This window comes from Kitasatospora sp. NPDC048365 (assembly GCF_043200835.1).
GTDB lineage: Bacteria > Actinomycetota > Actinomycetes > Streptomycetales > Streptomycetaceae > Kitasatospora > Kitasatospora terrestris.
In genome coordinates, this window is record NZ_JBICYJ010000055.1 from 1 (window position 1) to 53,034 (window position 53,034).

At 73.3% G+C, this 53,034-nt stretch carries 41 protein-coding genes and 3 pseudogenes; 19 read left to right on the forward strand and 25 right to left on the reverse strand.

What is annotated here, in order from left to right; all coding sequences use genetic code 11:
- Positions 1-129: 129 nt before the first annotated feature.
- Positions 130-4,470, reverse strand: a complete 4,341-nt coding sequence (locus ACGFX4_RS35955) for a discoidin domain-containing protein (protein WP_393083971.1) — start codon at positions 4,468-4,470, stop codon at positions 130-132.
- A gap of 301 nt (positions 4,471-4,771) precedes the next feature.
- Here ACGFX4_RS35955 and ACGFX4_RS35960 point away from each other — a divergent pair, with 301 nt between their 5' ends.
- Entirely contained in the window at positions 4,772-5,071 is a 300-nt protein-coding gene (locus ACGFX4_RS35960) for a DUF4193 domain-containing protein (RefSeq protein WP_393083974.1), read from the forward strand.
- Between the two features lie 64 nt (positions 5,072-5,135).
- On the opposite strand, the gene ACGFX4_RS35965 is transcribed toward ACGFX4_RS35960, so the two are convergent.
- Together ACGFX4_RS35965 and ACGFX4_RS35970 are read right to left on the reverse strand one after the other, a co-directional pair.
- A complete protein-coding gene (locus ACGFX4_RS35965; RefSeq protein ID WP_393084085.1) occupies positions 5,136-6,491 on the reverse strand; it encodes a lamin tail domain-containing protein in 1,356 nt (451 codons plus the stop codon).
- A gap of 207 nt (positions 6,492-6,698) precedes the next feature.
- Complete coding sequence (locus tag ACGFX4_RS35970; RefSeq protein ID WP_393083976.1) at positions 6,699-7,367, reverse strand: TetR/AcrR family transcriptional regulator; 669 nt, start codon at positions 7,365-7,367, stop codon at positions 6,699-6,701.
- Between the two features lie 248 nt (positions 7,368-7,615).
- On the opposite strand from ACGFX4_RS35970, the pseudogene ACGFX4_RS35975 reads away from it, so the two are divergent.
- Positions 7,616-8,335 (forward strand): annotated as a pseudogene (locus ACGFX4_RS35975) (thioesterase family protein); the annotation flags it as partial.
- A gap of 54 nt (positions 8,336-8,389) precedes the next feature.
- On the opposite strand, the pseudogene ACGFX4_RS35980 reads toward ACGFX4_RS35975, so the two are convergent.
- From ACGFX4_RS35980 to ACGFX4_RS36015, 8 genes and pseudogenes are all read right to left on the reverse strand, one after another.
- Positions 8,390-9,493 (reverse strand): annotated as a pseudogene (locus tag ACGFX4_RS35980) (SpoIIE family protein phosphatase); the annotation flags it as partial.
- A gap of 267 nt (positions 9,494-9,760) precedes the next feature.
- Positions 9,761-10,495, reverse strand: a pseudogene (locus ACGFX4_RS35985) (ATP-binding cassette domain-containing protein); the annotation flags it as partial.
- The gene (locus ACGFX4_RS35990; protein ID WP_393083978.1) at positions 10,405-11,115 is read right to left on the reverse strand and encodes a beta-glucanase; all 711 of its coding nucleotides are present in this window, start codon (positions 11,113-11,115) and stop codon (positions 10,405-10,407) included. The pseudogene ACGFX4_RS35985 and the gene ACGFX4_RS35990, both read right to left, overlap by 91 nt.
- A gap of 129 nt (positions 11,116-11,244) precedes the next feature.
- Entirely contained in the window at positions 11,245-14,295 is a 3,051-nt protein-coding gene (locus tag ACGFX4_RS35995; protein WP_393083981.1) for an alpha-mannosidase, read from the reverse strand.
- 94 nt (positions 14,296-14,389) lie between these two features.
- Positions 14,390-15,640, reverse strand: a complete 1,251-nt coding sequence (locus ACGFX4_RS36000) for a glycosyl hydrolase (RefSeq protein ID WP_393083983.1) — start codon at positions 15,638-15,640, stop codon at positions 14,390-14,392.
- Between the two features lie 50 nt (positions 15,641-15,690).
- On the reverse strand, positions 15,691-16,515 hold the full coding sequence (locus ACGFX4_RS36005) for a carbohydrate ABC transporter permease (protein WP_393083986.1): 825 nt from the start codon (positions 16,513-16,515) through the stop codon (positions 15,691-15,693).
- Positions 16,512-17,390 carry a carbohydrate ABC transporter permease gene (locus ACGFX4_RS36010; protein ID WP_393083989.1) on the reverse strand — a complete coding sequence of 293 codons (879 nt, stop codon included), beginning with the start codon at positions 17,388-17,390 and terminating at the stop codon, positions 16,512-16,514. Before ACGFX4_RS36010 ends, ACGFX4_RS36005 begins: the two co-directional genes overlap by 4 nt.
- A 116-nt stretch (positions 17,391-17,506) precedes the next feature.
- Positions 17,507-18,796 carry an ABC transporter substrate-binding protein gene (locus ACGFX4_RS36015; protein WP_393083992.1) on the reverse strand — a complete coding sequence of 430 codons (1,290 nt, stop codon included), beginning with the start codon at positions 18,794-18,796 and terminating at the stop codon, positions 17,507-17,509.
- A gap of 114 nt (positions 18,797-18,910) precedes the next feature.
- Here ACGFX4_RS36015 and ACGFX4_RS36020 point away from each other — a divergent pair, with 114 nt between their 5' ends.
- Complete coding sequence (locus ACGFX4_RS36020; RefSeq protein ID WP_393083994.1) at positions 18,911-19,930, forward strand: LacI family DNA-binding transcriptional regulator; 1,020 nt, start codon at positions 18,911-18,913, stop codon at positions 19,928-19,930.
- Between the two features lie 191 nt (positions 19,931-20,121).
- Entirely contained in the window at positions 20,122-22,560 is a 2,439-nt protein-coding gene (locus tag ACGFX4_RS36025; protein ID WP_393083997.1) for a discoidin domain-containing protein, read from the forward strand.
- A 4-nt stretch (positions 22,561-22,564) separates the two neighbouring features.
- Here ACGFX4_RS36025 and ACGFX4_RS36030 read toward each other — a convergent pair whose 3' ends face one another.
- Genes ACGFX4_RS36030 through ACGFX4_RS36070 form a run of 9 tightly spaced genes read right to left on the reverse strand, consistent with a single transcriptional unit; the run spans position 22,565 to position 30,505 of the window.
- The gene (locus ACGFX4_RS36030; RefSeq protein WP_393084000.1) at positions 22,565-23,422 is read right to left on the reverse strand and encodes an amidohydrolase family protein; all 858 of its coding nucleotides are present in this window, start codon (positions 23,420-23,422) and stop codon (positions 22,565-22,567) included.
- Entirely contained in the window at positions 23,419-23,730 is a 312-nt protein-coding gene (locus ACGFX4_RS36035; RefSeq protein WP_393084003.1) for an L-rhamnose mutarotase, read from the reverse strand. The genes ACGFX4_RS36030 and ACGFX4_RS36035 overlap by 4 nt, the downstream gene beginning before the upstream one ends.
- Positions 23,727-24,377: a lactate utilization protein C gene (locus ACGFX4_RS36040; protein WP_393084006.1), complete on the reverse strand. Its 651-nt coding sequence runs from the start codon at positions 24,375-24,377 to the stop codon at positions 23,727-23,729. Before ACGFX4_RS36040 ends, ACGFX4_RS36035 begins: the two co-directional genes overlap by 4 nt.
- Positions 24,364-25,821, reverse strand: coding sequence for a LutB/LldF family L-lactate oxidation iron-sulfur protein (locus ACGFX4_RS36045; protein WP_393084009.1), 1,458 nt, complete (start codon positions 25,819-25,821; stop codon positions 24,364-24,366). Before ACGFX4_RS36045 ends, ACGFX4_RS36040 begins: the two co-directional genes overlap by 14 nt.
- Positions 25,818-26,558, reverse strand: coding sequence for a (Fe-S)-binding protein (locus ACGFX4_RS36050; protein ID WP_393084012.1), 741 nt, complete (start codon positions 26,556-26,558; stop codon positions 25,818-25,820). Before ACGFX4_RS36050 ends, ACGFX4_RS36045 begins: the two co-directional genes overlap by 4 nt.
- On the reverse strand, positions 26,558-27,547 hold the full coding sequence (locus ACGFX4_RS36055; RefSeq protein ID WP_393084014.1) for an aldo/keto reductase: 990 nt from the start codon (positions 27,545-27,547) through the stop codon (positions 26,558-26,560). Before ACGFX4_RS36055 ends, ACGFX4_RS36050 begins: the two co-directional genes overlap by 1 nt.
- Positions 27,544-28,305: an SDR family NAD(P)-dependent oxidoreductase gene (locus ACGFX4_RS36060; RefSeq protein WP_393084017.1), complete on the reverse strand. Its 762-nt coding sequence runs from the start codon at positions 28,303-28,305 to the stop codon at positions 27,544-27,546. The genes ACGFX4_RS36055 and ACGFX4_RS36060 overlap by 4 nt, the downstream gene beginning before the upstream one ends.
- On the reverse strand, positions 28,302-29,642 hold the full coding sequence (locus tag ACGFX4_RS36065) for an L-fuconate dehydratase (protein ID WP_393084020.1): 1,341 nt from the start codon (positions 29,640-29,642) through the stop codon (positions 28,302-28,304). Before ACGFX4_RS36065 ends, ACGFX4_RS36060 begins: the two co-directional genes overlap by 4 nt.
- Before the next feature lie 11 nt (positions 29,643-29,653).
- A complete protein-coding gene (locus ACGFX4_RS36070; RefSeq protein WP_393084022.1) occupies positions 29,654-30,505 on the reverse strand; it encodes a fumarylacetoacetate hydrolase family protein in 852 nt (283 codons plus the stop codon).
- 324 nt (positions 30,506-30,829) lie between these two features.
- On the opposite strand from ACGFX4_RS36070, the gene ACGFX4_RS36075 reads away from it, so the two are divergent.
- The 10 genes from ACGFX4_RS36075 (at position 30,830) to ACGFX4_RS36120 (ending at position 43,916) form a co-directional block, all read left to right on the forward strand.
- Positions 30,830-31,873, forward strand: coding sequence for a sugar ABC transporter substrate-binding protein (locus ACGFX4_RS36075; RefSeq protein ID WP_393084025.1), 1,044 nt, complete (start codon positions 30,830-30,832; stop codon positions 31,871-31,873).
- Positions 31,874-31,955: 82 nt separating this feature from the next.
- Entirely contained in the window at positions 31,956-33,506 is a 1,551-nt protein-coding gene (locus ACGFX4_RS36080) for a sugar ABC transporter ATP-binding protein (RefSeq protein WP_393084028.1), read from the forward strand.
- Positions 33,493-34,503 (forward strand): ABC transporter permease, encoded by a 1,011-nt coding sequence (locus ACGFX4_RS36085; RefSeq protein ID WP_393084031.1) that lies wholly within the window; start codon positions 33,493-33,495, stop codon positions 34,501-34,503. The genes ACGFX4_RS36080 and ACGFX4_RS36085 overlap by 14 nt, the downstream gene beginning before the upstream one ends.
- A gap of 99 nt (positions 34,504-34,602) precedes the next feature.
- Positions 34,603-35,298 (forward strand): FadR/GntR family transcriptional regulator, encoded by a 696-nt coding sequence (locus tag ACGFX4_RS36090; RefSeq protein ID WP_393084034.1) that lies wholly within the window; start codon positions 34,603-34,605, stop codon positions 35,296-35,298.
- 76 nt (positions 35,299-35,374) lie between these two features.
- The gene (locus ACGFX4_RS36095) at positions 35,375-38,269 is read left to right on the forward strand and encodes a SpoIIE family protein phosphatase (protein WP_393084037.1); all 2,895 of its coding nucleotides are present in this window, start codon (positions 35,375-35,377) and stop codon (positions 38,267-38,269) included.
- A 172-nt stretch (positions 38,270-38,441) separates the two neighbouring features.
- On the forward strand, positions 38,442-41,315 hold the full coding sequence (locus ACGFX4_RS36100; RefSeq protein WP_393084040.1) for a glycoside hydrolase N-terminal domain-containing protein: 2,874 nt from the start codon (positions 38,442-38,444) through the stop codon (positions 41,313-41,315).
- A gap of 168 nt (positions 41,316-41,483) precedes the next feature.
- On the forward strand, positions 41,484-42,194 hold the full coding sequence (locus ACGFX4_RS36105; protein WP_393084043.1) for a FadR/GntR family transcriptional regulator: 711 nt from the start codon (positions 41,484-41,486) through the stop codon (positions 42,192-42,194).
- Between the two features lie 101 nt (positions 42,195-42,295).
- A complete protein-coding gene (locus ACGFX4_RS36110) occupies positions 42,296-42,538 on the forward strand; it encodes a hypothetical protein (protein WP_393084046.1) in 243 nt (80 codons plus the stop codon).
- 65 nt (positions 42,539-42,603) lie between these two features.
- Positions 42,604-43,251: an RNA 2',3'-cyclic phosphodiesterase gene (gene thpR, locus ACGFX4_RS36115; protein WP_393084049.1), complete on the forward strand. Its 648-nt coding sequence runs from the start codon at positions 42,604-42,606 to the stop codon at positions 43,249-43,251.
- Complete coding sequence (locus ACGFX4_RS36120; RefSeq protein WP_393084052.1) at positions 43,248-43,916, forward strand: Type 1 glutamine amidotransferase-like domain-containing protein; 669 nt, start codon at positions 43,248-43,250, stop codon at positions 43,914-43,916. The genes thpR and ACGFX4_RS36120 overlap by 4 nt, the downstream gene beginning before the upstream one ends.
- Here ACGFX4_RS36120 and ACGFX4_RS36125 read toward each other — a convergent pair.
- The gene (locus tag ACGFX4_RS36125; protein WP_393084055.1) at positions 43,900-44,691 is read right to left on the reverse strand and encodes a hypothetical protein; all 792 of its coding nucleotides are present in this window, start codon (positions 44,689-44,691) and stop codon (positions 43,900-43,902) included. The genes ACGFX4_RS36120 and ACGFX4_RS36125 overlap by 17 nt on opposite strands.
- 119 nt (positions 44,692-44,810) lie before the next feature.
- Between ACGFX4_RS36125 and ACGFX4_RS36130 the strand changes: the two genes are divergently transcribed.
- The 3 genes from ACGFX4_RS36130 (at position 44,811) to ACGFX4_RS36140 (ending at position 46,903) form a co-directional block, all read left to right on the forward strand.
- The gene (locus ACGFX4_RS36130; protein WP_393084058.1) at positions 44,811-45,029 is read left to right on the forward strand and encodes a hypothetical protein; all 219 of its coding nucleotides are present in this window, start codon (positions 44,811-44,813) and stop codon (positions 45,027-45,029) included.
- A 97-nt stretch (positions 45,030-45,126) separates the two neighbouring features.
- Complete coding sequence (locus tag ACGFX4_RS36135; RefSeq protein ID WP_393084061.1) at positions 45,127-45,948, forward strand: beta-glucanase; 822 nt, start codon at positions 45,127-45,129, stop codon at positions 45,946-45,948.
- 166 nt (positions 45,949-46,114) lie between these two features.
- Positions 46,115-46,903, forward strand: coding sequence for a hypothetical protein (locus ACGFX4_RS36140; protein ID WP_393084064.1), 789 nt, complete (start codon positions 46,115-46,117; stop codon positions 46,901-46,903).
- Positions 46,904-46,952: 49 nt separating this feature from the next.
- On the opposite strand, the gene ACGFX4_RS36145 is transcribed toward ACGFX4_RS36140, so the two are convergent.
- From ACGFX4_RS36145 to ACGFX4_RS36160, 4 genes are all read right to left on the reverse strand, one after another.
- Positions 46,953-47,324 (reverse strand): ClpX C4-type zinc finger protein, encoded by a 372-nt coding sequence (locus ACGFX4_RS36145; RefSeq protein WP_393084067.1) that lies wholly within the window; start codon positions 47,322-47,324, stop codon positions 46,953-46,955.
- 96 nt (positions 47,325-47,420) lie between these two features.
- Positions 47,421-48,656 (reverse strand): PP2C family protein-serine/threonine phosphatase, encoded by a 1,236-nt coding sequence (locus ACGFX4_RS36150; RefSeq protein ID WP_393084069.1) that lies wholly within the window; start codon positions 48,654-48,656, stop codon positions 47,421-47,423.
- Between the two features lie 98 nt (positions 48,657-48,754).
- Positions 48,755-49,492, reverse strand: coding sequence for a VOC family protein (locus tag ACGFX4_RS36155; protein ID WP_393084073.1), 738 nt, complete (start codon positions 49,490-49,492; stop codon positions 48,755-48,757).
- A 45-nt stretch (positions 49,493-49,537) separates the two neighbouring features.
- Positions 49,538-50,878 (reverse strand): MFS transporter, encoded by a 1,341-nt coding sequence (locus ACGFX4_RS36160; RefSeq protein WP_393084076.1) that lies wholly within the window; start codon positions 50,876-50,878, stop codon positions 49,538-49,540.
- Positions 50,879-50,951: 73 nt separating this feature from the next.
- Here ACGFX4_RS36160 and ACGFX4_RS36165 point away from each other — a divergent pair, with 73 nt between their 5' ends.
- Both ACGFX4_RS36165 and ACGFX4_RS36170 read left to right on the forward strand, forming a co-directional pair.
- Positions 50,952-51,821, forward strand: a complete 870-nt coding sequence (locus tag ACGFX4_RS36165) for a LysR family transcriptional regulator (RefSeq protein ID WP_393084079.1) — start codon at positions 50,952-50,954, stop codon at positions 51,819-51,821.
- Positions 51,822-52,003: 182 nt separating this feature from the next.
- Positions 52,004-52,816 (forward strand): beta-glucanase, encoded by an 813-nt coding sequence (locus tag ACGFX4_RS36170; protein ID WP_393084082.1) that lies wholly within the window; start codon positions 52,004-52,006, stop codon positions 52,814-52,816.
- Positions 52,817-53,034 lie beyond the last annotated feature (218 nt).

Here is a 53,034-nt window from a genome sequence, read left to right on the forward strand (position 1 = left end):
ACCCCCCCCCCCCCCACCCCACCCCCCCGCCCCCCCCCCCCCCCCTACTATCCCCCCCCCCCCCCCCCCCCCCCCGCCCCCGGGGCGCGCCCCCCCCCCCCCCCCCCCCCCGGGGCCGGTCAGCAGGTGCTACCCGTTGGTGATGGTGAAGGTGGTGCCGGGCTGGCGGACGATGTCGCCCTTGGCGGAGTTGGTGACGCGGACGTCGGTGAGCACGGCGCTGCCGCGTGCGCCGGACATCGCCAGGATGCCCGCGCCGTTGTTCGACTTGTCGATGCTCACGTTGGTGATCTTCACGTCGGGGATGGTCCCGCCGCCGGTCTTGAACTGGATGCCGTCGTAGGTGCTGTCGTGGATCTCGGTGTCGCGGATGACCACACCGGGGATGTCCTGGTTCGCGGCGAACAGGGTGAGCGCCCCGAACTCCTGGTCCTCGTTCCAGAACGCGCCGCCGCTGCGGTAGATCGCGTTGTTGGCGATCAGGGTCTGCCCGGAGAAGGGCAGCGGGTCGTGGTCGGTGGCGAGCATGATGCCGGGGTAGTTGGCGGTGTCGTAGACCAGGTTGTTCTCGATCCGGTTGCCGTACCCGCCGTACACCGCGATGCCGGTGGCCCGCCAGGGGAGCTGGACGGTGTTGTTGGTGAAGCTGTTGTCGTGGCCGATGTCCACCGAGGTGTTCTTGACGTACTTGTTGGCCCAGACGGCCATCGCGTCGTCACCGGTGGTGCGGAAGGTGGAGTTGAACACCTTGGAGTTGCGGGTGCCGTTGGAGAAGTTGATGCCGTCCGCGTAGGTGTCGCGGATCCGCATGCCGCTGAACTGCAGCCCGTCGGCGGGGTTCCACAGGTCCGGGATGTTGTCGTAGTCGCGGCCGACCCAGACGGCGACGTTGGCGTGCTCGATCCAGACGTTGTTGATCTTCGTGTTCTTGCCGAACCGGCCGTTCAGGCCGACGCCGCCCTCGGAGCCGTCCGCGCCGCCGCGGATCCGGCCCGACCCGAAGATCGCGATGTCCGAGATCTGGGTGTTGTCGTCGATGTCGAAGCCGAAGTTGCCCTCGTGCGGGTGGTTGATGCTGCCCGTGGCCAGGTGCGGCTCGGTCAGCGTGTAGAGCTGCGAGTGCCACATGCCCGCGCCGCGGACGGTGACGTCACGGATGCCCACCTGGTTGTACATGCCCCGGTTGAGCGGGTCGTCGGTGAGGATCTTCTTCTCCTGGCGCCACTGGCCCGCCGGGATCCACACGCAGGAGATGGTGCCGTTCTGGTCCGCAGTCACGGCGGCCTGGATCGCGGCGGTGTCGTCCAGCCCGTCGTTCGGCACGGCGCCGAAGTCGGTGATCGAGGTGCACTCGGCCGGCTTGGCGGTCGGCGGGGCGACCTGCTCCAGGTCGATCAGGTCGATGGTGTAGAACGCGGCGGTGTCCCCGGCGTCGCGCTGCAGCCGCAGCTTGGTGCCGACCGGGAAGCTCTGCGGGAGCAGCGCGTGCGCCTCGTCGAACAGCCGGCGGCCGTCGGCCTGCGGGGTCTGGGTGAGGCCCTCGGGCTGGTCGGTGGTCCCGTACAGCCAGCTGTGCTTGGACGACAGCGTCAGCTTCTGCACGAAGGTGCCGTTGGCGTAGAGGCTGAGCGTCGCGTCGATGCCGCCGCCGCCCGGCGCGTCCGGGATGGAGTTGCGGACCACGATCGAGTTGGTCGGCACGGTCGAGGTGATCTCGACGTACTGGCCGGTGCCGGTGAGCTTCACCGACTTGCGGCCGGAGGACTCCGACGCGAAGTTGGTGTGGCCGAAGGTGCGGGTGGCGTCGGCCTGCAGCAGCTCGCCCTGGTAGGTGCCGTCCTCGGCCTCGTACTCGGTGAACGGCGCGGCCGCGCCCCGGCCGACCACGATCGGCTTGCTGAGGACGTTGTTGTTCTCGTTGGTCTCCTGCGCGGTGCCGGTCGCGTCGGCGGTGACGGTGATCGTCGCGCCGCCGCTGACGGCCGTCCAGGTGCCGGTGACCGGGAGCGTGACGGTCTGTCCGGCCGCGATCGCCGGGGTGGCGGTGTTCAGCGTGGCGGTGCCGACGGCGAGGCGGGTGACACCGGCGGGCGCCGGGTCGATGCCCCGGTTGCGCAGCTGGACGGAGAACGAGGTGGGCGCGCCGGCCGCCGGGCTGGCCGGGTTCGGCGTGACGTCCAGGACTTCCAGGTCCGGGCCCGGCGCCTGGGTGACCGTGATCGCGGAGGCCGCGGCCAGCAGGTTGTTGTCCTCGTTGCGCTCGCGGACCGAGTTGTCGGCGTCCACCCGGGCGCTCGGCAGGTAGCTGCCCTGCGGGCGGGTGCCGATGTTCTTGGAGACCGTCACCGACTCGCCGGCCGCCAGGGCCGGCACCGCGACGCTGTCGGCGAGCGCGCCGCCGAGCAGGAAGTCGACGCTGTCGGCGGGCGACGGCAGGGTGCCGATGTTCTTCACCGTCGCGCGCAGGGTGATCGCGGTCGCCTCGTTCGGGCTGGCCGGGGACCACGACACGTCGGTCACCGTCAGGTCGGGGTTGGGCGCCGGGGTGCCGATCACCTGGAGCTCCGCGACCTGGCCGCCGGGGGCGCCGGTGTTGGAGGCGAACTTCAGCTGCAGGTCCGACACCCGGTCGGTGACCGGGATCGACACGGTGTTGGCGCCGCTCGCCGGGTCGAAGCGGTAGTCTGCGGCGGCCTTCAGACCGGTGAAGCCGGTGGCGCCGTCGGCCCGCCCGAGCACCTGGATGTTCTGGGTGCGGGCACCCCACGCCGGGTCGGGGTTGAGCTTCACCACCACCTGCTGGAGGTCCGCGTTCGCCCCCAGCTTGACCGTCAGGGTGTTCGGGAAAGCACCCGAGTTGCCCTCCCAGTACGTGGTCAGGTTGCCGTCGTTGGCGTTGGCCGGGGCGAAGGTCCACGCCTGCCCGGACGCCTCGATCGGCTTGCCCGCGGCCAGGTTGCTGCCGGGCGTACCCGGGTTGCCGGTCCGGGTGACCGGCGCGCTCGCGGCCGACACGTTGCCGGCCGCGTCCTTCGCCCGCACGGTGTAGGTGACGGTCGCCGAGGCGGGCTGGCTGTCCGTCCAGGTACGGACGGTGCCCGCCACACTCGCCTTCAACTGCCCGTCGGCGTACACGTCGTAGCCGGTCACGCCGATGTTGTCGGTGGCCGCGTCCCAGGTCAGCCGGATCTGTCCGGCGGCCGGCTCGGTGTACGCCAGGTTGCCCGGCGCGGACGGCTTCACGGTGTCACCCGGGTCCTCGCCGGTCCGGGTGACCGGCGCGCTCGGGTTGGACTGGTTGCCGGCCGCGTCCTTCGCCCGCACGGTGTACGTCACCGTCTCGGTGGCCGGCCGGCTGTCCGTCCAGGTCAGCACGTCTCCCGCCACCGAGGTCACCAACTGGCCGTTGGCGTAGACGTCGTAGCCCGTCACCCCGACGTTGTCGGCGGAGGCGCCCCAGGTCAGCCTGATCTTCCCGGGCTCCGGCTGGGTGTACGCCAGGTTCACCGGCGCCGTCGGCGCCTGGGTGTCGCCGCCCACCGGGCCGTACGCCTCGAACTCCGACAACTGCGCCGCCGGCCACGCCGAGTTGGCGGTGAACAGCAGCCGCAGGTAGCGGGTGGTGCTGGTGGGCAGCGAGACCGTGACCTGGTTCCCCGCCGCCGGGTCGAAGCTGTAGGCGGCCGAGGCCAGCAGGTCGGTGAACGCGCTGCCGTCCGTCGAGCCCTGCACCTTCAGCGTCTGGCTGCGCTGACCCCAGCCGTTCGGGAGCTTCAGCACCAGCCGGTTGACCTGCACCGACGAGCCCAGGTCGCCCTGTACCCACTGCGGGAAGGCGCTGTTCGAACTCTCCCAGTAGCTGGCCTGGTTGTCGTCACCGACGTTGCCCGCGGTGTAGGCGCCGTTCGCGCTGCTCGCGGTGAGCGTACGGCCCTTGAGCAGGTTGGCGGAGGCTGCCGCCGCGCCGTACACCTCGAACTCGGAGAACTGGGCGGCCGGCCACTCGGTGTTGGCGGAGACCTGGACGCGCACGTAACGCGCGGTGGCGGCCGGGAAGTTGATCCGGACCGTGTTGCCGCCGGCCTGGTCGAAGGAGTACCCGGCCGAGCCGACCACGGTGGTGAAGTTGCTGCCGTCGGTGGAACCGAGCACGGTCAGCGTCTCGGTGCGGTTGCCCCAGCCGGTCGGCAGCTTGAGCACCACCTGGTCGATCGACGAGGCGCTGCCCAGGTCCACCTGGACCCACTGCGGGAGGGCGCCGTTGCCGCTCTCCCAGTAGCTCGCCTGGTTGCCGTCGTTCACGTTGCCGACCACGTACTGGCCGTTCGCGCTGCTCGCGGTCACCGCCTTCCCGGCGGCCAGGTTGGGCCCGCCCGCGGCCCGGGCGGGCAGCACGGGGCCCGCGATCAGGAGCATGCCCACCGTGACCGACGTCGCCGTCAGCCGGGGGAGTAGGCGCTTCGATCTCATGACGTCCCTCTGTCTCTGGATGGGTGGGGGGAGATTGGGAGTCGAGAAAATGATGTCTATCTGTCAGTTTTTTGCGTGGGAGCACCCAAGAGTTACAGAGTGGTGATGGGAGTGTCAACGTTCCTTAAAGAGATGGCCGGTCGACGCCGACTCCGGGCCCGGCAGGGTGCCTTCGGGGCGCCGTGCCACCCGGACGGCCCTGTTGCGGCGCGGAGGCGCAGGTCGGGCGGGGCATTGGCGGTTAATCCGGCCGACAGGTGGCATGGTGGAGGGAAACGACCCTCGACGAGAAGGCAACGCCTTGGCAACCGACTACGACGCCCCACGCGACACCGGCGACGAAGGCCGCGACGAGAGCATCGAGGCGCTGAAGAGTCAGCGCGACGACAAACAGGGTTCCGCGGTCGACGCCGACCCGGAAGCCGTCGAAGGGCTGGAGCTTCCCGGTGCGGACCTGTCCGGCGAGGAACTCACCGTGCGGGTCGTGCCCCTGCAGGACGACGAGTTCACCTGCATGACGTGCTTCCTGGTCCACCACCGCGCCCAGCTCGCCGGCGAGGACCGCAACGGCCAGCCCATCTGCCGCGACTGCGCGTCCTGACCCGGAGCGCACAGCGCAGCGCCCGCCGCCCCGGTACGGGACGACGGGCGCAGGGGCGGACCGCTCAGCAGGCGATCGTGCCGCGCCGGATCGCGTGGCCGCCGTCGTTGGCGTCGTCGGCCCAGTAGACCGGCTTCGAGCCGGCGACGCACTCGTCGGAGCCGGCCGGCGAGAAGCCCTCGTTGTTGTAGTTGGACATGCCGCTGGGCCGGTTGTAGACGGCCGCGGTCGCGAACACGCCCGAGGCGTTGATCGTCATGGTGCGGTGCTGGCCGCTGCAGGTGTCGTCGCAGACCACCCACAGCCGCGAGGCCTGGGGCTCCCACTGGAGCTCCATGACGCCGGCCATGCCGCTGCCGACAGTGGCGATCCGGGTGAACGTGCCGGAGTCCTGCAGCACGTAGCCGTGGATCGCGCCGGTGCCTTCGACGCCCACGAAGAACACGCCGCCGGTGTGCGCGCCGTAGTGGGCGGGGTCGTACGCGGCGCCGGTGCTCGCGTCCTTGAACCCGGCCGCGGTCAGGGTCGCGTCCGGGACCCAGGTGATCGCCTCCAGGCCGGCGTTGGAGCCGACCGAGGGCAGGTCGGGGGTGAGGTTCCACTCGCGGGTCGCGGTGAGCGAGCCGCCGGTGCCCGACACGTCGTAGCGCAGGACGGAGAGCCGGCTGGTGCCGGAGGCGTCGCCGTTGCGCTCGCTGGAGACGAACACCCCGCCCGCCGCGCCGGCGGACGTCACGGTCACGCCCTCGCTGTCCGGGGTGCCGGTGCCGCCGGTGAAGCGCAGGGTCTTGCCGGAGCTCCAGCCGTTGGCGGTGTCGGGCTTCCAGCCGCCGGAGCCGTCCCGGACCAGGCGCCACAGCTTGCCGCTGTTCTGCGCGCCCCACATCACGGACCCCTCCTGGTAGAGGCCGCTGAGGTCCGAACCGAAGACGTTGGAGCCGTCCGCCGTGGCGACCGCCGAGCCGCCCGGCCACGCCACGGGGGAGGTGCCGCCGGAGCCGGAGCCGCAGTCGTTCGGGGCGCCGAGGGTCAGCGCGGCCTGCTTGAAGGCGCCGGTGCCGTCCGCGCAGCGCGACCAGGACGGCGCGGAGTGGCTGGTCCAGGTGAAGCTGTCGACCAGGGTGGTGCCGTCCGGCAGGTACAGGCGGGCCTTGTCGCTCGATCCCAGGCCGAACGAGCCGTGCACGTCGAACGCCTTGAAGCCGCCCGCGGCGAGCACGGTGCCCGCGGCGACGGTGTACTTCGAGCTGTTGTTGTCGTCCTTGAGGATCCAGCCGGAGACGTCCACGGCGGCCGTGCCCTTGTTGTGGAGCTCGATCGAGTCGTTGACGCTGCCGGTGGTCACCACCTCGTTGATCCGCACGTCGTCCGCGGGCGCGGCCTGCGCGGGTGCCGCGGTGAGCACCGCGGCGGCGGCCAGCGCGGGGGCGGTCACGGCGGCGGCGAGGGCGACGAGGCGGCGGCGGGGGGAGCGCGTTTCGGTCACGATGTCCGTCCTGGGGTCGTTCTGACAGGCCGCCATTACGGTCCCGAGCCGGCGCCGACACCCACAGCCACCGCCGGGTGAGCATCCTGTGAACTCCCCCCGAACGGCCCGCGCGGCGGTTTCGCCGGGCGCCGCGGGCGGTCAGCCGAAGAGGCGCAGGGCGCACGCGACGATCGCCGCGCGCACCTCCTCCCGGTCCTCGACGTGGACGCCCGGGCGGATCCAGACCGGGGACTGGTTGAGGACGCCGTGCAGGCACTGCAGCGCCACGTTGATGTTGTCGCAGGTGAACTCGCCGTCCGCGACGCCCTGTTCGACGACCCGTCGGAAGACGGCGTCGTGCCGGCGGCGCATGTCCTTCATCGGCTCCTCGAACGCCTGCGGCCAGGTGCGGGGCCAGGAGAAGGCCGCCGCGACCTCGGGGGCGGTCTCGGTGAGGATGAGCACCTGCTCGTCGACGAGTGCGGCCAGCAGCTCCCGGGCGCCGGCGCCGGTGACCTTCCGCTCCCGGTCGGCCAGGCGCTGGAGGACCTCCTGGGTGAGCGACTCCAGGGCGGCGGCGACCAGCTCGTCCTTGGAGGAGAAGTAGTGGTAGAGCGTGGCCTTGGCGATGTCGGTCCGCTCGGCCACGTCCTCCAGGCTCATGCCCTGGTAGCCGGCGTCGGCGAGGATCCGGGTCGCGGTGTGGACGATCTCCGCCTTGCGGCGGTCGCGCCGCCGGGCGACCCGGCCGGTACCCCGGACCGGTGACGCTCCGTCCGCCGGCTCCGGCGCACCCGCGCCGCCGGCCTCGTCCGCCGTGCCGCTCAACCCAGTTCCTCCTCGGTCCCCGGCCGCGTCGCCGCAACTCCGCGGTGTCCGCACACCCTATCGCCGCGCCCCCGAGGGGGTCGATTTTCCATCCGCCGGTACTGGAACATGACCGTGCAGCCGGAAACCCGACCGCTCGGTTGACTTTTTTCGCCGCGGGAACCTACGGTCGTGCCAGAGCCCCCCGGCCCACGAAATCCGAGGATCCGATGTCCGCTTCCACCGGCGCCTACTACCGCCGCCTCGCCATGCCCGGCCACTTCCTGCCCACCGAGCACGCCACCGGCGGGTGGTCGCCGACCGAGCAGCACATCGCGCCGATGGCGGGCCTGCTCGTCCACGAGATCGAACGGGCGGTCGGGCCGGACGGGCTGCAGACGGCGCGGCTCGGCCTGGACATCCTCGGCGTGCTGACCCTGGACGCGTTCGAGGTCACGGTCGAGGTCCTGCGGCCCGGCCGCACGATCTGCCTGGTCGAGGCGCGGGTCGGCCAGCACGGCCGCACCGCCGTGATCGCGCGCGCCTGGCGCCTCGCGGTGATCGACACCACCGAGGTCGCGGGCGGCGCGCCCGCCGTGCTGCCCGCGCCGGACGCGGTGCCCGCCTGGGACCTCACCACGCTCTTCGGCGGCGGCTTCGTGCACTCGCTGGACATCCGGCGCGAGGCCGACGCCGTGCCCGGCCGGTCCCGGTCGTGGACGCGCAGCCGGGTCGGCCTGATCGAGGGCGAGGAGGTCGGCACCCTGGCCTCCTGGATCGCCATGGTCGACACCGCGAACGGACTCGCGGTCCGCGCGTCGCCGACCGACTGGCACTACCCCAACGTCGACCTCACCATCCACCTGCACCGGCAGCCCGTCGGCGAGTGGCTCGGCTTCGAGACCGGCGTGGTGCTGGGCCCCGACGGCCTCGGCATCACCAGCTCGGCCCTGCACGACACCACCGGCCCGGTCGGCCGGGTCGAGCAGATGCTGACGGTCCGCCCGCGCGCCCACGGGCGGCGGGAGGCGGTGCCGGCCGGGTCAGGGGAGGCTCTGCTCGGTCCAGATGGTCTTGCCGGTGTCGGTGTGCTGGGTGCCCCAGCGCTGGGCGATCTGCGCGATGAGCAGGAGTCCGCGGCCGCCCTCGTCGGTGGCGGCGGCGAGCCGCATCCGCGGTGAGGTGGTGCTGGCGTCGGTGACCTGGCAGATCAGGGTGCGCCCGTAGAGCAGGCGCACCCCGATCGGGGCGGTGCCGTACCGGATGGCGTTGGTGACGAGCTCGCTGAGGATGAGCTCGGTGCCGAGGAGCAGGTCGTCCAGGCCCCAGGCGCGCAGCTGGGCGTTGGCGGCGGCACGGGTGGTGGCGACGGCCGCGGGGTCGGGCGGGACGTTCCACTCGGCGATCCGGTCGGCGGGCAGGGCCAGGGTGCGGGCGATCAGCAGGGCGATGTCGTCGGTCGGGTTGACCGGGAGCATGGCGTCCAGGACGTCCTGGCAGGTCTGCTCCGGGGAGCGTTCCGGGTGGGTGAGCGCGGCGCGGAGCCGGTCGAGGCCCTCGTCGATGTCCTTGGTCCGCGACTCGACCAGCCCGTCGGTGTACAGGACCAGCTGGCTGCCCTCGGGGACGTCGAACTCGGTGGTGGTGAACGGCAGGCCGCGCAGGCCCAGCGGCGGACCGGCCGGGGTGTCGGGGATGGTCGCGGTGCCGTCCGGGTGCACCAGGACGGGCGGCAGGTGGCCGGCCCGGGCGAGCTGGCAGCGGCAGGTGACCGGGTCGTAGATCGCGTACAGGCAGGTGGCGCCGATGATGGCGCCCTCGCGGCCGTCGGCGGCCTGCTCCTCGTCGATCCGGGCGACCACCTCGTCGAGGTGGGTGAGCAGCTCGTCGGGCGGCAGGTCGAGCATGGCGAGGTTGTGGACGGCGGTGCGCAGCCGGCCCATGGTGGCGGCGGCGTGCAGGCCGTGGCCGACCACGTCGCCGACCACCAGCGCCACCCGGGCGCCGGACAGCGGGATCACGTCGAACCAGTCGCCGCCCACCGCCGCGTGGGCGGGCAGGTAGCGGTAGGCGGCCTCGACGGCGTCCTGGACGGGCAGGCCGCGCGGGAGCAGGCTCTGCTGCAGGGACACGGCGAGCGGGTGGCCGCCGGTGATGGCGGCGGCGATCTGCTCCTGGCTGGTGTACTTGGCGTCGAAGACGCCGTTGTTGCGGCCCAGCCGCAGGACCGCGATCTGGTCGGCGACGGCCTGGATCTCCTCCAGGTTGTGGCTGATCATGACGACGGCGTGGCCCTGCTCCCGGAGCCGGCGGATCAGGTCCAGCACGCGGGTGGTCTGGTCGAGCGGCAGCGCCGAGGTGGGCTCGTCGAGGACCACCAGGCTGGGCTTCCCGATCAGCGCCCGCGCGATGGCGACCAGCTGCCGCTGCTCGGCGGAGAGCGCCGCCACCGGGACGCGGACGCTCGGCAGGCGGATGGACAGCTGGTCGAGCAGGGCCAGCGAGCGTTTCGCCATCTCGATCTCGCGCAGCACGCCGAAGCGGCGCAGCTCCCGCCCGAGGTAGAGGTTGGCGACCACGTCGAGCCGGCCGACCAGCGGGAGGTCCTGGTAGACGGTGGCGATGCCGAGCCGCCCCGCGTCGGCCGGCCGGCGCAGGGCGACCGGCCGGCCCTGCCACTCGATCGTCCCGGCGTCCGCCGGGCCGGCCCCGGAGACGACCTTGACCAGGGTGCTCTTGCCGGCCCCGCTGTCCCCGACCAGGCCGATCACCTGGCCGTGCTCGACCTGCAGGTCCACCGCGTGCAGGACCTGGACGGGGCCGTAGTGCTTGGAGATCCCGCGCAGGGACAACAGCGGGACGCCGGGCACGGGGCCACCTCCACACTCTCCGCGGTCCGTCAGGGCAGCCGACCCAACAGCCCCCCGCACCGGGGTGCCGCCGTCCGGGGCACACCCGCGGCCCCGGTCCTCCACCCTGACACCGGCGGCGCGGGGGGTGAAGCCGACACACGGGCGGCCGCCCGTTCGGCGGCATCCCCGACGGCCGCCTGCGGGGCCTAACCGGTCGGCGGCGTGCGCAGCACGCGCAGGCGGTTGCAGCGCCAGGAGAGGCGGGAGACGTCCGGCCGGGGCGCCGGGTGGCCCCACTGCCCGGCGGAGACGGACAGGTTGACGATGATCCAGGCCCGCCAGTCGGCGTCCACGCCGGCGCCGTCCGCGAACACCTCCCGGCCGTCGACCGACCAGCGGACCGAGTCGGTGCCGAACCGGCAGGAGACGGTGAACCACTGACCGGGGGTCACCAGGTTGTCCAGGTAGGCCGCCGCGCCGGGCGCGGTGTGGTTGCTGAGCTCCAGCATCCGCGGGTGGTCGCCGTGGTACTCCAGGACGTCCACCTCCCCGTGGCCGGGCTGCGGCCGACCGTCCGGCCGGTCACGCCCCCAGGTCCAGATCGCGGGCCACGCGCCCTGGGCGGCCGTCAGCAGGCAGCGCGCCTCCAGCAGGTCGCCGGGCCGCAGCTCGAAGCCGCCCGGGGTGTTCTCGGTGGTCACCAGCGGGGTGCGCCAGCTGCGGCTGCTCTCGCGGACCGCGGCGAACCGGTCCGCGCTCGGCCCGAAGCCCGGCACCAGGTGGTCGAGCTTGTTGTCGCCGGGGTTGCGCCCGTTGGGCGGGTACGCGGAGGAGACTCCGACCGCCCACTGCGAGCGGTCGGAGAAGGGGGCGTCGAACACCACGACGGGTGCGTTCGAAGGTACGGATCCGGTCAACGGGTCACTCTCCCAGGTCGCAGGGCCTTCCGACCTCGGTATCCCCGGAAGAATCACGTCCGGATCGTCCGCTGCCCGGCGCACGGGAGCGCGGCCACTGCGCCGGGCGCACACGATCGATCCGCGCCGTCAGGCCCGCCCGGCCGGGGTCAGCCGCAGTGTGGCCAACTCGAACGGGCGCAGGGCGAGCCGCACCCCGTCGCCGTCCGCGACGGCCTCGCAGCGGGCGCCGTCCCACGGGCGCTCCAACAGGTCGCAGCGGACGGCCGACGCCAGCGGGAAGGACGTCGCGAGCCGGCCCCGGGCCCGCCCGCCACCGGACTCGTAGACCCGCACCACCAGGTCGCCGCTGCCGTCGTCGGCCAGCTTGACGGCGCTCACCACGATCGCGTCCGCGTCCACCTCGACCAGCGGACGCACCTCCCGCGCCGTCCCGGTCACCCGCCGCTCCGGCAGCCCGATCGCGTAGCCCTCGCGGACCGCGTCGGCGATCCCCGCGCCGGGCACCAGCGCGTGCCGGAACCGGTGCACCCCCTGGTCGGTACACGGATCGGGGAAGCGCGGGGCACGCAGCAGCGAGAACCGGACGGTGGTGGTCGTCCCGCCGTCCGCCGGACGGACCGCCCGGGTGACGTCGTGCCCGTACGTCGACGCGGTCACCAGGGCCACGCCGAACCCCGGCTCGGCCAGGTGCACGAAGCGGTGGTTGCAGGCCTCGAACTTGGCCGCCTCCCAGCTGGTGTTGGTGTGCGTGGGCCGGAACTGGTGGCCGAACTGGGTCTCGGCCGCGTACCGCTCGGCGTGCAGGTCCAGCGGGAACGCCGCCTTCAGGAACTTCTCCGTCTCGTGCCAGTCCACCTCGGTGTCGATGTCCAGCCGCGCCCCGCCCGCCCGCAGCCGCAGCACCTGCACCACGGTGGACGAGCCGAACGAGCGGGCGACCCGCACCGCGACCTCGTCCGGGCCGTCGGCCTGCACGGCGACCTCGTCCGCGGCGGTCAGGTCGGTCACCGTGTTGCGGTAGAACTGGTCGACGTCCCAGGCGTCCCACATGTTCGGGAAGTCCGGGTGGAGCTGCAGCAGGTTCGCCCGCGCACCCGGCGCCACCGCCTCCCGCCCGCTCGCCGCGTCGACCGCCGACACCACCAGGCCGTCGCCGTCCACTACGACCCGCAGCCGCCCGTTGTCCAGGACGAACCCGCCGCCCTCGCGGGCGCCCACCGTGCACCCGCCCACGCCGGCCGGAGCCACCGCCGCGCCGCCCGCCGGCACCGCCGAACGGCCGTGCGGCGCCGCGTTGAACACCAGCTCCCGCCCGCCGGACGCCTCGCCCGCCAGCGCCCGCTGGGCCGCCCCGATCAGCTCCTCCAGCTCCGCCGCCAGCCCCGCGTACGTGGCCTCCGCCTCCCGGTGCACCCAGGCGATCGAGGAGCCCGGCAGGATGTCGTGGAACTGGTGCAGCAGCACGGTCCTCCAGATCCGGTCCAGGCGCTCGTACGGGTACGGGTGCCCGGTGCGCAGGGCCGCGGTGGCGCACCACAGCTCGGCCTCCCGCAGCAGGTTCTCGCTGCGCCGGTTGCCCTGCTTGGTCCGCGCCTGGCTGGTCAGCGTGGCCCGGTGCAGCTCCAGGTACAGCTCGCCCACCCACACCGGCGGATTCGGGTACTCCGCCTCGGCCTGCGCGAAGAACTCCGCCGGCCGCTCCCACCGCACCGTCGCCGAGCCCTCCAGGTCGTGCAGCCGGGCCGCCTTGGCGACCATCTCCCGAGTGGTGCCCCCGCCGCCGTCGCCCCAGCCGGTCGGCGCCAGCGAGTGCCGCGCCGCACCCTTGTCCTTGAAGTTGCGCACCGCGTGCGCGATCTCGCTGCCCTTCATCGAGCAGTTGTAGGTGTCCACCGGCGGGAAATGGGTGAAGATCCGCGTCCCGTCGATGCCCTCCCACAGGAAGGTGTGGTGCGGGAACGTGTTGACCTGGCTCCACGAGATCTTCTGCGTCAGCAGCCACTTGGACCCCGCGTTGCGGATGATCTGCGGAAGCCCGCCGGTGAAGCCGAAGGTGTCCGGCAGCCACACCTCCTCGTTCTCGATCCCGAACTCCTCCAGGAAGAACCGCTTGCCGTGGACGAACTGACGGGCCATCGCCTCCGACGAGGGCATGTTGGTGTCCGACTCCACCCACATGCCGCCGGTCGGCACGAACCGCCCGTCCGCGACCGCCTTCTTCACCCGCGCGTACACCTCCGGGCGGTGCTCCTTGATCCAGGCGAACTGCTGCGCCTGGGACATCGCGTACAGGAACTCCGGCTCGTCCTCCAGCAGCGCCGTCATGTTGGCCGTGGTGCGGGCCACCTTGCGGACCGTCTCGCGCAGCGGCCACAGCCACGCCGAGTCGATGTGCGCGTGGCCGATCGCCCCGATCCGGTGCGCGGACGGCGCGGCGGGGGACGCCAGCACGTCGGCGAGCTCGGCCCGGGCCGCGGCGGCGGTGGCGTTGACGTCCTGCAGGTCGACCGCGTCCAGGGCGCGCTCGACCGCGCGCAGCAGGTCCCAGCGGCGCGGGCCGTCCGGCGGCAGCTCGGCCATCAGCTCGCCGAGCACCTCCAGGTCCATCACCAGCTGCCACACCGTCTCGTCGAAGACGGCGAGCTCGATCGGGCCCAGCCGGTACTGCGGGGTGTCGCCCGCAGTCGCCTTGTCGCCCAACTCGGTCGGCACGAACGGGTGGTAGTCCAGGACGACCGGATTGGAGGCGGCCTCCACGTGCAGCAGCACCCGCTCGCCGCCGACCGCGGGCGCGGCGATCCGCACCCACTGGTTCTGCGGGTTGAGCCCCTTCACCGGGCTGCCGTCCGGGCGGTAGACCAGGCCCTCGCACTGGAAGCCCGGCATGTTGGCGTCGAAGCCGAGGTCGATCAGCGCCTCGACGGTCCGCCCCGCCCAGGCCTCGGGCACGGTGCCCTCGACGGTGATCCAGCTGGTGCCCCACGGCGCGCCCCAGGCGTCGCCGGAGGCGACCGGGACGCGCGGCGCCGCCAGCCCCTCGGCGACCGGCACCGGCTCGTCCGGCGCGGTCCAGATCGACACGGCCAGCGGCACGGACTCGGGGTACACGGCGGGGCGGATGCGCTCCGCGAGGACGCGCTTGAGACGGGCTTCGACCAGGGCGCGGTCATCATGCATGGCAGCGGACTCCGTTGGACGAGGGTGACGGGGGTGGCGAGGGTGACGGGGGAGACGGGGACGGCAGCGGGGCCGGCCCGCTGTCGACGGTAGGTCAGCGGACGTGCTCGGGGTGGACGACCTCGCCGATGCCGCGCGCCGCGAGGTGGGCGGCGTCCTCGGCGCGCTCGGCGAGGACGGCGGTCGGCCGGGCGCCGTCGGCGGCCAGTTGCAGGAACGCCTCGAACACCGCGCCGCCGGGCGCGCAGACCGAACGCTTCGGCGCGGTGACCCCGTCCCCGGTGGCCACCACCACGGCGGTGGTTCGCGGGGCCGGCGGCCGCCAGTCCGCGCGCACCGCGGCGATCTCCCCGGCGAGCCGCCGGCCGGCCGGCTTGACCCGGCGGTCGGTGGTCAACAGCCCCAGGCTGTACTCCAGTTCGGGGAAGTCGGCGAGCGAGCGGTCGACGTCGTGCGAGCACCACCAGGTGACGCCCCACAGGTCGGGGCAGTCCAGCACGGCCGCCACCGTCCCACCGGCGAACCCGGCGGCCTCCCCGGCGGAGACGTACGGCGCGGGCGCCCCGACCTCCTGCAGCCACACCGGGCGGTGCGGGTCCCGCGCCCAGGCCTTGGACAGCTCCACCAGGTAGGCGGCGTGCCCCTCGCTCGCCGCCGAACGCCCGCCGTAGCGCTGCGCGGTGCCGTTGAACACCCAGGAGTGGATGGCGGTCACGGCGCCGATCCGGGCCGAGTGCCACGGGGTGAAGGGGTGCTCGTCCAGGTACCAGGCGGCGTCGTACGAGGCGTGCAGGTGCATCCGGCCCGGCGCACCCCGCTCGCAGGCCCCGACCATCCGGCGCAGCCACGCCTCGACCTGCTCGGGGGTGGCCCGGTCGGGGTCCGGGTGGGGGTCGCCGGAGAACTGGTCGACCTCGTTGCCGACCGTCATGCCGAGGAAGTTCGGCCGGTCGGCCAGCGCGGCGGCGAGCGTGCCCAGGTAGGCGGCCTGGGCGTCGACCACGTCCGGGTCGGTGAACATGTTGCGGCGGTGCCAGCTGCGGATCCACGACGGCTCGAAGTCGAAGCTCGACAGGTGGCCCTGGAGGCCGTCCACGGCGACGTCCAGGCCGCGCTCGGCGGCCGCGTCCACCAGTTCGGCGAGCTGCTCGACGGCGCGCGGGCGGATCAGGGTGCGGTTGGGCTGGAACAGCGGCCAGAGCGGGAAGACCCGCACGTGGTCCAGGCCCAGCGCGGCGATCGAGTCGAGGTCGGCGCGGACGGAGTCCGGGTCGAAGTCCAGCCAGTGGTGGAACCAGCCCTGGGAGGGCGTGTAGTTGACGCCGAAACGGGGCGCGGAGGTCATCGGCCGTGGCTTTCTGGTCCGAGGGGCGGGGGACGGCGGTCACGGGGGCGTCAGCCCTTCACAGCACCCTCCTCCACACCGCGGAAGAAGAACCGCTGGCAGACGGCGAACACCAGCACGATCGGCAGGAACGCGATCATGGTGCCGGCGGCGATCAGCCGCGGGTTGGCGCTGAACGTGCCGTTCAGGTACTGCAGGCCCACGGTCAGCGTGTACTTCTGCGGATCGTTGAGCACGATCAGCGGCCACAGGAAGTCGTCCCAGGCACCGATGAAGGTGAAGATCACGACCACGCTGAGCATCCCGCGCACGTTCGGCAGGCCCACGTGCCACAGCCGCTGCCACACCCCGGCGCCGTCCACCAGCGCCGCCTGGTCCAGCTCCGGCGGCACGGCGGCGAACGCGGTGCGCATCAGCAGCACGTTGAGCATCGCGAGCGCGCCGGGCAGCGCCACCCCGGTCAACGTGTCCGCCAGGCCCAGGCTGCGCACGGTCACGTACTGGGAGACCAGGGTGGCCTCGCCCGGAAGGACCAGCGTCGCCAGGATCAGGCCGAGCACCAGCCGGGCGCCCCGGAAGCGCAGCTTCGCCAGCGCATAGCCCGCCAGGGTGCAGCCGACCACGTTGCCGAACACGGCAAGCGCGGCGACCGCGACGGAGTTGGCGGCATACGTCCACACCGGGACGGTCTCGGCCACCGTCGCGTAGTTGCGAAGCGTCGGGTGCTCGGGCAGCAGGTGCGGGGTGGCGGTGAACACGTCCTCGCCCGGGCCCTTGAGCGAGGTGGACAGCTGCCACAGGAACGGGCCGATCACCAGCAGCAGCACGAGCAGCAGGAGCAGGTAACGGAGGGCCAGGGCGGCGCGCGCGGTCACCGGCGGTCCGCCTTCCGGTCCAGGCGGCCCAGCAGCAGGAGCGGGCCCAGCGTGATCAGGAAGAGCAGCAGGCTGAGCGCCGAGGCGTACCCGAGGTGCCCGGTGAAGCCGCGGCTGTACATCTGGATGAGCATCACCACCGACATGTCCCGGCCGCCCGGGCCGCCGGTGCCGTGCGAGAGCACGTACAGCTCGGAGAAGACCCGCAGCGCCGAGACCGAGATCAGCACCGAGACCAGCAGCACGGTCGGGCGGACCCCGGGCAGGGTGACGTGCCAGAACCGGCGGACCGCCCCGGCGCCGTCCACGGCCGCCGCCTCGTGCAGCTCGCGGCCGACGTTCGCCAGCGCCGACAGGTAGATCACCATGTAGTAGCCGAGCCCCTTCCAGGCGGTCAGGGCGATGGCGCTGAGCAGCAGCAGCCAGCGGTCGGTGAGGAACGGCACAGGGGAGCCGGCCAGCCCGGTCTGCCGCAGCACGCCGTTGACCAGCCCGCGGTCGTCCAGCACCCAGCCCCAGATCAGCGCGACCACCACCGCGGAGGCCACCACCGGGGTGTAGAAGGCGGTGCGGAAGAACGCGATGCCGGGCAGTCGCCGCTCGACCAGCAGGGCGAGCAGCAGCGGCAGGAAGGTCAGCAGCGGCAGGCAGACCAGCAGGTAGACGATCGAGTTGAGCAGGGCGTCGGCGAGCTGCTCGTCGCCCAGCGCGCGCCGGTAGTTGTCCAGGCCGGTGAACCGCCCGCCGCCGAGCGGCTTGGCGTTGGTGAACGACAGGATCACCGTGTTGAGCGCCGGCCAGAGGTTGAAGACGGCCAGCCAGAGGATCGCGGGCCCGGCGAGCAGCCAGGGGGTGAACCAGCGCCGATGGGTCAATGCCTTCCCTTCCTGGGGCCGGGTCCGGGGCCGGGTCCGGGTCCGGTCGGTGCGTGCCCGGCGGGCGGCGGCGTGGGGGTGCCGTCGCCCGCCGGTGCCTCGGTGCGGGGCGGCGGTCAGCCCTTCAGCAGCTGGTTGCATCGCTCGACGGCGGTGTCCAGGGCCTGCTTCGAGGTGGCGTCGCCGCTGATGGCCAGGGCGAACTGCTGCTTGACGACGGTGCTCATGGCGTCGTCGACCTGGACGGGCTGGATCATCCGCGCCTCGGCGAGCGAGGTGAAGGCGGTGACCTTGGCGTCGCCGGCGTTGCTGCCGTCGCTCCGGCTGAACTGCGGATCCGAGGCCGAGGCCGTGGTCGACGGGAAGACGCTGGTCAGCCTGGAGAGCGCGGCCTGGTTGTCCGGGCTGGTCACCCAGCGGGCGAGCGCCACGGCGGCGGCCGGGTTCCTGGTGGCCCGGGGCACCGACAGGCCCTGCACGTACAGCGGCGGGGTGCCCATCGCGGGGGAGGAGACGATCTTCGGCGCGAGGGTGGGGTTGTCGGTGGCGACGCTGCTGATGAAGTTGGCGCCGCCGGTGGTCCAGGCCGCCGTGCCGGCCCCGAAGAGCTTGGAGTTGCCGGCGTAGGTGTCGGTCAGCACGTCGGTCGGCAGCAGGCCCTCCTTGAACGCGTCCCGGTACCTGTCGAGCAGCGCGGCGGCCTCCGGGGTGTTGAAGGTGAAGGCCTTGCCGTCGTCGCTCATCAGCTTGACGCCCGCGTTCGCCAGGTCGCCGAGGCCGGGCTTGCGGCTCATCAGGTAGCCGGATCCGCCGGACTTCTGCTTGTAGACCCGGGCCTGGGCGATCAGCTCGTCGAGGGTGGTGGGGAGCTGCTTCGGGTCCAGTCCGTTCCTGGTGAGCAGCTCCGCGTTCCAGTAGTTCACGTCGGTGTTGAGGTACCACGGGTAGCCGTAGGTGCCGTCCCGGCCCGCGAAGCGGTAGGCGCCCACGCCGCCCGCGACGTACTCCTCGGTCAGCTTCGGATCGGCCGCGGCGACGTCCAGCAGGAGGTTCTGCTTGGCGAGCGGCAGCGCGAAGTCGGGCGGGAGGTTGACCACGTCGGGCAGCGTCCCGGCGGCGGCCTGGCTGAGCACCTTGTCGGAGTAGCCCTCCCCGGGCTGGTCCAGCCATTCGACCTTCACGCCGGGGTACTTCTGCTCGAAGCCGGCGATGACGGACTGCATGTAGTCGGTGAACTTGGGCTTCAGGGCCCAGGTCTGGAGCGAGACCTTGCCCTTGACCTCGCCGGTGGCGGCGGCCTTCGCGGCGTCCGCGCCGCCTCCGCCGTCGCCGGAGCCGAGGCCGCAGCCGGTGAGCGCGCCGGCGGCGAGGGCCGTCGCGGCTAACGCGGACCGGATTCTTCGCATGGGGTCTCCCGTGATGAGGGTGGTGGGGGACAGCCTGAGGTACTAAACCGGTCTAGCACTGGCAGGGACTATGCTCCGGCCTAAACTCGGGTGTCAAGAGAGGGGACAGAACCCGTGGGTAGACCGACCATTGCCGACATTGCCCGCCGGGCCGGCGTCTCGAAGGGCGCGGTGTCCTTCGCGCTCAACGGCCGGCCCGGGGTCAGTGAGGCGACCAAGGAGCGGATCCTGCAGGTGGCCGAGGAGATGAACTGGCGCCCGCACAGCGCGGCCCGCGCCCTCGGCGGAGCCCGCGCCGACGCCGTCGGGCTGGTGATCGCCCGGCCCGCCCGCACCATCGGCGTCGAACCGTTCTTCAACCAACTGCTCTCCGGCATCCAGGGCGTGCTCTCGGCCGCCTCCGTCGCCCTGCAGCTGATGGTGGTCGAGGACACCGCCGCCGAGATCGAGGTCTACCGTCGCTGGGCCTCCGAGCACCGGGTCGACGCCTTCGTCCTGGTCGACCTCCAGGTGCGCGACCCGCGGCTCGCCGTGCTCGACGAACTCGGCGTCCCCGCCGTCATGCTGGGCGGCCCCGGCAAGGGCGCCGGCCCGCGCCGGATCTGGGCCGACGACCGGGAGGCGATGCTCTCCATCATCGACTACCTCGCCGCCATCGGGCACCGGCGGATCGCCCACCTCGCCGGACTGCCGCACTTCCAGCACACCCAGCGCCGGATCCGCGCGCTGCGCGACGCCGCGCGCCGGCTAGGCCTGGAGGAGGCCGTCTCCGTCCCCACCGACTTCAGCGACGCCGAGGGCGCGGCCGCCACCCGCGCGCTGCTCTCCCGCCCGCGCCGGCCCACCGCGATCGTCTACGACAGCGACGTGATGGCGGTCGCCGGGCTCGGCGTGGCCGGCGAGATGGGCGTCGCCGTTCCCGGCGAGCTGTCCCTCGTCTCCTTCGACGACTCGGTGCTCGCCCGGATCGTGCACCCCCCGCTCACCGCGCTGCGCCGCGACACCTTCGCGCTCGGCGAGCAGGTCGCACGCAGCGTCCTGGAGGCGATCGAGGGCACCGGGCCGGAGGCCGACCTGCAGATGCCCACGCCCCGGCTGACCGTCCGGGAGTCCACCTCACCGCCCGCCCCCTGAACGGGAGTTGACGCAGGCACCGTTGACACCCCGTTCTGAACCGGTTTAGCCTCGCTGCGGCCGAACGCCACCCGTTCGGCCGCACCACGCGCCACCGCACCCACGCGCCACCGCGCACATGCACCACTGCACACATGCACACCGGCCCCGCCCCCACCCTCGTCCGCACCTCGCGCGAACGGAGCCCCTGCATGTCCCGACGGCACCGCCTCCTGCTCAGCACCGCCCTGCTGGCCGCCGCCCTCGGCGCCGCCCCCGCGACCGCCCAGGCCGCACCCCCTCCGGCCGCGGCCACGGCCGCTGCCGGCACCCAGCCCTACGCCTCGTACTGGTACCCGAACACCCTCCTCGGCTGGGACCCGGCCACCGACCCCGACGCACGGTTCAACCGCGCGAGCGTCCCGCTCCAGCCGCGCACCGCCGACCCGGCCCTCCGGGCGAACGCCAACGCCCGTGCCGGCGAAGGCAGGATCGCCTCCCTGGTCTCCTTCGGGCCCACCTCCAACAACCCCTCCCAGGGCTCGACCGACCCCAACTACTACGCCTTCCAGTACTGGAGCTACCTCGACAAGCTGGTCTTCTGGGGCGGCTCGGCCGGCGAGGGCCTGATCCTCGCCCCCAACCCGACCGTCATCGACGCCGCCCACCGCAACGGCGTCAAGGTCTACGGCACCGTGTTCTTCCCGCCCGCCGCGTACGGCGGACAGCTCCAGTGGGTCCGCGACTTCGTCCAGAAGTCCGGCAGCCGCTACCCCGTCGCCGACAAGCTGGTCCAGGCCGCCCAGTACTACGGCTTCGACGGCTGGTTCATCAACCAGGAGACCGGCGGCGGCGACACGGCGCTCGCCGGCGAGGTCCGCAGCCTCATGCAGTACACCAAGGCCCAGAGCGGCACCGAGTTCATGTGGTACGACGCCATGACCGAATCCGGCGCCGTCAGCTGGCAGAACGCCCTCACCGGCGCCAACGACAGCTTCCTCCAGGACGGCGCCCGACGCACCGCCGACTCGATGTTCCTCAACTTCGACTGGTCGGCGAGCGGCCTCGACTCCTCCCGCACCCTGGCCCGCGGCCTCGGACGCGGCGAGTACGAGCTCTACTCCGGCATCGACACCGAGGCCAACGGCTACAACACCGGCGTCGACTGGGCCACCCTCTTCCCCGCCGGCCGGCCGCACACCACCTCGCTCGGCCTCTACCGCCCCGAATGGACCTGGAAGTCCGCCACCGGCCGCGCCGACTACCTCGCCAAGGACGCCCGCTACTGGATCGGGGCCAACAACGACCCCTCCAACACCACGACCGGCTCCGCCTGGAAGGGCCTGGCGACCTACGTCGCCGAATCCACGCCCGTCACCACGAAGCCCTTCGTCACCAACTTCTCCGCCGGCGAGGGCGACTTCTGGAACGCGGCCGGCACCCGGGTCGCCACCGGCGGCTGGAACAACCTCTCCCTCCAGGACGTGCCGCCCACCTACCACTGGCTGGTCGACACCACCGGCAGCAGGCTCACCCCGGGCGTCGACTTCACCGACGCCTACGAAGGCGGCTCCTCGCTGCGCCTGACCGGCGCCCTGGACGCCGTCAACACGGTGCGCCTCTACCAGACGCGTCTGCCGGTGGCCGCCGACACCAGGCTCTCCGTCGTCCTGAAGACCCCGGCCGCCGGGGCCACCGGGCTCAAGGCCGTGATCTCCTTCACCGACGCGCCGACCGCCTTCACCACCCTCGACCTCGGCCCGACCGGCGGCGCCGGCTGGGAGCGCAAGACCCTCGACCTGTCCGCCTACGCCGGGCGCACCATCGCCCAGATCGGCCTCCAGGCATCCGGCACCAACCCCTCGTACGACCTGAAGATCGGGCAACTCGCGGTCTACGACGGCACGGTGGACGCCCCCGCCGCGCCCTCCGGGCTGACCGTGCTCGGCGCGAGCGACGTGGTGGCCGGCACCAGCCAGTCGCTGCGCCTCTCCTGGACGCCGTCCCCGGGCGGCACGGTCCACCACTACGAGCTGTACCGGCGCAACGCCGACGGCACCCGCAGCTTCCTCGGCGCCACGCCGTCCGACGCCTACTACGTCAACCGGCTCGACCGGGCCGGCACCGAGAGCAGCACCACCGTCGAGGTGCAGGCCGTCTCCACCGAGTACGGCCGCTCCGCCGCCGCGACCGCCACCGTCGGCTGGGGCGGCACCCCGCCGGCCGACAGCAACCTGGCGCTCGGCCGCCCCGCCACCGGCTCCGGGCAGTGCAACGGCAACGAGGGCCCCGCCAAGGCCGTCAACGGCACGGTCAACGGCGGCAACAGCGACAAGTGGTGCACGCTCACCAGCAGCAAGTGGCTGGAGGTGGACCTCGGCTCGGCCCGCTCGCTGAGCAGGTTCGTGGTCAAGCACGCCCAGGCGGGCGGTGAGAGCGCCCAGTACAACACCCGGGACTTCACCGTCCAGGTACGGAACACGACCACCGACGCCTGGACCACCGTCGCCACCGTCACCGGCAACACCGCCGCCACCACCACCCACCCGGTGGCCACCACGGCGCGCTACGTCCGACTGGTCGTCACCAGGCCCACCCAGACCACCGACCCGGCCGCCCGGATCTACGAGTTCGAGGCCTGGGGCTCCTGAGGCGTCACGGCGGCCGGAGGCCGTAGACCCGGACCGCGTTGCCGTACAGGATCGCGTCCTGCTCCGCCGGGCTCAGGCCCTCGACCAGCCGCTCGGCGGTCAGGACGACCTCCGCGTACCCCGCGCGGAGGGTGCAGACCGGCCAGTCGGAGCCGAACAGCAGCCGTTGCGGGCCGAAGGCGTCCAGCACGGTGTCGGCGTACGGCCGGAGGTCGTCCACCTCCCAGGCGGGGGCGGCCTCGGTGACCATGCCGGAGAGCTTGCAGACGGTGTTGGGCAGGGCGGCCAGCCGGCGGACGTCCGCCGCCCAGGGCTCCGGCTCCCCGGCGGCGATCGGGGGCTTTCCCAGGTGGTCCAGGACGAAGGCCACGCCGGGGAGCCCGGCCGCGGCGCGTGCGGCGGCGGGCAACTGGCCGGCGGTGACCACCAGGTCGTAGGCGAGCCCGGCCGCGGCGACGGCGAGCAGCCCGCGGCGGACGTCCGGGCGCAGCAGCCAAGCCGGGTCGGGTTCCTCCTGGACCTGGTGGCGGATGCCCACCAGCCGGTCGCCGCCGGGAAGCTCGCGCAGCGCGGCGATTGCGTCGGCGACGTCGGGCGCGGTCAGGTCGGTCCAGCCGACCACGCCGGCGACCAGCCCGCCCCGGGCGGCGAGGGCGAGGAGCTCGGGCGTCTCCTCCGGGACGCACACGGTCTGTACCACGACGCTCGCGACCACCCCGGCCGCCCGCGCCTCGGGCACCAGGTCGGCGACGGAGAAGGAGCGGGCCAGCGGCCGCAGGGCCGGGCCGGTGATCCACGGCTGGGGGCGTACGGCGAGGTCCCAGACGTGGTGGTGGGAGTCGACGATCCGACGGTCCGTCACAGCTGCCACACCTCCGGGAGACCGGCGGCGGCGCCCGCCCCGGAGTAGTCGTGGGCGACCTCCAGGAGGTCGCCCATCCGGGCCTGCCACGCGATGTTCACCGGCAGGTGCTCCAGCTCGGCGAGCAGGCGGGCGTAGTCCTCGCACTCCAGCAGGTGGAACAGCTCGCAGCCGCTGCGCCAGATGGTCCAGGACGAGACGCCCGCGCCGCGGATCGCGGCGGTCAGCTCGGCGGGCACCCGGCGGTGGGCGGCCTCGTACGCCTCGATCCGGTCCTCGCGGACGCGGGTGTGCAGGGCGATCCTCATGGGTGCTCCGGGAGGGCGGGCCCGACGACGACGACATCGAGGGTGCGGGGGCCGTGGACGCCCTCGACGCGGGAGAGTTCGATGTCGCTGGTGGCGGACGGGCCGGAGACGAAGGTCAGCGGCCGGGTCGGGTCGAGGCGGGCGAGGGCGGCGGGGACGTCGTCGGCGATCTGTTCGGCGCGGACGACGCACAGGTGGTAGTCGGGGACCAGGGTGAGCGCGCGCCGGCCCTGGCCGGGGCCGGCGTCGAGGACGATCGTGCCGGTGACGGCGATCCCGGCGGCGGCGAGGGTGATCGCGCCGTCGAGTCCGTCCAGCGCGGCCACGTCGAGCGGCTCGGGATGCCACTCCCAGTCGCCGGCCGGCAGCAGCTCGACCGGGAAGCCGCTCGGCAGGGCGAGGCGCCGCACCCCCCGCCCGCTCAGCACCGCCGCCAGCGCGCCGGGCAGGCCGGCCGCGTCCGTGCGGGTGACGTGCGCGCGGTAGTCGGCCACCCGCTCGGCGAACAGCGCCACCGCGGACTCGCCGGGTGCGGTGTGCGTGCGCCGGTAGGCGCGGGGGACCGGGACGTCCTCGGGGCGTTCGTCGGCGGGGACGTCGGCGAGGGCCGCGCGGACGCGGGCGAGGACGGCGTCACGGCTGCTCATCGGGTGCCTGCTCTCGGGTGCGGCGCCACCAGGCGCGGAAGGACTCGGCGGGCGGGGCGGGGGTGTCCCGGGTGTCGGACCAGCCGCTCAACGGGCCGGGGAGGCGTCCGATGTGCCCGTCGCGGGCGAGGGCCCGGCCGCCGAGACTCGCGGCCTTCTGGGCCGCGCCGAGCAGCCGGGGCGAGTCGAGGAGCTTGGCGGCGGCCTTCATCGCCAGCGCCTCGGCGGTGCGGCCGCCCTTGGCCTCGACCACCTCGGCCCGCAGGTGGGCGAGCACCTCCGGGATGTTGATCTTGACGGGGCAGGCGTCGTAGCAGGCGCCGCACAGGGTGGAGGCGAAGGGGAGACTGGCGGCGTTCTCGACGCCGACGAGCTGGGGGGTGAGGACGGCGCCGATCGGTCCGGGGTAGACCGATCCGTAGGCGTGGCCGCCGGTGCGCTCGAAGACCGGGCAGACGTTGAGGCAGGCGGAGCAGCGGATGCAGGCCAGGGCCTGGCGGCCGACGGTGTCGGCGAGGGTGTCGGTGCGGCCGTTGTCGAGCAGGACGAGGTGGAAGTCCTGCGGGCCGTCGCCGTCGGTGGTGCCGGTCCAGGTGGAGGTGTAGGGGTTCATCCGCTCGCCGGTGGAGGAGCGGGGGAGCAGCTGGAGGAAGACCTCCAGGTCCTGCCAGGTCGGCACGACCTTCTCGATGCCCATCACGGTGATCAGGGTCTCGGGGAGGGTCAGGCACATCCGGCCGTTGCCCTCGGACTCCACTACCAGGACGGTGCCGGTGTCGGCGCAGGCGAAGTTGGCGCCGGAGACCGCGACCTTCGCGGTGAGGAACTTCTTCCGCAGGTGGAGGCGGGCGGCCTCGGCGAGGGCGCGGGGGTCGTCGGTGAGGCCTTCGGGGGCGGGCCGCCCCCAGTGGCCCATCTCCGCGGCGAACAGGTCGCGGATCTCGGTGCGGTTCTTGTGGATCGCCGGGACCAGGATGTGCGAGGGCCGGTCGTCGCCGAGCTGGACGATCAGCTCGGCGAGGTCGGTCTCGTACGCGGTGATGCCGTGCTCGGCGAGGTGCTCGTTGAGGCCGATCTCCTGGGTGGCCATGGACTTGACCTTCACCACCTCGGTCTCTCCAGTGGCCCGGACCAGCTCGGTGACGATGCGGTTGGCCTCGGCCGCGTCGGCGGCCCAGTGCACGGTGCCGCCGGCGGCGGTGACCGACTCCTCCAACTGCAGCAGGTAGCGGTCGAGGTGACGGGCGGTCCGCCGCTTGATCGCGGCGGCCGCGTCCCGGAGCTCCTCCCAGTCGTCGAGTTCGGAGGCGACCGCCAGGCGCTTGTCGCGGATCGTGCCGGTGGCGCGCCTGAGGTTGGCGCGCAGCCGCTCGTCCTTGAGTGCCTCGCGGGCCGCGTCCGGGAAGGACGGGGCGCCGAGCCAGACCACACCGCGGTCGCTCATCGCGCACCTCCGCCGGCGCCGGCCAGGATCTCCGCCAGGTGCATGGTCCGTACGGGGGCGCCGCGGCGGGAGAGGCCGCCGCCGATGTGCAGCAGGCAGGAGTTGTCGGCGGCGCACAGCACCTCGGCCCCCGAGTGCTCCACGGCGTCCGCCTTGTCGGCGAGCATGGCGGCGGAGGTGTCGGCGTTCTTCACGGCGAAGGTGCCGCCGAAGCCGCAGCAGGAGTCGGCGGCGGGCAGGTCGACCAGGTCGAGGCCGTCCACCGCGCGCAGCAGCCGCTCCGGCCGGTCGCCCAGGCGCAGACCGCGGAGCGAGTGGCAGGTCGGGTGGTAGGCGACCCGGTGCGGGAAGCGGGCGCCGACGTCGGTGACGCCGAGGACGTCGGTCAGGAACTCGGTGAACTCGTGCACCCGCGGCACCAGGTCGGCGACCTGCTGCTGCAGTTCGGGGTGCCCGTACGCGGCGGCGAGCAGCGGGTGGTTCTCGCGGACCATCCCGGCGCAGGACGCCGAGGGGGTGACCACGGCGTCGTACGCGGCGAAGGTCCGGGCGAAGCGGGCGACCAGCGGGACGGCGTCGGGCCGGTAGCCGGTGTTGAAGTGCATCTGGCCGCAGCAGGTCTGCTCCTGCGGGAAGTCGACCGTGTGGCCGAGGCGCTCCAGGACCGTCACCACCGCCCGGCCCGTCCCGGGGAACATGGTGTCGTTGAAGCAGGTGATGAACAGGGCGATCCGCATCAGTCCACCTCCTCGGGCGTCGGGACGTCGGCGGCGAGCAGCTTACGGGCCTTCAGCTCCCGCCACAGGGATTCCGGGACGGGACGGGCCAGCATGGCGGCCGTGTCCGCCACCTCCGCGGCGCTGCGGGTGCCGACCAGGACGGCGGCCACGGCCGGGTGCGCGAACGGGAAGTGCAGGGCGGCGGAGCGCAGCGGCACGCCGTGGCGCTCGCAGACCTCCTTCAGGGCGAGTGCGCGGTCGAGGGTCTGCGCGGGCACGGCGGCGTAGTCGTACCGGGCGCCCGGCCGCGGGTCGGCGAGCAGCCCGGAGTTGAAGACTCCGCCGATGACGATCCCGACGCCGCGCTCGGCGGCCAGCGGCAGCAGCTCGTCCAGGCCGCGCTGGTCGAGCAGGGTGTAGCGGCCGGCCAGCAGGACGGCATCGATGTCGGTGTTGCGGACGAAGCGGGCGGGCAGTTCGGCCTGGTTCATGCCGACGCCGATCGCGCCGATCACGCCCTCGGCGCGCAGCCGTTCCAGTTCGGGGTAGGCCTGGTCGAGGGCCTGCTCGGCGTGGTGGTCGGGGTCGTGCAGGTAGACGATGTCGACCCGGTCCAGGCCGAGCCGCTGCAGGCTGGCTTCGAGCGAGCGGCGCACGCCCTCGGCGGAGAAGTCCCAGACCCGGCGGTGGGTGGCGGGGACGGCGAAACCACCGGCGGCGAGGTCGTCGCCGCCTCCGTCGTGGGGCACCAGCAGGCGGCCGACCTTGGTGGAGACGGTGAACTCCGCGCGCGGCAGCTGCCGCAGCACGGCGCCGAGCCGCCGCTCGGACAGGCCCAGCCCGTAGTGCGGGGCGGTGTCGAAGTACCGCACGCCCGACTCCCAGGCGGCGGTCACGGCCTCCTCCGCCTGGGCGTCGGACACGGCGGAGAACAGGTTGCCGATGCCCGCCGCGCCGAACGCCAGGCGGCTGACCGGGACCGCGGAGCGGCCGAGCGTACGGGTCACGGGGCCGGCTCCGGGCGCAGGCGCAGGCCGGCCATGCCGCCGTCGACCGCCAGCGCGGTGCCGGTGGTCGAGCCGGCCGCCGGGGAGGCGAGGTAGGCGATGGCGGCGGCGACCTCCTGGGCGGAGACGAGGCGGCCGGTGGGCTGACGGGCGTTCAGCGCGGCGCGTTCGGCCGCCGGGTCGTCGGCGGCGTCCAGCAGCCGGCCGACCCACGGGGTGTCGACCGTGCCGGGGTTGACGCAGTTGACCCGGATGCCCTCGCGGACGTGGTCGGCGGCCATCGCCAGGGTGAGCGAGAGGACGGCGCCCTTGGAGGCCGAGTACAGGGCCCGCTGGGGCAGGCCCGCGGTGGCGGCGATCGAGCAGGTGTTGACGATCGCGGCGCTGCGGGAGGCCCGCAGGTGGGGGAGGGCGGCGCGGGTGGTGCGCACGATGCCGAGGACGTTGATGTCGAGCACCCGGTGCCACTGCTCGTCCGGGTTGTCCTGCACCGTCCCGGCCGCGCCGATGCCGGCGTTGTTGACCAGGATGTCGATCCCGCCGAGCGCCTCGGCTGCGGCGGCGACCGCGCGGCGCACCGAGGCGTCGTCGGCGACGTCGGCGGTGAAGCCGCGCAGCGGGGCGGGCACCCGGGCGGGGTCGAGGTCGAGCACCGCGACGTCCGCGCCGCGCGCGCTGAGCAGCTGGGCGGTGGCCAGCCCGATGCCGGAGGCGCCGCCGGTGACCAGGGCGGTGAGCCCGTCGAGGTCGGTGGTCATGCGTGCGCCTCCGGATCCGTCCCGGCCAGGTCGGCGGCCCAGAACGCGCCGTCCGGGTACCGGTAGGTGTCGATGGTGGCCCGGTGCATGGTGGCGGAGAAGCCCGGCGCGGTCGGTGCCAGGTAGTGGCCGGCGCTGATCCGCACCGGGTCGAGGAAGTGCTGGTGGAGGTGGTCGACGTACTCCACCACCCGGTCCTCGGTGGTGCCGGTGAGGGCGACGTAGTCGAACATCGACAGGTGCTGGACGAGTTCGCACAGGCCCACGCCGCCCGCGTGCGGGCAGACCGGGACGCCGAACTTGGCGGCGAGCAGCAGAATGGCGAGGTTCTCGTTGACCCCGGCGACCCGGGCCGAGTCGAGCTGCAGGACGTCGACGGCGCCGGCCTGCAGGAGCTGCTTGAAGACGATGCGGTTCTGCACGTGCTCGCCGGTGGCGACCTTGACCGGGTGGACCCCGCGGCGGATCGCGGCGTGGCCGAGGACGTCGTCCGGGCTGGTGGGCTCCTCGATCCAGTACGGGTCGAACTCGGCCAGCGCGTTGGTCCACTCGATCGCCTCGGCGACGTTCCAGCGCTGATTGGCGTCGATGGCGATGCGGATGTCCGGGCCGACCGCCGCGCGGGCGGTGCGGCAGCGGCGGACGTCGTCCGCCAGGTCGGCGCCGACCTTCAGCTTGATCTGGGTGAACCCGTCCGCGACCGCCTGCTTCGCGAGGCGGGTCAGCTTCTCGTCGCTGTACCCGAGCCAGCCGGGGGAGGTGGTGTAGGCGGGGTAGCCGCTGCGCAGCAGCTCGGCGGTGCGGTCGGCGGCGCCGTGCTTGCCCTTGGTCAGCAGGTCCAGCGCCTCCTCTGGCGTCAGGGCGTCGCTGATGTAGCGGAAGTCGACCTGGGAGACCAGCCAGGCCGGGTCGGCGTCGGCGAGCAGCTGCCACAGCGGCTTGCCCTCGCGCTTGGCGGCGAGGTCCCAGACGGCGTTGACCACGGCGCCGATCGCCATGTGCATCACGCCCTTCTCCGGGCCGAGCCAGCGCAGCTGGCTGTCGCCGATCAGGTCGCGGTAGAGCGAGCCGGGGTCGGCGCACAGCTCGGCCACGGTGCGTCCGACGACGTGGTGGCGCAGCGCGGCGATGGCGGCGACCTGGACGTCGTTGCCGCGGCCGATGGTGAAGGTGAAGCCGTGGCCCTCGTGGCCGCCCGCCGAGGTGCGCAGGACGACGTACGCGGCGGAGTAGTCGGGGTCGGGGTTCATCGCGTCGGACCCGTCCAGCTCCCGCGAGGTGGGGAAGCGGATGTCGTAGGTGTCGATCGCGGTGATCCGCGCTGCGGATGCGGACAAGGTGGTGCCTCTCACGCGTTGTGGAAGGTCTGGCGCTGGGTGCCGAGACCGTCGACGGCCAGCTCGACGGTGTCGCCGTCGCGCAGGTACGGGGTGCCGGGCAGGCCCAGTGCGACGCCGGCCGGCGTGCCGGTGTTGATGACGTCGCCGGGGCGCAGCACCATGTACTGGCTCAGGTACCAGACGAGGTACGGGATCTCGAAGATCATGTTCTTGGTGTCGCCGTTCTGGCGGACCTCGCCGTTGACGGACAGCCGCAGGCCGAGCGCCTGCGGGTCGTCGACCTCGTCGGGGGTGACCAGCCAGGGGCCCATCGGGTTGAAGGTCTCGCAGGACTTGCCGAGGTCCCACTGCGCCGAGTACTCCAGCTGGAACTCGCGCTCGGAGACGTCGTTGCTGATGGTGTAGCCGGCGATGCAGGCGGCGGCCGCGGCCGGGTCGGCCAGGTAGCGGGCCTCGCGGCCGATGACGACCGCGAGCTCGACCTCCCAGTCGGTCTTGACCGAACCGCGGGGGATCAGTACCTCGTCGTACGGGCCGACCACGGTCGAGGGGTCCTTCATGAAGACCACCGGCCGCTCGGGCGCCGCGGCGCCGGTCTCCTCGGCGTGGTCGCGGTAGTTGAGGCCGATGCAGACCACCTTGCCCGGACGGGCGAGCGGCGCCCCGACCCGCAGACCGTCGGTGTCCAGCGCGGGCAGCGAGCCCGCGGCCAGCGCCTCCCGGACGCGGTCGATCCCGCCGGAGGCGAGGAAGTCCCCGTCGATGTCCCGGGTCAGGCCGGAGAGGTCGAACGCGGCGCCGTCCTCGCCGAGGACCGCCGGCACCTCCGCTCCGGGCGCCCCGATGCGAAGCAGTCTCATGGTGTTCTCCTGTGGTCGCGGCAGCGGTCTTCAGCCACGCGTGGTCAACAGATCGGATGAATCGGCTGTGCCCCGACCATACGAGCGGGCGGCCCGCCGCCGCAAGAAGTCCTCCGATGTTTCCGCCGGATGAGGCGGTCCGGAGGCTCATCTGTGCAGGTAGTCGGCCCCGTTGCCGCTTTGGGCAGGCCCGGCGTGGGCCCGGATGTCACGGTTGAGATTCATCCGAGGTCTGGTCTTGTCAGTCGTGTTTCCAGCTCGTAAGGTCCTGGCTACCGCAAGCCATCCGATGATTTCGGCATCCCAGCCAAGGAGATCGGCACCATGAAGCTTCGCTCCTCCAGAATCGCGGCCACGACCGCCGCCGTGGTCGTCCTGGCGGGGTTCGCCACGGCCTGCAACCGCGGCAGTGACGCGGGCTCGGACGCGGCCGGCGGCAAGCCGGCCATCGGCATCGACCTGCCCCGCGCGGACTCGGACTTCTGGAACTCCTACGCGCAGTACATCAAGCAGGGCTCCGCCGGCCTGCACACCCTCCCGGTGAGCAACTCGCAGAACGACGTGACCAAGCTGGTCGCCAACGTCCAGGTCTTCCAGAACACCGGCGCCAAGGCCGTCGTGATGGCCCCCCAGGACACCGGCGCGATCGCCTCCACCCTCGACGCCCTCTCGGCGAAGAAGATCCCGGTGGTCAGCGTCGACACCCGCCCCGACAAGGGCAACGTCTACATGGTCGTCCGTGCCGACAACAAGGCGTACGGCACCAAGGCCTGCGAGTTCCTCGGCAAGCAACTCGGCGGCAAGGGCAAGGTCGCCGAGCTCCAGGGCGCGCTCAGCTCCGTCAACGGCCGCGACCGCTCCGAGGCGTTCGCCGCCTGCATGAAGGAGAAGTTCCCCGGCATTCAGGTCATCGAGCTGGCCACCGACTGGAAGGGCGACGTCGCCTCCGCCAAGCTCCAGTCCACGCTCGCGGCCAACCCCGACCTGGGCGGCATCTACATGCAGGCCGGCGGCGTGTTCCTGCAGCCGACCCTGGCGCTGCTCCAGCAGAAGGGCCTGCTCAAGCCCGCCGGGCAGCCCGGCCACATCGCGATCATCTCCAACGACGGCATCCCGCAGGAGTTCGACGCGATCCGCAAGGGCGACATCGACGCCACCGTCTCCCAGCCCGCCGACCTCTACGCCAAGTACGCGCTCTTCTACGCGCAGGCCGGCGCCGAGGGCAAGACCTTCCAGCCCGGCCCGACCGACCACGACTCCACCATCATCCAGCTGCCCAACGGCCTGGAGGACCAGCTGCCCGCCCCACTGGTCACCAAGGACAACGTCGACGACAAGGCCCTGTGGGGCAACAGCGTCAACAAGTAGTCCGACGCCCGCGAACGGCGGCCGGAGCACTGTCAGGACCGGCCGCCTCCCGGCGGGACACCACTCGAAAGGACACGCCGCCATGGCGGACCCCAGCCCCGTCCGGGGCCCCGTCGTCGAGGCCGACGGGATCAGCAAGCGCTTCGGCGCCACCGTCGCCCTCGCCGACGCCCGCATCCAGGTCGCGCCCGGCGAGTCGCACGCCCTGGTCGGCCGCAACGGCGCCGGCAAGTCGACGCTCGTCTCGATCCTCACCGGACTGCAGCCCGCCGACACCGGCACCCTGCGCTTCGACGGCCAACCCGCGCCCGCCCCCGGCGACACCGCCGCCTGGCGCGCCCGCGTCGCCTGCGTCTACCAGCGCTCCACCGTCATCCCCGCGCTCACCGTCGCCGAGAACCTCTTCCTGGACCGGCAGAGTCCGCGCGCCCTGCGTCCGATCAGCTGGAAGGGCCTGCGTACGCGGGCGGCGGAGCTGCTCGCCGAGTACGGCGTCGACGTCGATCCGAACGCGCGGGCCGAGGACCTGACCGTCGAGCAGCGGCAGTTCGTGGAGATCGCCCGCGCGCTGTCCTTCGGCGCCCGGTTCATCATCCTCGACGAGCCGACCGCCAAGCTCGACGCCCGCGGCATCGAGAAGCTCTTCGACAAGCTCCGCGCCCTCCAACAGCAGGGCGTCGCCTTCCTGTTCATCTCCCACCACCTGCAGGAGGTCTACGACCTCTGCACCACCGTCACCGTCTACCGCGACGCCCGGCACATCGTCACCGCGCCGGTCGCCGAGCTCCACCAGCAGGCCCTGGTCGAGGCGATGACCGGTGAACGCGCCCGCGGCAGTGAGCCGGCGTGGTCGGTGCGCGGCCGCGCCGACGGGGGAGCGCCGCTGCTGGAGGTCGCCGGGCTGACCCTGGACGGCGTCTACCGGGACGTCACCCTCACCGCCCGCGCGGGCGAGGTGGTCGGGCTCGCCGGAGCCGCCGCCAGCGGCAACGTCCGGCTCGGCGAGACCCTGGCCGGCCTGCACCGCCCCACCTCCGGCACCGTCACCGTCGCCGGCCGCCCGGTGCGTACCGGCCGTGTCCCCGCCGCGCTCGCCGCCGGGATCGGGTTCGTCCCCGAGGACCGGCACCTCCAGGGCCTGATCCCGCAGCGCAGCGTCGCCGAGAACGCCACCCTGACCGTCACCGACCAGCTCGGCCCGTACGGCACCGTCCTGCCGTCCCGCACCCGCGCCTTCGCCCAGAAGATGATCACCGGCCTGGACATCAAGACACCCGGCGCCTCGACCCCGGTGTCCGCGCTGTCCGGCGGCAACCAGCAGAAGGTGGTCATCGCCCGCGCGCTCGCCACCGAGCCGCACGCCCTGATCGCCATCCGGCCCACCAACGGCGTCGACATCAAGTCCAAGGAATCCCTGCTCGGCACCGTCCGCGAGGTCGCCGACGCCGGGCGGACCGCCCTGATCGTCTCCGACGAACTCGACGACCTGCGGGTCTGCGACCGCGTCCTCGCCATGTTCCACGGCCGCGTCGTCGCCGAGTTCGCGCACGGCTGGAGCGACGAACAACTGGTCGCCGCCATGGAGGGCATGGCCGACCCGAACCACACGAAGGAACAGCATGGCAACCACTGACCTCACCAGGCAGGCCCCCGTCGGACGCCGCTTCGACCTGGCCCGCTACCGCGACCTGTCGCTCGTCCCGGTCCTGCTGGTCCTCGGCATCATCGGCTTCGCGGTCTCACCCGCCTTCCTCACCGCCGACAACCTGCTCGGCGTCGGCCAGCAGGCCACCGAGCTCAGCCTGCTCGTCCTCGCCGAGGCCCTCATCCTGATCGCCGGCCGGATGGACCTCTCCCTCGAATCCACCATCGGCGTCGCCCCCGTCATCGCCGTCTGGCTCGTCCTGCCCGACCACGGCGCCCGCTTCAACGGCCTCGGACTCTTCCCCGGCTGGACGGCCATCCCGCTCTGCCTCGCCGTCGGCGCACTCATCGGCGCGGTCAACGGCTTCCTCATCCTCAAACTGCGCCTCAACGGCTTCATCGTCACCCTCGGCGCCCTCACCCTGCTCCGGGGCCTGCAGGTCGCCGTCTCCCAGGGCCAGTCCATCGTCAACCTGCCCGGCTCCTTCACCTACCTCGGCTCCACCAGCTGGCTCGGCATCCCCGCCGCCATCTGGCTGTGCACCCTCCTCTTCCTCGCCGGCGGCAGCGCCCTCGCCTGGCTGCGCCACGGCCGCGCCCTGTACGCGATCGGCGGCAACACCGAGGCCGCCCGCGCCGCCGGCATCCGGGTCGACCGGATCACCTGGACCGTGCTGATCCTCGGCAGCCTGCTCGCCGCCTTCGCCGGCATCCTCTACACCGGCCACTACGGCTCCATCTCCGCCGACCAGGGCAACGGCTGGATCTTCCAGGTCTTCGCCGCCACCGTCATCGGCGGCGTCAGCCTCAACGGCGGCCGCGGCACCCTGTTCGGCGCCCTCACCGGCGTGCTGACGCTCCAGCTGGTGGTCAACGTGATGACCCTGGCCGGCGTCCCCCCGCTGTGGAACCAGTTCCTCAACGGCGCGATCATCATCGTCGCCCTGATCATCTCCCGCTTCGCCTCCGGCGAGAAGCAGGACTAGCGCCGGACGGCCACCACGCCGCCGGGCCCGCGGGCGGCTGAACTCCCGCCGTACGGCGGGACTATGCTGCACGGACCGGACGGCCAGGGAGGCCCAGCAGTGCCAGTCACCGACGAGGCGATCGAGAAGATCAAGGCCATGATCGTCAGCGGCGAGCTGCGCCCCGGCGCGCGGCTCCCGAAGGAGGCGGACCTGGCCGAGCGGCTCGGCCTCTCGCGCAGCTCCCTGCGGGAGGCGGTCAAGGCGCTCTCGCTGATCCGGGTGCTGGACGTGCGCCAGGGCGACGGCACGTACGTCACCAGCCTGGAGCCGCACCTGCTGCTGGACGCGCTGAGCTTCGTCGTCGACTTCCACCAGGACGACACGGTGCTGGAGTTCCTCGAGGTCCGCCGGATCCTGGAGCCGGCCGCCGCCGCCATGGCCGCCCGGGTGATGTCGGACGAGGACGTCGCCGCGCTCGGCCGGGTGCTGGCTGATCTGGCGGACGACGCCCCGCTGGAGGAGCTGATCCGCAACGACCTCGAATTCCACCGGCGGATCGCGGCTGGCTCCGGGAACTCCGTGCTCTGCTCGCTCATCGACGGCCTGTCCGGCCCGACCGCCCGCGCCCGGATCTGGCGCGGGACGACCGAGGAGGGCGCCGTCGAGCGCACCCGCCAGCAGCACCGGGCGATCTTCGAGGCGATCGCCGACCGCCGCCCGGAACTCGCGCACGCCTGGGCGACGGTCCACGTGGCGGGCGTCGAGCAGTGGCTGCGCGGCACCCTCGGGGCGGCGGGCGCACCACTGGGCTGACCGCCGCCCGTGGAAGGGCGACCGCCGTTGCGGGGGTGTTTTCTGGAGGGGTGCAGTTCCTGCGGACGGAGACCGGGTGAGCGCAAGGCAGGGTCGCGAGTGGGAGGCGCCGCCGGAGGACGGGCGGGCCGGGCGGCTCCGGATGCTCGCGGCCTTCGAGGACGAGGGCGACGCGGCCGCACTCCTCGCGGCGCTCCACCACCTGACGGCGGAGTTCGGCGCGCTCGGCGGCATGGCGCACCTGCCGGTGGCCGGCATCGGCCAGGCCGGGCTCCGGCTGGTGGCCAGCAGCGGCCTGCCCGGCGCCTTCACCCGCGCCTGGGACGTCATTCCGTACAGCGGCCGGCTGGCACCCGCCCGGGTGGTGCTCGACGGCGGCACCCTCTGGCTGCCCGCGGTGGAGTACCCCCGCGCGGAGCCGGGCCGTCCCGTCGCCGCACCGCCCTTCGTCGCCCCGTCGGCGGGCATCGCCGCCGTGGCCCTGCCCGGCCCGGACGGCCCGCGCGGCGCCCTGTCGCTGATCACCCCGCCCCTCGCCGAACCGGACGCCGCCGACCTCGCCTTCCTCGCGGAGGTGGCCGCCTGGGCCGCCGGTCGCCTGCGCCTGTCCGCGCCGCGGACCGGCGGACTGTCCCCCGCGCTGCTGTCGCCCCTGGAGGGCCCGGCCCGGGAGCGTCCGCGGCTGCGGGTCGGCACCTGGTCGTGGGACATGGGCACCGGGGACTTCGTCATCGACGAGCGCTTCCTCGCCGGACTCGGCATCCACTGGCCGCCCGGCGGCGGGATGCGGGAATGGGCCACCCTCGTCCACCCCGAGGACCGCCCCTACTCGGTGCACGTCCTGGTCGAGGCGATCCGCACCCGCGGCTCCCTGGACGCGGAGTACCGGGTCGCCACCGCCGACGGCGGCTACGCCTGGCTCCGGGTGCGCGGCCGGGTCGTCGTGGACGAGCACGGCGAGCCCGCGCACCTGGAGGGCACCGCCTACGACACCACCGAGGCGCACGCCGCCCTGGAGCCGGTCGGCCGCGCCCTGCGCCACATGACCGACGGCTTCCTCTCCGTCGACAGCGACTGGCGGACCGAGTTCGTCAACGTCGCGGCGGAGAAGCTGCTCGGCTCCTCGGCGAGCGTCTCCGGCACGCTCCTGTGGGACCTGCCCGCCATCCGGCACGTCCCGCGCCTGGAGCAGCTCTGCCGGGAGGTCGTCCGGACCGGCACACCGCTCGACTTCGACGTCCGCTGGCCCGACGACCGCTGGTACCACCTGCGGCTGGTTCCGGTGCCCGGCGGGCTGACGCTCTACAGCACCGACATCACCGAGCGGCGGCTGCGGGAGATCGAACGGGCCGAGGCCGAGCGGCTGGCCGCCGACCGGGCGGAGCTGATCGGCGGCCTCACCGCCGCCCTCGCCGAGGCGCTCACCCCCCGGGACGTGGTCAGCGCGGTCGCCGCATGCGTCCTGCCCCACGTCGGCGCCGTCGGCCTCCTCGTCGGCACGGTGGTCGACGGGCGCTTGATGGTCGTCGGCGCGGTCGGCTACTCCGAGGCCATGCTCGCCGCGCTCGACGGGCGCTCCGTCGGCACGGTGCACCCGACGGTCGAGGTGATGCGCCACCACACCGCCCGGTTCATCGAGTCGGGCGAGGAGTTCCTCGACGCCTATCCCGAGACCGGCGGGCTCGTGCGGACCTCGGACAAGCAGGCCTGGGCGTTCCTGCCCCTGACGGCCTCCGGCCGGGAGGGCGTCCTCGTGGTCTCCTTCGACCGGCCCCATGTCTTCGCGAAGGAGCAGCGCACCGTGCTCGGCGAGGTCAGCGGGCTGATCTCGCAGGCGCTCGACCGGGCAAGCCTGTACGAGGAGGCCGCCGCCCGGGCCCGGGAACTGCAGCGCGCGCTGCTGCCCCGCGGGCTGCCCGCCCTGCCGGCGGTCACCGCCGCCGCCCGGTACCTCCCGGCCGGCCGCGGCGCCGAGGTCGGCGGCGACTGGTACGACGTCATCCGCCTCTCCGCCGACCGGGTCGCCCTCGTCGTCGGCGACGTCATGGGCCGCGGCATGGCGGAGGCGGCCACCATGGGGCGGCTGCGCACCGCGGTGCGGACCCTGTCCGAGCTGGAGCTGCCGCCGGCCGAGATCCTCGGCCGGCTCAACGACATCGTCGCCGACCTCGGCGACGACTCCTTCGTCACCTGCCTCTACGGCGTCTACGACCCGGTCACCCACGAGCTCCGGTACGCGAACGCCGGGCACCCGCCGCCCGCCGTGGTCCGCCCCGACCACACCGTGGACCTCCCCGCGCGCCTGCCCGACCCGCCGCTCGGATCCGCCGTACCCCCGTTCGACACGGTCACGCTGAGCCTCCCCGAGGGAAGCCTGCTGGTCCTCTACACCGACGGCCTGGTCGAGTCCGCCGAGCGGGACATCGACTCGGGCCTGCTGCGGCTGGCGGACACCCTGCGCACGGAGCTCCGCTGCCGGCCCGCCGAGTCGCTCGACGCGCTCTGCGACGCCGTGATCGCCGACCTGGTCCCGACCGGGCGTCCGGTCGGCGACGACGCCGTGCTGCTCGTCGCCCGCGTCCACCACCTCCCGCCCGGCGACGTGGTGTCCTGGGTCCTGCCCGACGACCCCCGGGCGGCCGGCGAGGCCCGCGCCCACGTCCGTGCGCAGCTCGCCGCCTGGGAGCTGGACGAGCTCAGCACGGCGACCGAACTCATCGTCAGCGAACTCGTCGGCAACGTCATCCGGCACGCCAAGGGGCCCATCGGGCTGCGGCTGCTGCGCAGCCGCACCCTGATCTGCGAGGTCTCCGACGCCAGCCTCACCACGCCGCACATCCGGCACAGCTCGGCCACCGACGAGGGCGGCCGGGGGCTGCAACTCGTCGCCGCCGTGGCCGGGCAGTGGGGCGTGCGCTACGACGAGCACGGCAAGAGCATCTGGACCGAGCAGCCGATCACCGGCCACTGAGTCCTCGGCGCAGCGCGCCCGGCAACACATCAGATGATTCTGACTGTTCGGATGCTAGTGGTGGGTCTGTTGCGGGATTTCTGGGCCGGAGGGTTGCCAAGAGATCGGATCTCTCCCACACTTCCACTGATCGCAGGATGCCCGTCCGTCGCGTCGACCCCTCACACCTCAGATGTCTCCGGCGCGCGCCCGCCCCCACGAAGGGAACCCTCCCGTGACGCTTCCGCCCACCGAACCCGCGGGCTTGACCCGGCGCACCGCCCTGCGCGCCGCGCTCTCGCTCGGCGCAGTGCTCGCCGTCGCCTCGCTCCCGGAGTTCACGCCCCGAGCCGGCGCAGCCACCCGCCCGCCGCTCGCGCTGGTGCCCGACGCCCAGGCGACGGCGCTGCGGTACGGAACCCCGGGCACCGAGGCGCTGATCATCGAGCAGGGACTCCCGGTCGGCAACGGCCGCCTCGGCGCGCTGACCACCGGCGACCCCTCGCACGACGCGTTCTGCCTCACCGACGCCACACTGTGGACCGGCGGGCCGAACGACACCCTCAACTCGGGCGGCCAGTTCCCGTACGGCACCACCGACTTCGGCACCTTCGGCCAGCTCGCCCGGGTCTACCTCGACGTGCCCGCGCACACCACGGCGGCGATCGGCGGGTACCAGCGCCGCCTGGACCTGTCCAACGGCCTGGCCACCGCCACCTACACCCTCGGCGGCGTCACCTACCGGCGGGAGGTGTTCTCCAGCTTCCCCGACGACCTGCTCGTGATCAGGCTCAGCCAGAGCGGCGGCGGCACGTACACCGGCAGCCTCACCCTGAGCGGCACCCGGGGCGAGAGCGTGACCGCGGACGCCGCCGACGCGTCGGTGTCCTTCACCGCCGCGCTGCCCAACGCGCTGAAGTACGCCACCGTCCTCAAAGCGGTCGGCACCGGCGGCACCGTGTCCGCCACCGGCAGCAAGGTCACGTTCACCGGCTGCACCGAGGTCGTGCTGCTGATCAGCGGCGGCACCAACTACTCCACCACCGCCACCGGTTACAAGGACGCCACCCGCGACCCGCTGGCCGTCGCCCGCACCACCGCCGCATCGGCGGCCGGGGCGACCGGCACCGCACTGCTGGCCACCCACACCGCCGACTTCCAGGCCCTCCAGCAGAAGACGACCGTCAACCTCGGCGCCTCCACCCCGGCGCAGCGGGCCATGGACACCCCGGCCCGCCTCGCCGCCCGGGCCGCGGCCGGTGCCGCACCCGACCCCGAACTCGAGGCCTCCTACCTCCAGTTCGGCCGCTACCTGGCCATCACCGGCTCGCGCGGCAGCCTGCCCACCAACCTCCAGGGGCTGTGGGTCGACCGCAACAACCCGGACTGGATGGCCGACTACCACACCGACATCAACGTCCAGATGAACTACTGGCTGCCCGACCGGGCCGGCCTCGGCGCGTGCTTCGACGCCTTCGCCGACTACTGCGTCAGCCAGTACCCGTCCTGGCAGGACATCACCCTGCGCCGCTTCCAGGACTCCCGCAACCACTACCGCAACACCTCCGGCAAGGTCGCCGGCTGGACGGTCGCGATCTCCACCAACATCTGGGGCGGCAACGGCTGGGACTGGCACCCGGCCGGCAGCGCCTGGCTGTCCAACTCCCTCTACGAGCACTACGACTACACCCAGGACGCGGCTTACCTGGCCCGGATCTACCCCCTGCTGAAGGGCGCCTGCGAGTTCTGGCAGGCCCGCCTGGTCACCACCACCGTCACCGACCCCGCCACCGGCGCCGCCCGGCAGGTCCTCGTCGACGACCACGACTGGTCCCCGGAGCACGGCCCCGGCGACGCCCTCGGCATCACCTACGCCCAGGAACTCGTCTGGCAGCTCTTCCAGAACTACCGGGCCGCCGCCGCGAAGCTCGGCCGCGACAGCGCCTTCGCCGCCACCGTCGCCGACCTGCAGAACCGCCTCCACATGCCGCAGGTCAGCGCCACCACCGGCTGGCTGGAGGAGTGGATGACCGACGCCAACCTCGGCGAGACCACCCACCGCCACCTCTCCCCGCTGATCGGCCTCTTCCCCGGCGACCGCATCGACCCCGACACCACCCCCACCGACGTCCTCGTCGGCGCCACCAACCTGCTCACCGCCCGCGGCATGGACAGCTACGGCTGGGCCACCGCCTGGCGCGCCCTGTGCTGGGCCCGCCTGCACAACGCCGACAAGGCGTACCAGCTGGTCACCACCGTGATGAAGCCGTCGGTCAACTTCAGCAACGGAACCGGCATCAACATGTTCGACATGTACAGCTTCGGCAGCCGGTCGACCTTCCAGATCGACGCCAACTTCGGCACGCCGACGGCGATGATCGAGATGCTGGTGCACTCCCGGCCCGGCCAGGTCGAGCTGCTGCCCGCGCTGCCCAACGCCTGGGCGGCGAGCGGCTCGGTCACCGGCGTCGGCGTCCGCGGCGGCTTCACCCTCGACTTCGCGTGGACAGGCGGCCAGGTCACCACCCTCACCCTGCGCAGCACCGGCGGCACCGCGACCACCGTCCGGGTCGGCGCCTGGAGCAGGAACGTCACCCTCGCCGCCGGCGGCTCGGTCACCCTCACCCCCGACCCGCTCGCCGTCCCCCCGGTCGTGCAGTTCGTCAACCGCGCCAGCGGCAAGGCGATCGACGACCCCGGCTCCTCCACCACCGCCGGCACCGCCCTCATCCAGTGGACCGCCCACGGCGGCGCCAACCAGAAATGGCGCGCCGCCCCGATCGGGTCCGGCGCCTGGCAGTTCACCAACCTCGCCTCCAACCTCGCCATCGACGTCGCCGGCGGCGGCACCGCCGCCGGCGCCACGATCGACCAGTGGAACCCCACCCAGGCCACCAACCAGCAGTGGCGCCCGGTCGACGCCGGCGGAGGCTGGGTGAAGCTCGTCAGCGTCCGCAGCGGACTCGTCCTCGGCGTCGCGGGCGGCTCCACCGCGGACGGCGCCGGCCTCCAGCAGCAGACCGACACCGGCAGCACCGCCCAGCACTGGCAGCTGCGCCGCGCCTGACCGGCAGGGCCGGCTCTGGCCGGTTCCGGTCAGCGCCCTCACATCTGATGTATGTCCCGGCAGGTCCCGCTCCTGTCGGCGATTCGGGCCGTTCGCGGGGTGATAGAGCTGATGTATGGTGCTGGTGGCTCCGCTGCTGCGGGGCCACCAGCCAGGGAGGCGGAGCACGTGCCGGTCACCGATGAAGCGATCGAGAAGATCAAGGCGATGATCGTCAGCGGTGAGCTGCGCCCCGGTTCCCGGCTGCCCAAGGAGGCCGACCTCGCCGAGCGCCTCGGGCTGTCCCGCAGCTCGCTCCGGGAGGCCGTCAAGGCACTGTCGCTGATCCGGGTGCTGGACGTCCGGCAGGGCGACGGCACCTACGTGACGAGCCTGGAACCCGACCTCCTGCTGGACGCGCTCGGCTTCGTGGTGGACTTCCACCAGGACGACACGGTCCTCGAATTCCTGGAGGTCCGGCGGCTGCTGGAACCGGCCGCCGGCGCGATGGCCGCCCGCGCGATGTCGGACGAGGACGTCGCCGGACTGCGCGAGGTCCTCGACGCGCTCAGCCCGGACGCGACCCTCGACGAACTGATCGCCAACGACCTGGAGTTCCACCGGCGGATCGCGGCCGGGTCCGGCAACTCGGTGCTCTGCTCGCTGATCGACGGACTGTCGGCCCCGACCGCGCGGGCCCGGATCTGGCGCGGCATGACCGAGGAGGGCGCCGTCGAGCGCACCCGCGACCAGCACCGCGCGATCTGCGACGCGATCGCCGCCCGGCAGCCCGACCTCGCCCACGCCTGCCTGACCGTGCACATCGCCGGTGTCGAGCAGTGGCTGCGGGCCTCCCTCGGCACCGGCGGTGACCTCGGCCCCGCCGGCCTCAGGCCCTGAAACCGCCGGCCGCCAGGGCGTCTCCACGGCGACCGTCCGCCGCAGCAGCCCGGTGTGACAGGCTGTGAACCCTGAGTGACCGCGACACCGAGGGGGCAGGGATGATCGGCAGGGTCCGGACGATCGACGTACGCGCAGGACGGGTCCACGTCGTACCGGACGACGGACCGCCGGACGTCCTGCGGATACGGCCGTCGGAGCGCGCCAAACTCTCCTCGTTCATGGTGGGACGCCGGATCGCCTTCGACATCGAGCACGACGAGCACGGCGAGGTGATGAGCAACGTCCGGTTCCTGGACCGCCCAATGCCACCGAACTTCCCCCGCCCCGCGCCACGGGACTGATCCACCTGCCGCCGCTCGGGACCGCGGGCCAGCGCCGACGCCGGTCAAGGTGCTACAAAGCCCAGGTGAACGAGCAGCCCCCGTCCCCGACCCTGCGCGTCTTCGTCGCGCTCGCCCCGCCCGACGAGGCGAAGGACGAACTGGCCCGGGCACTGCGCCCCGCGTACACCGACCACCCGCGGCTGCGCTGGAACCGCATCGAGGACTGGCACATCACCCTCGCCTTCCTCGGCGAACTGCCCGCCACGGCCGTGCCGCCGCTGCGGGCCGCGCTGGCCGAACGCGCCGGCTCGTACCCCGCACTGCGGCTGCGCCTGCACGGCGGCGGCCACTTCGACGAGCGGCTGCTCTGGAGCGGGATCGACGGCGACCTGGAGGGACTGCACCTGCTGGCCGCCGATGTCCGGAAGCTGGTCAGGGACTGCGGGATCGAGTTCCGGGAACGCCCGCTGCGCCCGCACCTGACACTGGCCCGGGCCCGCCGCGACGACACCACCAGCGTGCCGCAGGCCGCCGCCGGGCTCGCCGCCTTCACGGGCCGCCCGTGGCACACCGAGCGGCTCCACCTGGTGGGCAGCAACATCGGCCGCGGCCCCGGACCGATCCACTACCGCGACATCGAGGCCTGGCCGCTCGGCGCCGCCGCCCGGACCGGCCCGGTTGTCGGTGGCGGGTGCGAGCCTGGGGAGCACACCAACGTGGAGGCACCGTGAAGCTTCTTCTTACGTCCGCGGGCGTCACCAACGCGAGCATCCGCGCCGCGCTGGTCGACCTGCTGGGCAAGCCGATCGAGGAGTCGGACGCCCTGTGCATCCCCACCGCCGGGTACGGGCACCCGATGGTCGGTCCCGCCGGGGCGTGGCGGTTCATCACCGGCCGGTCCTCGACCCCGATGTGCGAGCTGGGGTGGCGGTCGACGGGCGTCCTGGAGCTGACGGCCCTGCCCAGCATCGGCGCGGAGCGGTGGATCCCCTGGGTGCGGGAGGCGGACGTCCTGCTGGTGAACGGCGGCGACGCCACGTACCTGGCCCACTGGATGCGCGAGTCGGGGCTGGCGGACCTGCTGCCGTCCCTGCCCGACAAGGTCTGGCTCGGGCTGAGCGCCGGAAGCATGGTGATGACGCCCCGCATCGGGGCGGACTTCGTGGAGTGGCAGCCGCCCGGCGGCGGCGACCGCACGCTGGGCGTCGTCGACTTCTCGATCTTCCCGCACCTGGACCACCCGGCCCTGCCGGAGAACACCCTGGCCGACGCGCAGCGCTGGGCCGCCGAGCTGCCGAACCCGGCCTACGCGATCGACGACGACACCGCGATCAAGGTGACCGACGGCGTCGTCGACGTCGTCTCCGAAGGGCAATGGGTCAGGCTCGGGAGCTGAGCAGGACGTCCATCCCCCGCAGCCGGACGAACACCGGGTCCTCGTCCTCGCGCGCGGTCGCGGGCTGCTCCGGCAGCGGCGACAGGAGCAGGCAGTCGTCGGCCGGCGGATTGGGCCGGGCGGGGTCGACGCCGAAGTCGACCGGGCCCGCCACCCGGTAGAGGGCCCCGGCGGCGGGGGAGCCGTCCGCGTTCCCGCCGGGCACGGGCGGCGGGTAGGCGGACAGCGACCCGGCCCACTCCGCCGGCTGCCGGGAGACGAAGGTGAACGGACCGAAATCGTCGCCGCACCGCTCGAAGGCGATGACCATCGGCTGCGCCCACAGATCGAGCACGCTGCCGTCGTCCTGCGCCTGGAGCGTGCCGGTGCCGCCGCCCTCCGGGGTGCGCAGGACGATCCACCCGAACTGGGGGTGGCGGCTCTGCAGCGCCAGGTCGACGGTGCGGTAGGTGCGTGCGCGCTCGTCGGCATCGTGGGCCTCGGTGATCTCGAGGGTCCACGTGCCAGTGAACTTGAGCACCGGGGGCGGCGAGAGCCGATCCACGACCAGGGCCGCACCGGAGGCGGCGACGTCCAGGGTGAATCTCTGCCCGGCCTGCGGCAGCTCGGTGGGGACCGGGTCGGTGGGGACCGGGTCGGCGGGGGGCGGATCGGCAGGCGGATCGGCGGCGGACACGTCTGCGGCGCGGGCCACGGCGGCGGGGCCGAGCAGGCCCGCACCGGCGGCCGCGGCCGCGACGCCGAGGAGCCGACGCCGGCTCAGGGAGGAGGTCATGGCCGCATTGTCGGCCCGCGTGAACGCGGCCCGGCTGATCCCCGGCCGCACATGCCCCCGAACGGACGATCACGCGCCGGTGCAGAAAACGAATGGACAGGGCTGCAACACTAAAGATCATGACCGTCGACCGGCGCCCGCTGTGGCAGCCCTTCTCCGAGTCCGCCACCGACCAGCCCGCCCGCGCGGAGCACGCGTCGCCGCCCCGAGCGGGCCGCTCGCTGTTCCGGGAACCGGCTGACGCGGACCCTTCCCTTTCCACCGTCCCCGCCCAGCGCACCGCCGGCACGCCCGCGCCGCTCGGCCCCGGAGGCCTCACCTTCACCGCGGCCGGCTGACCCCGCTCACCTGTACGGCGGCCCCGCCGCGCCCGCAGCGGCACCCAGGGCACACGGTGTGAGTGACAGGAAACCCGTGCTCGCGAAAGGCCGCGCAATGCCCCTCCTGCTGCCCCTGATGTCGGCGGCCGTGGCCCTGAGCGCGCTCCTGGACGCGGCCGCGCCGGCCCCGCCCGTGCTGCTCGACCGGTTCGAGCACCTCGCCGCGGGCCCCGGCCGGACCTGGAGCACGGACTCGCTCGCGTACGCCTGCCTGCCGACCAACTCCGGGGACTTCAAGCTCGACCACCTCACGCCCGAGGCCCTGGCCACCGACGCGGGCCACCTCACCATCACCGCCACCCCCCGCTCCGACGGGCACTGGTCGACCGGCCTGCTGACCACCGACAACACCTGCGACAACGGCGGGAACAAGGCCGCGGTGACCACCGGGGACGTCCTGCTCGCCCACGTCCGCCTCCCGGACTCCGGCACCGGCGCCTGGCCGGCCGTCTGGACCTGGCGCGACAACGGCAGCGAGGTCGACGTCTTCGAATGGCACGAGGACCATCCCGACACCCTCGAGTTCGTCAACCACGTCCGCTTCTCCGTCCACTACCACCACGCCCCCGCCGTCGCCCCGGGCCACTGGATCTACATCGGCGCCCACTTCGGCGAACAGAGCGTCACCTGGTACGCCGGCGACTCACCCGACCGGATCCCGGCGGTCCACAGCGACGGCACCGGCGTCGGACCCGGCTTCCGCGCCCACCCGGTGGTCAGCCTCTCGGTGAGCAACGGCCACTGGCACCCCCGACCCACCGACGCCACACCGATCACCTTCGGCGTCGACTGCGTGACCGTCCAGCGCCCCCCGGCAGGCCCCGCCGCCGCGGCCCCGGACGCCGTCAGCGGTACGGCCTGCCGCTCCCCGCGCTGAGGCCCGTCCGCGCCACGGCCGACACCGCCGCGTGCCGTCCGCGTCCCGTCCCGTGCCATTCACGGGCTCGCACGGTTCCGCGGTTGCCCGCCCGCAGCGGGGGTAGTGCTCATCCGCTGGGGGCGGACGGCGGCATCGGGGGGACGCAATGGCGGGGCCGAGTCTGTTGCGCCGATACCGCAGTGTCCTCGCCGTCTGCGTGCTGCTCGCCGGACTCAGCCTGGCGCTCCTGTCCAACGGCCGCGACGGCTTCTGGTGGGCGGCGCTGAACGAACTGGCTCTCTTCGCCGCGGCCGGCATCGCCATCCCGTTCTACTACGACCTCTTCCTCCGCGACGCCGAGCGGCAGCGCTTCCTCGACGAGATGACCACGCTGCTGGACGACCGGCTCGACACCGGGCAGCGCATCAGGGTCCGCGCCGAGGGCAGGCCCGGACCGGCGGAGAAGGCGGAGTTCCAACGCGAGGCGCGGTCCGAGATCATCGAGATCGGCGTCGCGCTGCGCAGCCTGGTGAGCCTGTACGTCTCACGGCCGGAGGAGGACTACGCCGGGCCCGTCCGCAGGCTGCTGAGCCGCGGCGTCGACATCACCTACATCGTTGCCGACCCCGGGTCGGACCTGCTCGCCGCCTACGCCACCAGCATCGGCGATCCGGACCTGCCCGCTCTGGCGGCCCACTCCGTCCGCCAACTGACCGACATCGCCCAGCGGTTCGCGGCCGAGGGCCATCCGGGGAAGATCGCTGTCAGGATCACCGGGCACCTCCCCACGGGCTACCTGAACATCGTCGACCCCGATGCCGACACCGGGCGTTGCCGCGTCTCCCCGTACCTCGCCGGCCTGCGCCGGGCCGACTCGCCCGTCTCGGACATTCTCAGGGCCGACCATCCGGAGCTCTTCGCCCGGTACGCCGCCCACGCGCGAACCGTCCTCGCCGACAGCCGACCCGCCTGATCCGACCGCCACGGGGGAGCGGCAACGGAGCGGGCGGGGAGCGGCCGGGTCAGGCCTCGTCGGAGAAGCGCTCCCAGGCGGACTGGCGGGAGACGCCGAGCGCCTCGCCGATCCGCGCCCAGGTGACGCCGCGTCGGCGCAGCTCCGCGACCCAGGTGCGCAGGTCGGCCTCCAGCTGCTGGGCGAGGGCCGCGACCTTGGGCAGGCGCTCCAGCAGCTCGGGGTCGGTGAGCTCGCTCCAGATCGGCATCCGCAGGTCGACCGGGCCCGGTCGGTACTCGGCGACGATCGAGGCGGCCAGGTCCACGCACTCGGTGCAGATGTTCACGCCCGGCCCGGCGACCAGCTTGGTCACCTCCGCCTCGGGCTTGGCGCAGAACGAGCATGCCCGTCCGTCGCGCCCCGTCGTCCCACCGGCCACGGTGACCTCGCCTCCGCCGGAGGCCTGCCTGTCAGGCCGATCCTGACGGCAGCGTAGGTCTGTCAGGGTACTCCTGACAAGCGTCCCGGCGGGGCGTCAAAGGCAGACGATCACGAGCGCGGTGTCGTCCGTGGCGCCCTCGGCGGGCAGCAGGTCGCCGAGGACCGCGTCGGCGATCCCGCCCGGCTCGGGGAGGGCGTGGTGGCGGCGGACGGAGGCGACCAGGCGGTCCAGCCCGGTGTCGATGTCCTCGCCGCGGCGTTCCACCAGGCCGTCCGTGTACAGGACGAGGAGGTCGCCCGGCGCGAACGGGACGGCGGCCTGCGGCCGGGGGGTGGGTTCGGGGTGGGCGTCCAACGGGGGATCGGTAGCGCCGTCGAGCAGCTCCGCCACGGCCCCCGTGTGCAGGAGGACGGGCGGCAGGTGCCCGGCACTGGAGTAGCTGATCGTGCGCCGGTCCCAGTCGATGAAACAGGTCACGGCGGTGGTCGATTCGGCGCCGTCGAGGAAGTGGGCGTAGCGGCCGAGCGCGTCGAGCGCCTGCGCGGGGCCCGCGGCCACCAGCGACGCGGCGGACAGGGCGCTGCGCAGCTGGCCCATGACGACGGCGGCCGCCAGGCCGTGTCCGACGACGTCGCCGACGGTGACGGCGATCCGGTCGCCGCCCAGCAGCGGCTCCAGGTCGTACCAGTCCCCGCAGACGTTCAGCGCGGCGGTGGCCGGCTGGTAGCGCACCGCGGTGCGGTGGAGGCGGATCGGCCGGGCCGGGGGCAGCATGGCGCCCTGGAGGGCGAGGGCGACCTCGCGTTCGCGGGCGTGGGCCAGGCGCAGGCGCTGGTTGACCTCCTCCAGCTCGCGCAGCCGGCTGTACAGCTCGGCCTCCACCCGCAGGCCGGCGCCGCGCCCGTCGGCCGTGCGTCCGTCGGCCGCGCGGATCAGCTCGGTGACCTCTTCCACCCGGTGGATCACCAGCACCACCCGCCCGTCGGGCCCGAAGACGGGGGCGTTGACCGGGCTCCAGTACCGCTCCTCCCACCGCCCGGGGGAGGCCTCGATGTCGTAGCGCTGGACCGGCATGACGTCGCTGACCTCGCCGTCCAGCACCCGGCGCAGCGACGCCTCCAGGTTCCGCATGCCGGAGGCGTCCGCGTCGTGCGGCTGGCCGGGGAAGGCGTCGAACAGGTGCCGGCCGACCACCTGCTCCCGGGTCCGCCCGGCCTGGCGCAGGAACGCCACGTTGGCGTCGGCGAACACCAGCTCCGGAGTGAGCAGCCCGACCGCGCCGGGCAGCGACCGGAACACCGCCGCGTAGTCGATACCCGCCTCGGCCATCCGCCTCTCCGCCCTGTCGGTGCCCTCCGACCAGGATAGGAGCGACCTGCGCCGCAGCCGCGCAGGTCAGCGCCGTGGCCCCGCCGTCCGGCGCGCAGTCAGCGGGGGCTGAGGAGGCAGAACTCGTTGCCCTCGGTGTCGGCCAGGACCGTCCAGGAGATCGCCGAGGGGTCGATGCCGGTGTCGGTGGCGCCCAGGGCGCGCAGCCGGGCCTCCTCCGCCGCCGGGTCGTCACCCTTGTAGGGGCTGATGTCGAGGTGGACCCGGTTCCACCCGTTCTTGGTGTCGGGGGAGCGGTGGAACTCCAGGTACGGGCCGACGCCCTGGGCGGAACGCATGACCGCGTGGTCGTCGTCGACCTCGTACAGCTTCCAGTCGATCGCCCCGCCCCAGAACCGGGCCATCTCCCGCGGGTCGGCGCAGTCGACGACCACCGCGGCGATCGGCCCGGTGTCCATGTTGAGCGGGTGGGGGTCCAGGACGCAGAACTCGTTGCCCTCCGGGTCGGCCATGACCGTCCACGGCACGTCGCCCTGGCCCACGTCGGCGACCGTCGCGCCGAGCTCCTTCAGCCGGGCGACCAGCTCCGCCTGGTGCTCGGCCGAGGTGGAGGCGAGATCGAGGTGGACCCGGTTCTTCCCCGTCTTGGGCTCCTGGCTGGCGACGATGTCGATGCAGACCGCCACGGGATCGGGGTAGTCGAAGCCCACGGGTTCGAGGTTGGTGACGCCGGGTGCCTCGCTGTCGATGCCCCAGCCGAGCACCTCCGCCCAGAACCGGCCGAGCGCCGCGTCGTCGTGGGCCTTCATGTTGATCTGTACAAGTCGCGTTGCCATGACGGTGATCATAAGAGGTGATACGTCATTCGTGTGCTGTTTGTTTCAGGCGCCGATCGTCGAGGTACGCGGCCGTTCGGCTTGGGACGGCGCACGGTTGACGCCCGGTGAGGTCGGGGTACGGCGTGCCCGCCAGGCCCACAGGGCCCCGCCCGCCGCGGCCAGCACCTGGGCGAGGCCGGTGGCGACCAGGACGGGCCCGACCCCGGCCCACCCGATCAGGGCGCCGCCGGCCAGCAGGCCCAGCGAGGCCCCGCCCGAGTGCAGGACGGTCTGCGCGCTGAACGCCGCCCGGCGTTCGGCGCCGGAGGTCTGCTCGCTGATCAGGGTGTCCAGGGCCGCGATGCCCCACGGCATCGCCGCGCCGGCCACCGCGGCCGTCACGCAGATGCCCGTCAGGTCCGGTGCGACGGACGGCAGCAGGACGAACGCGATCCCGAGCACCACCCAGGAGAACACCATCAGCGGCACCCGCGGCAGCCGGTGGACGACCAGCGGGACCAGGAGCGAGACGGCCACGGACGCGGTCCCGTACCCACCCATCCCGGCGGCGATCAGCGCGCCGGGCCGGCCGTACTCGACGCCGAGGACGGCCAGGCCCAGGCTGAAGCCGAACCAGCAGAGGCCGCCGACCCCGGCCATCAGGATGCCGACGGCCACCTGGGGGCGCGCCCTCGCCACCCGCAGCGCTGAGGCGCCGCGGGCCGTCCCGCCGCCGGCGGGCCGGTCGTGCGGGCGCACGGCCGTGGGGACCGCGAGCATCGCACCGGCGGCCACGGCGACGACCAGCGTCTCCGCCCACAGCAGCGGCTGCGCTCCCCAGGTGACGACGAACCAGGCCCCGGCGGCGGGCGCGAAGATCATCGAGATCCGGTGGGCCAGATCCTGCCACGCCAGCCACCGGGCCGGGCCTCCGCGGCCGCCCTGCGCGGCCTGGACGTCGGTGGGTGCGGGGACGTCGGGGAGTTCGGCAGCGGCGGCGTCGGCGGGTGCGGGGACGTCAGGGAGTTCGGCGAGGTCGGCCACCAGCGCCTGCTGGGCCGGCCCCAGCAGGGCGCCCGCCGCTCCGCTCACCAGCCCCGATACGCACAGCGCGACCGCGCCGACCTGCCCGGCCAGGGCCGCCACCGGGACGACGGCCAGGCCGGCGGCGTTCACGGCGGTCACCACCGCCAGGGCCCGACCGGAGGTCAGCCGCTCGCGCACCCCCCGGCCCCACCACCCCACCGTCAGCAGGGGGATCCCGGCCGTCCCGCCGACCAGCCCGGTCGCCCAGGCCTCGCCGGTCTCGGCCAGCGCGACCAGCGGCAGGGCGACGGCGGTCAGCCGGCTCCCGGTCCAGGTCACGAACGTGATCACGGTCAGCAGCACCAGAGGTCTCTTCACTCCTCCGATCCTGTTCGCCCGCCGCCGCCGCAGGTAGCGGCCGCCTGACACGGGTCACTCATACACTGCGGGCATGACCTCCCGCCTGAGCGTCGAGGACCTGGCGCTGACCGAGGCCGTCGCCCGCCACGGCTCGGTCGGCGCGGCCGCCAAGGAACTGCTGACCACCCAGCCGTCGGCGTCCCGCCGCCTGGCGGCCCTGGAACGCCGGCTCGCCACCCGCCTGTTCGAACGCGACACCACCGGTGCCCGGCCCACCCCGGCGGGCCGGGAGCTCGCCCGCCAGGCCGCCCGGCTGCTGGCCGAGATCGACGCGCTGCCCGACCAGGTCCTGGCCGCGACCGACGCCCCCGCGCTGTCCGTCGGCACGATCCAGGCGCTCTCGCCGATCGTGTTCACCGTCCTGGACGCCGAACTCCCCGGCCTCACCGTCCACCCCGGGATCGACCACGGGCCGGTGCTGGTCCAGCAGGTCCACGACGGCCTGCTGGACGCCGCGATCGTCACCATCGCCGAACAGACCGGTCTGCCCCGAGGACTCAGGTCCACGCACCTCGGGACCTCGCCGCTGACCCTGGTCCTCCCGGCCGGGGCGGCTCCCCCCGGGAAGGGCCGGCGGCCGCTCGCCGGGCGGACGGTGCTCTACTCCACCATCGACCTGGCCGGCGACAGCGTCCGGGCGAAGCTCTCCGCCCTCGGCGCCACGCCGCGGCCCGGCCCCACGATCGAGGCCACCCTGCGGATCGCCCACCAGCGCGGCGCCGCCGCACTCGTCCCGCTCCTGGCCGCCCGCTGGTGGGCCGACCCCGCCAGCCGGGTCCTGCCGTCCCCCGTCCCCGGCCAGGTCACGGTCTCCCTGATCACCCGGCCGCCCCAACCCGCCGTCCTCACCGATGCCCTGCCCGCCGTCGCCCGCGGAATCCTCGGCGAGGACCGGCCCTGACACGGTGAACAGCCCCGTGTGCCGCGCCGTCCGTGCAGCTCGCTTCACCCGCAGGGGTGGGAGCGGCGTCCGAACGGGTGGACAGTTGTGCATTCGGCTGCAGCGCGCCGCGGATGGGGGGCAGGCTACGTGCTCGTCGGGTGGCTTCGGCCCGGATGGAAGGTGCGTCGAGGGGATCCGCCGTGCAGTGGCTGTCGCTCATAGTCTCGATGGTGGTCGGCCTGATCAACAGCATCGGCCCGCAACTGCCGGACGCGACCTCGGACCTGTCGACCCCGGTGCCGTTCGGGAAGGCGAAGGTGGCCTTCCGCGACACCTTCGACCGCGCGAGCGTCGGCGCCGGCGGTACCTGGGGCTGGAAGACCGGCGCCTACAGCGGCAACTGCACCGACAACCCCGGGGACTTCAAGCTGGACCACCTGACGCCCGACGCCCTGAGGCACGAGAACGGCACGCTGGTGATCACCGCCGCGCCCGCCGGCAACGGGCGGTGGAACACCGGGCTCGTCACCACCGGTGACTCCTGCGGCTCGGGCGGCAGCGGCGCCGAGGTCCGGACCGGGGACATCCTGCTGGCCCGGGTGCGGCTGCCCGCGGCCGGTTCGGGCGCGTGGCCGGCGCTGTGGACGTGGCGGGACGGACGCAACGAGATCGACGTCTTCGAATGGCACGGGGACCGTCCCGGAGTCGTCGAGTTCGTCAACCACGTCCGCGGCGGGAACGGCAGCTACAGTTCCGACGAGATCGAGGCCGGCGCGTGGATCTACGTCGGCGCCCGCTTCGGCGCGGACAACACCGTCTGGTACGTCGGCCCCACCCAGGACCGGCTGAAGATCGCGTTCGAGGACCACACCGGCGTGGGGCCGAACTTCGTTGCCTACCCGGTGCTGAACCTCTCGGTGAACAACGGGCGTTACCACCGGGCCCCGCCGGCGCAGACCCCGATCAGCTTCGCGATCGACAGCATCACCGTCTACCGGCCCGCCGCTGCCTGATCCACCCCGGCGGCCGGACGTGAAGTCGAGGCCGCCGTGGACGCGAGGCACCGGGGACGCGAGGCCGCCGTGGGGGGGGGGGGGGGGGGGCCGCCCCCCCCCCCCCCCCCCCCCCCCCCCCCCCCGGACCGGGTGGTCCAGGAGCTCACCAGCCCGAGCTGGGCACCGCTCGCGGCCGCCGGGTCTGGCGCCGCCGCCCGAGCACGGGGCAGACCACA

Coding starts and splice junctions, on each gene's coding strand:
- ACGFX4_RS35955 (WP_393083971.1), bottom strand. CDS start 4,470: ATGAGATCGAAGCGCCTACTCCCCCGGCTGACGGCGACGTCGGTCACG.
- ACGFX4_RS35995 (WP_393083981.1), bottom strand. CDS start 14,295: ATGCATGATGACCGCGCCCTGGTCGAAGCCCGTCTCAAGCGCGTCCTC.
- ACGFX4_RS36000 (WP_393083983.1), bottom strand. CDS start 15,640: ATGACCTCCGCGCCCCGTTTCGGCGTCAACTACACGCCCTCCCAGGGC.
- ACGFX4_RS36015 (WP_393083992.1), bottom strand. CDS start 18,796: ATGCGAAGAATCCGGTCCGCGTTAGCCGCGACGGCCCTCGCCGCCGGC.
- ACGFX4_RS36025 (WP_393083997.1), top strand. CDS start 20,122: ATGTCCCGACGGCACCGCCTCCTGCTCAGCACCGCCCTGCTGGCCGCC.
- ACGFX4_RS36035 (WP_393084003.1), bottom strand. CDS start 23,730: ATGAGGATCGCCCTGCACACCCGCGTCCGCGAGGACCGGATCGAGGCG.
- ACGFX4_RS36040 (WP_393084006.1), bottom strand. CDS start 24,377: ATGAGCAGCCGTGACGCCGTCCTCGCCCGCGTCCGCGCGGCCCTCGCC.
- ACGFX4_RS36045 (WP_393084009.1), bottom strand. CDS start 25,821: ATGAGCGACCGCGGTGTGGTCTGGCTCGGCGCCCCGTCCTTCCCGGAC.
- ACGFX4_RS36050 (WP_393084012.1), bottom strand. CDS start 26,558: ATGCGGATCGCCCTGTTCATCACCTGCTTCAACGACACCATGTTCCCC.
- ACGFX4_RS36060 (WP_393084017.1), bottom strand. CDS start 28,305: ATGACCACCGACCTCGACGGGCTCACCGCCCTGGTCACCGGCGGCGCC.
- ACGFX4_RS36070 (WP_393084022.1), bottom strand. CDS start 30,505: ATGAGACTGCTTCGCATCGGGGCGCCCGGAGCGGAGGTGCCGGCGGTC.
- ACGFX4_RS36075 (WP_393084025.1), top strand. CDS start 30,830: ATGAAGCTTCGCTCCTCCAGAATCGCGGCCACGACCGCCGCCGTGGTC.
- ACGFX4_RS36080 (WP_393084028.1), top strand. CDS start 31,956: ATGGCGGACCCCAGCCCCGTCCGGGGCCCCGTCGTCGAGGCCGACGGG.
- ACGFX4_RS36085 (WP_393084031.1), top strand. CDS start 33,493: ATGGCAACCACTGACCTCACCAGGCAGGCCCCCGTCGGACGCCGCTTC.
- ACGFX4_RS36100 (WP_393084040.1), top strand. CDS start 38,442: ATGTCTCCGGCGCGCGCCCGCCCCCACGAAGGGAACCCTCCCGTGACG.
- ACGFX4_RS36110 (WP_393084046.1), top strand. CDS start 42,296: ATGATCGGCAGGGTCCGGACGATCGACGTACGCGCAGGACGGGTCCAC.
- ACGFX4_RS36125 (WP_393084055.1), bottom strand. CDS start 44,691: ATGACCTCCTCCCTGAGCCGGCGTCGGCTCCTCGGCGTCGCGGCCGCG.
- ACGFX4_RS36130 (WP_393084058.1), top strand. CDS start 44,811: ATGACCGTCGACCGGCGCCCGCTGTGGCAGCCCTTCTCCGAGTCCGCC.
- ACGFX4_RS36135 (WP_393084061.1), top strand. CDS start 45,127: ATGCCCCTCCTGCTGCCCCTGATGTCGGCGGCCGTGGCCCTGAGCGCG.
- ACGFX4_RS36150 (WP_393084069.1), bottom strand. CDS start 48,656: ATGGCCGAGGCGGGTATCGACTACGCGGCGGTGTTCCGGTCGCTGCCC.
- ACGFX4_RS36155 (WP_393084073.1), bottom strand. CDS start 49,492: ATGGCAACGCGACTTGTACAGATCAACATGAAGGCCCACGACGACGCG.
- ACGFX4_RS36165 (WP_393084079.1), top strand. CDS start 50,952: ATGACCTCCCGCCTGAGCGTCGAGGACCTGGCGCTGACCGAGGCCGTC.